This window comes from Actibacterium ureilyticum (genome assembly GCF_002285435.1).
GTDB classification, from domain to species: domain Bacteria; phylum Pseudomonadota; class Alphaproteobacteria; order Rhodobacterales; family Rhodobacteraceae; genus Actibacterium_C; species Actibacterium_C ureilyticum.
Genome location: NZ_NSBT01000011.1, coordinates 1 through 54,231, shown reverse-complemented (window position 1 = coordinate 54,231; position 54,231 = coordinate 1). Strand labels below are relative to the sequence as shown.

Here is a 54,231-nt window from a genome sequence, read left to right as displayed (position 1 = left end):
GGGCAATCGGTCCCCAAAGGTCGGGAGAAACCTCATGATCCAGATGCAGACCAATCTGGATGTCGCTGACAACTCCGGCGCACGCCGGGTGCAGTGCATCAAGGTCCTGGGTGGGTCCAAGCGGAAATACGCATCGGTGGGTGACATCATCGTTGTTTCCGTGAAGGAAGCCATCCCCCGCGGCCGCGTGAAGAAGGGCGATGTGCGTAAAGCCGTCGTCGTGCGCACCGCCAAGGAAGTCCGTCGCGAAGACGGCACCGCGATCCGCTTCGATCGCAACGCCGCCGTTATCCTGAACAACAACAACGAACCCGTTGGCACCCGTATCTTCGGGCCGGTTGTTCGCGAACTGCGCGCCAAGAACTTCATGAAGATCATCTCGCTTGCGCCGGAGGTGCTGTAAGATGGCTGCGAAACTGAAAAAAGGCGACAAGGTCGTCGTGCTGGCCGGCAAGGACAAGGGCAAGGAAGGCACCATTGCTTCCGTTGACCCCAAAGCCGGCAAGGCTGTCGTGGAAGGCATCAACATGGCCATCCGCCACACCCGCCAGTCGCAAACGTCGCAGGGCGGCCGCCTGCCCAAGGCGATGCCGATCGAACTGTCGAACCTGGCCTATCTGGACAAGAACGGCAAAGCGACCCGCATCGGCTTCAAGATGGAAGGCGACAAGAAGGTTCGTTACGCCAAGACCACGGGGGACGTGATCGATGCTTGATACAGCAAACTACACCCCGCGCCTGAAAGCTGCGTACAAGGACCAGATCCGCGCGGCGATGAAGGAAGAGTTCGGCTACAAGAACGACATGATGATCCCGCGTCTGGACAAGGTTGTCCTGAACATGGGCATCGGTGACGCCGTCAAGGACACCAAGAAGGTCAAGCACGCGCAGGAAGCGCTGACCCTGATCGCCGGCCAGAACGCCGTGGTGACCAAAGCCAAGAAATCGATCGCGGGTTTCCGCGTGCGTGAAGAAATGCCGCTGGGCACCAAGGTGACCCTGCGCGGCGACCGGATGTATGAATTCCTGGACCGCCTGATCACCATCGCGATGCCCCGCATCCGCGACTTCCGTGGTGTCTCGGGCAAGAGCTTCGACGGCCGTGGCAACTATGCCATGGGTCTGAAAGAGCACATCGTGTTCCCGGAAATCGACTTCGACAAGGTCGTCGACATGCTGGGCATGGACATCATCATCTGCACCACCGCGAAAACCGACGCGGAAGCGAAGGCGCTGTTGAAGCATTTCAACATGCCGTTCAACAGCTGATCCGCGGGAGAGAGAGAACATGGCTAAGAAAGCAATGGTCGAACGCGAACTGAAGCGTCAGAAGCTGGTGGAGAAATATGCCGCCAAGCGTGCCGCGCTGAAAGAGATCGCAAACGACGAATCCAAGCCGATGGAAGAGCGTTTCAAGGCGCGCCTGAAGCTTGCCAAACTGCCGCGCAACAGCTCGGCCACACGTCTGCACAACCGCTGTCAGCTGACAGGCCGTCCCCACGCTTACTATCGTAAGCTGAAGGTCAGCCGGATCATGCTGCGGGAACTGGGCTCCAAAGGCCAGATCCCCGGTATGGTGAAATCGAGCTGGTAAGGGAGGGAACGATATGTCTGTGAACGATCCTCTCGGCGATATGCTGACCCGCATCCGCAACGCGCAGATGCGTGGCAAGTCCACCGTCAAGACACCGGCGTCGAAGCTGCGTGCCTGGGTTCTGGATGTGCTCCAGGACGAAGGCTATATCCGCGGCTATGAAAGCACCACCGATCAGCGTGGTCTGCCGGAGATTGAAATCAGCCTCAAGTATTTCGAAGGCACCCCCGTGATCCGCGAACTGAAGCGGGTTTCGAAGCCGGGCCGCCGCGTGTACATGAGCGTTGGCGACATCCCCACCGTCCGTCAGGGCCTGGGCGTGTCGATCGTCTCGACGTCGAAAGGCGTCATGTCGGATGCAAGCGCCCGCAGCCAGAATGTTGGCGGCGAAGTGCTCTGCACCGTCTTCTAAGGAGGTCTGGTATGTCTCGTATTGGTAAACGACCGGTCGAGCTGCCCTCGGGTGTTTCCGCATCCGTGTCTGGCCAGACCGTCGAAGTGAAGGGCCCCAAGGGCGCCCGCAGCTTCACCGCAACCGACGATGTGACCCTTGCGGTCGAAGAAAACACCGTCACCGTCACCCCGCGCGGCAGCTCCAAGCGTGCCAAGCAGCAGTGGGGCATGTCGCGCACCATGGTTCAGAACCTGGTGACCGGCGTGAGCGACGGCTTCAAGAAAGAGCTTGAGATCAACGGCGTTGGTTACCGCGCGCAGATGCAGGGCAATGTCCTGAAACTGTCGCTGGGCCTGAGCCACGAGGTCAACTTCGAGGTGCCGGCGGGCGTGACCGTCACCACCCCGAAACAGACCGAGATCGTTGTCGAAGGTTCCGATGAGCAACTCGTCGGCCAGGTCGCGGCCAATATCCGCGAATGGCGCAAGCCCGAGCCCTATAAGGGCAAAGGCATCAAGTACAAAGACGAGTACATCTTCCGCAAGGAAGGCAAGAAGAAGTAAGGACGCGCAAAATGGCAAACAGCAAAAGAGATCTGTTTCTGAAGCGCCGCATGCGCGTTCGGAACAAGCTGAAAAAGCGGAACACGGGCGTCATGCGCCTGAGCGTGCACCGCTCGAGCAAGAACATCAGCGTTCAGCTGATCGACGATGTGAACGGCGTGACCGTCGCCTCGGCCTCCTCGCTGGAGAAGGACCTGGGTGTGGTTGGCAAGAACAACGTCGAGGCCGCGGCCAAGGTTGGCACGGCCATCGCGGAACGCGCCAAGAAAGCCGGTGTCGAAGATTGCTATTTCGACCGTGGCGGCTTCCTGTTTCATGGCAAGGTGAAGGCTCTGGCCGACGCCGCGCGTGAAGGCGGGCTGAAGTTCTAAGACCCTGTGGGTGGCGGCGACGCCACCCCGATGATCCGGGGGCCATACCGGCCCACCAGGATTGGCAATAACGGCGCCCACATGCGCCAACCTGAAAGGAATGCCTGATGGCAGAACGTGAAAACCGCCGAGGCCGCGGTCGCGACCGCGAAGAAGCCCCGGAATTTGCAGATCGCCTGGTTGCGATCAACCGTGTGTCGAAAACCGTCAAGGGTGGTAAGCGCTTCGGCTTTGCCGCGCTGGTCGTTGTCGGCGATCAGAAAGGCCGTGTGGGCTTCGGCAAGGGCAAGGCCAAAGAGGTCCCCGAGGCGATCCGCAAGGCGACCGAGCAGGCCAAGCGCCAGATGATCCGCGTGCCGCTGCGCGAAGGCCGCACGCTGCACCACGACATGGAAGGCCGCCACGGCGCCGGCAAGGTCGTGATGCGCACCGCGCCGGAAGGGACCGGGATCATCGCCGGTGGTCCGATGCGCGCCGTGTTCGAGATGCTGGGCGTGAAGGACGTTGTGTCGAAGTCGATCGGCTCGCAGAACCCCTATAACATGATCCGTGCCACTCTGGACGGCCTGACCAAGGAAAGCAGCCCCCGTATGGTCGCGCAGCGCCGCGGCAAGAAAGTGGCCGACATCCTGAAGAAACCCGAAACCGCCGCAGCCCCCGCCGAAGAAGCGTCGGCTGAAGCCGCGGACGCGTAAGGAGATCTGAGACATGGCCAAAACCATCGTTGTCAAACAGATCGGCTCACCGATCCGCCGCCCGGAAAAACAGCGCCAGACGCTGATCGGCCTGGGCCTGAACAAAATGCACAAGACGCGTGAACTGGAAGACACCCCCGCCGTGCGCGGCATGGTCGCCAAGATCCCGCATCTGGTAGAGATCATCGAAGAGCGCGGCTAAGCGAGCTTCGACAGGATTTCGAAACGCCCCGGTAGAAACGCCGGGGCGTTTTGCGTTCGGGGCCGCCACAATTTCGCCGCGTTGCAGCATTTGCATGACGGGCAGACCGGTTTGGCAATTGTTTGCGCTAACGTCCGGGCTTATTTCCACACTGACAAAGGGAGAGAACACAACAGGTCGGGAAATACGTCCCGACAGGATGAAAGGAAACGAAATGGCATACGCAATCAACACCGGCACGTTTGGACGCTCGCTGAGCGCCCGCATCGCCCGCGCAATCGAAGGCTACAAGGCCGCGCGCGCTCTACGGCAGGACTATAACGATACCCTGGCCGAGCTGAAACGGCTCGACGATCGGGAACTGATGGACCTGGGCATCAGCCGCTATGACATCCGGGAAATCGCCTATCGCCACGTCTATGGCGACTGATCACGGCGATTGAGGCCCCGTTGGGGGCACGGCACAGCGACGACGCCTCGGATCCTCCGGGGCATTTGGCTTTTGGGGCAGGGGGCTTGCAACGATCCCGCGCAGCCCTTATACGCCCCCGGTGGCCTTGTGCCGCAGAATCAACATCAAGAAACGCCGTGGTTGGCCCGTTACGCTTCGGGGGTCACATCCGGCTTAGGAGAAGCGATATGAAACTGCATGAACTGCGCGACAATCCCGGCGCGGCGAAGAAAGCCAAACGTGTTGGCCGTGGCCCCGGTTCGGGCAAAGGCAAGACCGCCGGTCGTGGTATCAAAGGTCAGAAATCCCGTTCGGGTGTGGCGATCAAGGGCTACGAAGGTGGCCAGATGCCGCTTTACCAGCGTCTGCCCAAGCGGGGCTTCAACAAGCCCAACCGCAAGCAATACGCTGTTGTGAACCTGGGTCTGATCCAGAAATTCATCGACGCCAAGAAGCTGGACGCCGGCAACATCACCGAAGATACGCTGATCGAAAGCGGTCTGGTGCGCCGCAAGCTGGACGGCATCCGCGTCCTGGCCAAGGGCGAGCTGACCGCCAAGGCAACCATCGCGGTGACCGGCGCGTCGAAATCGGCAGTCGCGGCGGTCGAGAAAGCCGGTGGTCAACTGACGGTTACAACCGCCGAGTAAGAGGTTGCGGGCGGCGTCCGCGCCGCTTACATCCTTCCACATGTTTTCCAAGCGCCGCCGTCCCGGAAAACGGGTCAGGCGGCGCTGTCACAAAAGAGACTGGCATGGCATCAGCAGCAGAGCAAATGGCCGCAAACATGAGCTGGGGCGCCTTCGGCAAGGCGACCGAGCTGCGGCAGCGGATCCTTTTCACCATCGGACTTCTGATCGTCTATCGCCTGGGCACCTGGATCCCGGTTCCGGGCATCGACGGCAACGCCCTGCGCGATTTCATGGATCAGGCGGCGGCCGGTCTGGGGGGCATCCTGTCGATGTTCACCGGTGGCGCGCTGGGTCGGATGGGGATCTTTGCGCTGGGGATCATGCCTTATATCTCGGCCTCGATCATCGTTCAGCTTCTGGCCGCCAGCTGGGCGCCGCTGGAGCAGCTGAAGAAAGAGGGCGAGCAGGGCCGCAAGAAGATCAACCAGTACACCCGCTATGGCACGGTGTTTCTGGCGACGTTCCAGGCCTATGGCCTGGCGGTCAGCTTGGAATCGGGCAACCTGGCCACCGATCCCGGCATGTTCTTCCGTGCCGCGACCGTGATCACCCTGGTCGGGGGCACCATGTTCCTGATGTGGCTGGGCGAACAGATCACCGCGCGCGGCGTGGGCAACGGCATTTCGCTGATCATCTTCGTGGGCATCATCGCCGAACTGCCCGCCGCGCTGGCGCAGTTCTTTGCCTCTGGCCGGTCGGGTGCGATCAGCCCCGCGGTCATCATCGGCGTGATGCTGATGGTGGTGGCGGTGATCGCCTTCGTGGTCTTCATGGAGCGCGCCTTGCGCAAGATCCACATCCAGTACCCGCGCCGTCAGGTCGGGATGAAGATGTATGACAGCGGCTCCAGCCACCTGCCGGTCAAGGTGAACCCGGCGGGCGTGATCCCGGCGATCTTTGCCAGCTCGCTGCTGCTGCTGCCGACGACGATCAGCACGTTCTCGGGCAACCAGACCGGGCCGATCATGTCGACGATCCTGGCCTATTTCGGGCCGGGGCAGCCGCTTTATCTGTTGTTCTTCACCGCGATGATCGTGTTCTTCACCTATTTCTACACGTTCAACGTGGCCTTCAAGACCGAGGAAGTGGCCGACAACCTGAAGAACCAGAACGGCTTCGTGCCCGGCATCCGCCCCGGCAAGAAGACGGCCGAGTATCTGGACTATGTCGTCGCCCGTATCCTGGTTCTGGGCGCCGGTTATCTGGCGGTGGTCTGCCTGCTGCCCGAAGTGCTGCGCAACCAGCTGGCCATTCCGTTCTATTTCGGCGGCACATCGGTCCTGATCGTCGTGTCGGTGACCATGGACACGATCCAACAGGTGCAAAGCCATCTGCTGGCCCACCAGTATGAGGGCCTGATCGAGAAATCGGAACTGCGCGGCAAACGCCGTAGCGGCAAAAAGGGACCCGCACGGCGATGAACATCATTCTTTTGGGACCGCCGGGCGCGGGCAAGGGCACGCAGGCAAAGCGCCTGGTCGAAGAACGCGGCATGACGCAATTGTCGACCGGTGACATGCTGCGCGAGGCACGGACCTCGGGCACCGAGATGGGCAAGCGCGTGGCCGAGGTCATGGACCGCGGCGATCTGGTCACCGACGAGATCGTCATCGGCCTGATCGAGGAAAAGCTGGCCGGCCCTCAGGGCGGCGGGTTCATCTTCGACGGGTTCCCGCGCACGCTGGCCCAGGCCGATGCGCTGGGTGCGTTGCTGGAAGCGCACGATCAGGTGCTGGATGTCGCGATCGAGATGCAGGTCAATGATGACGTTTTGGTTGAACGTATCGTGGGCCGCGCCGAAGAAGCCCGCGCTGCGGGACAGCCCGTGCGTGCGGACGACAACGAAGAAAGCCTGCGCGTGCGCCTTCTGGCCTATTACAAGCAGACCGCGCCGCTGATCGGGTATTACCACGCCAAGGGCCTGTTGCAGGTCGTCGATGGCCTGGGCGAGATCGACGCGGTCGCAGCCGATATCAAGGCGGTCCTGGGCTAGTTTCCGGAAGGGCGCAAAAGCCGCCTTGACCCTTTGGGGAAAACCCACTAGGCACGCTCCTCACGGAAATGAATCGTCCCGCCCTGCGCGGGGCTGATTCGTTTTATCACCTCAAGAATGCATGGTCCGGCGGGGCGTTCCCTTGGGCTTGCGTTGTGAAAAAAGGTTCTGGGACTACGGAACCGCAACGAAAGGAAAGACGATTTGGCACGTATCGCTGGCGTGAACATCCCCACGGGGAAGCGCGTACCCATCGCCCTGACATATATCACCGGCATCGGCAACCACACCGCCGCGCAGATCTGCGAGGCCGTGGGTATCGAAACCACCCGCCGGGTGAATGAACTGTCGGATGCCGAAGTTCTGGCCATCCGCGAACATATCGACGCGAACTACATGGTCGAAGGCGACCTGCGTCGTGACGTTCAGATGAACATCAAGCGTCTGATGGACCTGGGCTGCTATCGCGGTCTGCGCCATCGCCGCAACCTTCCCGTCCGCGGTCAGCGCACGCACACCAATGCGCGCACCCGCAAGGGCCCGGCGAAACCCATCGCCGGCAAGAAGAAGTAAGGGAGGGTCTGACCAATGGCACGCGACAAGACACGCACCAAGCGCAAAGAGCGCAAGAACATCGCCGCAGGCGTGGCGCATGTGAACAGCTCGTTCAACAACACCAAGATCCTGATCTCGGACGTGCAGGGCAACGCGATCTCGTGGTCGTCGGCTGGCACCATGGGCTTCAAGGGTTCGCGGAAGTCGACCCCCTATGCCGCTCAGATGGCCGCAGAAGACGCGGGCAAGAAGGCACAGGAACACGGCGTGAAAACGCTGGAGGTCGAGGTTCAGGGCCCCGGCTCGGGCCGTGAAAGCGCGCTGCGCGCGCTGGCGGCTATCGGCTTCAACATCACCTCGATCCGTGATGTGACCCCGATCGCCCATAACGGCTGCCGTCCGCCCAAGCGCCGCCGCGTCTGATATCCGAACATGTTCTCGGGCCTGCGATGTCGCATGGCCCGAGTCCGTCATTTTGAACCTCGGGCGTTTCCGGCTTTGGACATGGGGCGGAAACAGGAATTGAGGAGACACGCATGATCCACAAGAACTGGCAGGAATTGATTAAACCCACGCAGCTGGACGTGAAGCCGGGCAATGACCCGACCCGTCAGGCGACCGTGATCGCCGAACCGCTGGAACGCGGCTTCGGCCTGACGCTTGGCAACGCGCTGCGCCGCGTGCTGATGAGCTCGCTTCAGGGTGCGGCCATCACCAGCGTTCAGATCGACAATGTCCTGCACGAGTTTTCCAGCGTTGCCGGTGTGCGCGAAGACGTGACCGACATCGTGCTGAACCTCAAGGGTGTCGCGATCCGCATGGATGTCGAAGGGCCCAAGCGCCTGTCGATTTCGGCCAAGGGCCCGTCGGTCGTGACCGCCGGCCAGATCGCCGAAACCGCCGGGATCGAGGTTCTGAACAAGGATCACGTGATCTGCCACCTGGACGATGGCGCCGATCTGTTCATGGAACTGACCGTCACCACCGGCAAGGGCTATGTCGCCGCCGACAAGAACCGCCCCGAGGACGCGCCCATCGGCCTGATCCCGATCGACGCGATCTATTCGCCGGTCAAGAAGGTGGCCTATGACGTGCAGCCGACCCGCGAAGGTCAGGTTCTGGACTATGACAAGCTGACGCTGAAGATCGAAACCGATGGCTCTGTCACGCCGGACGACGCCGTGGCCTTTGCCGCGCGCATCCTGCAGGACCAGCTGTCGATCTTCGTGAACTTCGACGAACCCGAAGCCGCCGGCCGCCAGGACGAGGATGACGGGCTGGAGTTCAACCCGCTGCTGCTGAAGAAGGTCGACGAGCTGGAGCTCAGCGTCCGTTCGGCAAACTGTCTGAAGAACGACAACATCGTCTATATCGGCGACCTGATCCAGAAGACCGAAGCCGAGATGCTGCGCACCCCGAACTTCGGCCGCAAGTCGCTGAACGAGATCAAGGAAGTTCTGTCGGGCATGGGCCTGCACCTGGGCATGGATGTCGAGGAATGGCCGCCGGAGAACATCGAAGACCTGGCCAAGAAATTCGAAGACCAGTTCTGATCGATTTGGCGGGCTTTCGGGCCCGCCGGATACCCCGGGCAATCCCGCCCCAAGGAGAGCGGCTGACACGCATCGGCTGCCGGACAAAGCAAAATGAAGATGGAGTAACAAAATGCGTCACGCAAAAGGCTATCGCCGCCTGAACCGCACCCATGAGCACCGCAAGGCGCTGTTCGCCAACATGGCCGGTTCGCTGATCGAACACGAACAGATCAAGACCACCCTGCCCAAGGCAAAGGAACTGCGCCCGATCGTTGAAAAGCTGATCACGCTGGGCAAGCGCGGTGACTTGCACGCCCGCCGTCTGGCCGGTTCGCGCCTGAAGCAGGACCAGCACGTCGCCAAGCTGTTCGAGGTTCTGGGCCCGCGCTACAAGGACCGCCAGGGCGGCTATGTCCGGATCCTGAAAGCCGGCTTCCGCTATGGTGACATGGCGCCGATGGCAATCATCGAATTCGTCGACCGCGATGTCGATGCCAAGGGCGCGGGTGACAAAGCCCGAGTCGCTGCAGAGCTTGCAGAAGAAGAATAAGAGAGCGTCTCGCTCGTAAGAAAAACCCCGCTGTTATCGCAGCGGGGTTTTTTTGTGTCATTTGCGCCGGAATTTATACGGACTTCGGTTCACAAATTGATGACGAACTGTCCAGATGCGCCGAAATATCGGCAATCATGTGTTTCAGTTGCGCGTCTCCCACAGGGGTTGCCCCCAGAAATTCCAACAGATCAGACCGGACATTGTCCGGGAATTGCATGACTTGGGTAAAAAGATTTGGATGGATATTTTTCACTTGCTACTCCGGTATTTGCATCGCACGCGCATCGTATTCGTAAGTAGCAATTTAAGGTTGACTGGATTCGCTGCAACTTGTCTAAAAAGACATGTTCAAAAAGTCAGTCTTCGATCGTGAACTTCAAATGATGGGCGACCTGTCGCCCCTGGGGTATTTTCTGGGTTTGCACATCCGGTTTACCTCGCCTCTGATGTCGTTTCAGACGTATGACCCGGCTTGGACCGAACATTATACCAATAATGGGTATGTCCTGCGCGATCCGATGACCGCGTGGGGTTTTTCTACCACCGGATGGACACGGTGGAGCAATGAAGAAGTACCCGATCCGTTCGGCATCTTTAAGGAAGCGGCTCGGTTCGGGTTGAAATACGGCGTTACGATCTCCTGTGGGCCCATAAGCTCCAGGACAATTGCGAGTGCGGGGCGTGCAGATCGGGAATTCGAGGACTCCGAGATCGAAAGGATCGAGGCCCTCGTCCGTCGGCTTCACGACATGACCGAGCCTCCGCAAAAGCTGACAAAAGCACAGGTCGAAGCGCTTAAGTACATTGCGGATGGCGACCGGTATGCAGCGGCCGCTGCCAAACTGGGTATCTCGGAAAGTGCGCTCAAAGCCCGCCTGACGTCTGCGCGTCAACGGTTGATGTCACGCACCACTGCCGAAGCGATACAGCGCGCAAAGGACTACGGTCTGCTCTGACAGGCAGCAAGATCCGCGCTGTCATTGGACGGCCTTCCGCAAGGTTAACTGTCAACTTACCTAAACCTGCTGGAGGCTTATATGCAAACGACGACTCTTTCTTTCGAAAACCTGCACAACCACGGTGAACTGTTTGCGAACATGCTTCGCGCAAGGCGCGAGTTGTTCATTGTGCACAATAAATGGGACCTGCCCGAGGCCCTGGGCATGGAATACGACCAGTATGACACCCCGGCCAGCCGCTGGGTTGTGGTCCATGACGACATGGGCCGCGTTCTGGCCGGAAACCGGCTGACGCCGACCACGGCGAAATGCGGGATCTATACCTATATGATCCGCGACGCACAGCTTGGCCTGCTGGACACGATCCCTTCGCACCTGCTGTATGACGAGGCCCCGGTCAGCGAGACTGTCTGGGAAAGCTCGCGCCTGTTCGTGGCGCATGACGTGCCCGCGCGGATCCGGCGCCGGGTGCACGCCCAACTGGTCTATGAGCTGGCCAAGGCGGCGCGCGGCCTGGGTGCCACGCAGTGTCTGACGCTGCTGAATGCGAACTGGCCGCGTTGGGCGGGCCGCGTCGGCGTCGACATGACCGCCATGGGGCCGGTGATGGAAATCGACGGGATCAAGAACCAGGTCGTGTCGATGAACTTCGCGTCGAACCTGCACTGAGACCCCGGTCGACCCAAGTGCTCTTGTCCCCTCCGCGATCTGCTGCGGGGGGGATTGTTTGACCGGTTGAACTCGGCCCCGCGGCTGCGCATATCTTGCACGACAGATGCAGGAGGGGCGATGAGAGTTATTGCTGCGGCCATCATCGGATTGCTGATGTGGCAACCGGTTCATGCCGAAACCCGCGTGCCGGGCGACGCACAGGAAATCACGCTCAGTTTCGCGCCGGTCGTCCGGCAAAGCGCCCCGGCGGTGGTCAATATCTATGCCCGGCGCGTCGTGTCCGAACGCCGCGCCACGCCATTTGCCAACGACCCGTTCTTTCGTGATTTTTTCCGCGAGTTCGGCCGCTCTGCGCCGCGGGTGCAGAATTCGCTGGGCTCGGGCGTTGTGCTGTCGGCAGACGGGCTGGTGGTGTCGAACTATCATGTGGTCGGGCAGGCGACCGAGATCCGGGTCGTTCTGAACGATCGGCGGGAATTCGACGCCCAGGTGCTGTTGGCCGATCAGGAGGCGGATCTGGCGATCCTGAAGCTTCAGGATGCGCGCGATCTGCCCGCGCTGGAGCTGCGGGATTCCGATACGCTGGAGGTGGGCGAGCTGGTGCTGGCCATCGGCAACCCGTTCGGGATCGGTCAAACGGTTTCCAGCGGGATCGTGTCAGGGCTGGCGCGCGCGGGCACATCCATTGGCAGCGGGCGCGGGCTGTTTATTCAGACCGATGCCGCGATCAATCCGGGCAATTCCGGCGGCGCGCTGGTCGATACGGCCGGGCGCCTGATCGGGATCAACACCGCGATCCTGACCCGGTCGGGCGGCTCGAACGGTGTGGGCTTTGCGATCCCGTCGAACCTGGTGGCGCAATTCGTGGCCCAGGCGCTGGACGGGCAGGACCAGTTCCTGCGCCCCTGGGCCGGTGTGACCGGTCAGGCGGTGGATGCGGCCCTGGCCGAGGTTTTGGGCCAGGATATCCCCCAAGGGGTCGTTTTGTCCGGCCTGCATCCCGCCAGCCCGTTTGCCAAGGCGGGCCTGCAGGTGGGCGATATCGTGTTGCGCATCGGGGATGATCCGGTGAACTCGCCGCAGGAAATGATGTTCTACATGACGGCGGCCGGGATTGGCGCGGATATCGACGTGCATTACCTGTCGGACGGGTCGGCTGAAACCACGCGGGTGGCGATGGTCGCGGCCCCGGAAACACCACCACGCCGTGCGGTCACGATCGGTGCACGCAGCACATTGGCCGGTTTGGCGGCGGTCAATGTGAACCCCGCCGTGGCGCATGAATACAAACTGTCCGTGGATCAGGGCGTCGTCATCACCGACCCCGGGCCGGTCGGCGGCCGCGTCGGGCTGCGGGCGGGCGATGTGCTGCTGTCGGTCAATGGCGACGCGATTGCCGATACCGCTGATCTGGAACGCGCAGCGGCATCCGACCGGCGCGGTTGGTCGGTGGAATACATCCGTGGCGGCCGGCGCAGCGTCTTGCGCTTTCGCGTGTGACGCGGCTGGCCTAGACTGCGTTCATGGCGGATCTGTTCGACCAGCATGACGAAACCACGCCCCAAGGCAGCGCGCCGCGCCCCTTGGCCGATCGGCTGCGCCCGCGCAAGCTGTCGGATGTGATCGGTCAGGACCAGGTGCTGGGCGCCGATGCGCCGCTGGGGGTCATGCTGGCCTCGGGCAGTTTGGGGTCGCTGATCCTGTGGGGGCCGCCGGGGGTGGGTAAGACCACCATCGCGCGGCTTCTGGCGGACGAGACCGATCTGCATTTCGTGCAGATCAGCGCGATCTTCACCGGCGTGCCGGACCTGCGCAAGGTGTTCGAGGCCGCCAAGCACCGCCGCGCGAACGGGCAAGGCACGCTGCTGTTCGTGGACGAAATCCACCGCTTCAACAAGGCGCAGCAGGACGGGTTCCTGCCGCATATGGAGGACGGCACGATCCTGTTGGTCGGCGCCACGACCGAGAACCCGTCTTTCGAGCTGAACGCCGCGCTGCTCAGCCGGTCGCAGGTTCTGGTGCTGGAGCGGCTGGATCTGGCGGATCTGGAGCTTCTGGCGCAACGGGCCGAGCACGAGTTGAACCGCGCCCTGCCGCTGGACGGTCCCGCGCGCGAGGCGCTGCTGGAGATGGCCGATGGCGATGGCCGGGCGCTTTTGAACCTGATCGAACAGGTCGCGGCGTGGAAGGTCGACGGCAAGCTGGACACCGACGCGCTGACCACGCGGCTGATGAAGCGGGCGGCGAAATACGACAAATCGGGCGACGAGCACTACAACCTGATCTCGGCCCTGCACAAATCGGTGCGCGGCTCGGACCCCGATGCCGCGCTGTACTGGTTCGCGCGCATGCTTGAAGGCGGCGAAGATCCCCGGTTCCTGGCCCGCCGCATCACCCGCATGGCGGTCGAGGATATCGGCCTGGCCGACCCGCAGGCGCAGACGATCTGTCTGGATGCCTGGCAGGTCTATGAACGGCTGGGCAGCCCCGAGGGCGAGCTGGCACTGGCACAGGCGCTGACCTATCTGGCGCTGGCGCCGAAATCGAATGCCGGTTACGCGGCCTATAAGAATGCCCGCGCCGCGGCGCGCAAGACCGGCAGCGAACCACCCCCCAAACACATCCTGAACGCGCCCACCAAGCTGATGCAGGAACAGGGCTATGGCGAGGGCTATCAATACGACCACGACGCTGCCGACGGTTTTTCCGGCCAGAACTATTTCCCCGACGGGATGAAGCGCGGCGTCTATTACAGCCCGGTGGAACGCGGCTTCGAACGCGAGCTGAAACGGCGGCTGGATTACTTCGCCAAGCTGCGCGAGCGCCGTATTTCCGGCGCGGAGTAAGCGGCGAACCGCGCACAGACCCTGTGCAAAATCAAAAAAGTGACCGGTTGTCCGAATTTTTCTAGCGTTTGACGCGTTGTCACATTGTGCGTGCAGTTTCGCGCCGCAACAATCGTCTGGAATTTAACCCCCTATGGAGCCTCACATGCGTACAGCTATTTTCGCCACTCTCGCACTTGCCCTTCCCGCGATTGCCTCTGCCGACCCGATGGAAGACACGATCGCCGCCCGTCAGGGCTTCTACAAGCTGCTGGGCGCCAATGTGGGCATCATCGCCGCCATGGCCAAGGGTGAAACCGATTACGACGCCGCCGGCGCCCAGACGGCGGCCGACAACATCGTGACGCTGACCAATTACAACCTGGCGCATGTCTATGTGCCCGGCACGTCGGCCGATGAATATCCCGGCAAGACCCGCGCGCTGGGCAAGATCTGGGAAGAATTCCCCGCCGTTGCCGAAAAGGGCGCCGGTCTGAAAGCGGCCGCGCTGGAAATGCAGGCCGCCGCCGGTCAGGGCCAGGGCGAGATGGCCGCCGCGCTGGGCAAGCTGGGCGGCGCTTGCAAGGCCTGCCACGACGACTATCGCGCGAAGTAAGCCGATGAAGACCACGCAGACAGAATTGCCGCCCGGCGTCGAAAAGGCCCGCATCTGGGATCTGGGCCTTCGGCTGTTTCACTGGGCGCTGGTGATCTGCGTGGTCACCGGCTGGCTGTTGGGGCGTTATGGCCCCAGCATCATGACCCTGCATTTCTATGCCGGTTATGCGGTGATTGGGCTGGTGGCGTACCGGCTGGTCTGGGGCTTTGTCGGCCCGCGCGCGGCCCGGTTCGTTCATTTCATCTATGGCCCCGGCACCACGCTGAACTATCTGCGCAATATCGGCGCGCGCAAGCCCAGCTATTGGCCCGGGCACAACCCGATGGGCGCGCTGTCGGTCTTTGCCATTCTGGCGGTGCTGATCTTCCAGACCGCGACGGGGCTGTTTGCGGACCCGGACGATTTCATCAATGTCGGGCCGCTGGCGAAATACGTGGCGACCGACACCGCGCAGGACATGGCGCGGCTGCATTATCGTGGCTCGCTGGCGATCCTGGCGCTGGTCGTGCTGCATATCGGCGCGATTGTCTTCTATAAGAAGTGGAAGAACGAGGATCTGATCCGCCCGATGATCACCGGTTGGAAGCTGGTGCGCCGCGACCGGCAGGGTTGACAACCGCGCCCGCGCGCCTGACTTAGGCGCCATGATCGGAACACTGGCACAAGTCGCCCTTGGCGGGGCAATCGGCGCGATGGGGCGCTATCTGACCGGCGTCGCGGCGGTGCGGTTGATGGGGCACGGCTTTCCCTGGGGGACGCTGGTGGTCAATGTCGTGGGCTCGTTCCTGATGGGGGTGCTGGTGGTTGTTTTGGCCAGGAAGGGCGGCAATGATCTGGCGCCGCTGCTGATGACGGGGCTGCTGGGCGGCTTTACCACGTTTTCCGCATTCTCGCTGGATGTGCTGACGCTTTATGAGCGCGGACAGGCCGGGCTGGCCTTCGGCTATGCCGCCGCTTCGGTTCTGGTCTCGCTCGCGGCGATTGCCGCCGCGCTGTGGCTGACCCGTGGGGCACTGGCATGAGCGGCGTCCAGACCATCGTGATCCCGCAGGACGAGGGCGACCAGAGGCTGGACCGCTGGTTCCGCCGCCGGTTCCCACATGTCAGCCAGGGCCGCATCGAAAAGATGTGCCGCAAGGGCGAGATCCGCGTCGATGGCGGCCGCGTGAAACCCGCCACGCGGGTCGAGGCCGGGCAAAGCGTGCGCGTCCCGCCGCTGCCCGAACCGGGCGAGGTCAAGGCGCAGCCGAAACCCGCCATGTCGGATGCCGACGCGAAGATGATCCAGGGCTGTGTGATCTATCGCGACGATCACATCATCGCGCTGAACAAGCCCCCCGGCCTGCCGACGCAAGGGGGCAGCAAGCAGACCCGCCATGTCGACGGGCTGGCCGAGGCGCTGAAATTCGGGCTGGACGAGAAGCCGCGCCTTGTCCACCGGCTGGACAAGGACACATCCGGCGTGCTGCTGCTGGCGCGCACCCGCCAGATGGCCAGCGACCTGACCGCCGCGATCCGCCACAAGCAGACGCGCAAGATCTATTGGGCCGTGGTGGCGGGCGTGCCGACGCCCTATCTGGGCGAGATCCGCTATGGTCTGGTCAAGGCGCCGGGCCATGGCGCCAAGGGCGAGGGCGAGAAGATGCGCTGCGTCCATCCGCGCGACGTGGATGCAACCGACGGCGCCAAGCGCGCGCATACGCTTTACGCCACGCTTTACCGCGTCGCCTCGCGCGCGGCCTGGGTCGCGATGGAGCCGATCACCGGCCGCACCCACCAGCTGCGCGCGCACATGGCCGAGATCGGGCATCCGATCATCGGTGACGGCAAATATGGTGGCTCGGGCCAGGAGAACCTGGGCGATGGCTGGGGCGCCAAGCTGGGCGGCATCATCTCGAACAAGCTGCACCTGCATGCGCGGCTGATGCGGTTCGAACATCCCGTCACGGGCAAGGACATCACCGTGACCGCGCCCTTGCCCGAACATATGCAGCGCACCTTCGACACGTTCCAATGGGCGCCCGATATGGCCGCCGAGGACCCGTTCGAGGCGCTGCAATGACCGATCTGCGGCTGGTGGTTTTCGATGTCGACGGCACGCTGATCGACAGTCAGGATGCGATCGTGACATCGGTCGGGCATGCCTTTGCTGCGCTGGGACGGCCCGTGCCGGACCGCGCAACGGTGCTGTCCATCGTCGGGCTGTCGCTGCCGCAAGCCATGGCGCGGCTGATGCCCGACCTGACCGAGGCCGGGGTGCAGGACGCCATCGCCGCCTATCGCGCGCGAATCCTGGAATTGCGCGCCGAGGCCGAGGGCGAAGGGCACGCGCCGCTTTATCCCGGGGCGCGCGACGCGTTGGACCGCCTGCATCGCCGGGACGAGCTGTTTCTGGGGGTTGCCACGGGCAAGGCCCGGCGGGGGCTGGATCATGCCTTTGCCAGCCACGGCATCGGGCATTATTTTCACACCTGCCAGACGGCCGATCATCACCCGTCCAAGCCGCACCCGTCGATGCTGCATCAGGCCTGTGACGACATCGGGATCGAACCGGGGCAGGCGATTATGTTGGGGGATACCAGTTTCGACATGGAAATGGGCCGGGCCGCGGGCTGCCGCACAATCGGGGTCAGCTGGGGCTATCACCCGGTGGCCGACCTGCGCGCGGCGGGGGCCGATTGCGTGATCGACAGTTTCGCGGCGCTGGACGCGGCGCTTGAGGCCGTATGGGGGATGGCAGATGAGTGAATGGGCGGCAAAGCGGTTCTGGACGCTGACCGGGATATCGGCCCTGAAGGACGGCTATGGCGTGCGGCTGGACGGCCGCCCGATCCGCACCCCGGCCAAGGTGCCGCTGGTCCTGCCGACCCGCGCCCTGGCCGAGGCGGTGGCCCGCGAGTGGGACGCCCAGGACGGTGTGATCGACCCCCAGACCATGCCGCTGACAAGGTCGGCGAATTCGGCAATCGACAAGGTGACACCGCAATATGATTCGGTGGCCGGGATCGTGTCGGCCTATGGCGACAGCGATCTGCTGTGCTACCGGGCCGAGGGGCCCGAGGCCCTGCAACAGCGCCAGGCCGCGCTTTGGGATCCGCTGCTGCGCTGGGCGCATCAGGCGCATGCCGCGCCGCTGTCGGTGACCAGCGGCGTGATGCATGTGGGCCAGGACAAGGACAGCCTGGCGCGGCTGGATGCCGCCGTCCGCGCCTGTTCCCCGTGGGAGCTGACGGCGCTGCACGATCTGGTGGCGCTGTCGGGGTCGCTGGTGATCGGGCTGGCCGCCGCCGCGGGCGCGTTTCCGGCGGCCGAGCTCTGGGCTACGTCGCGGGTGGACGAGCTGTGGCAGCAGGAACAATGGGGCGAGGACGACGAGGCGACGGCACAGGCCGCGTTGCGCGAAAAGGGCTTTCTGCAGGCCATGCATTTCCTGGAACTGGTCCGGGAATCGGACTGAGCCGCAGCGCGAATACGTCAAAGGCGGCTTTTTTGGGCAAACGCCCGGGAAAGCAGTTATTACGTACTGTATCGCCCGATTTTCAGACAGTGCCCTTGACGTTTTCCGGTGAATTCGCCCAAACTTGCAGCGCTCGTGGGCAGTATTGCCCGAACGAACGATCACCCGAATGGGACGGGAAACGAGATACGCCCCATCAATGGGGAACATCAGGAAGAGGTAAGTATGAAAAAAACCGTATTCTTTGGCGCGCTTATGGCCGCCGGTGTTGCAGCCGGTGCAGCCGCTGCCGCCACGCTGGACGACGTCAAGGCACGTGGCAAGCTGAACTGTGGCGTGGCCACGGGCGTGCCGGGCTTTGCGGCTCCGGATGCAAACGGTGAGTGGAAAGGCTTCGACGTTGCAGTTTGCCGCGCCGTCGCTGCGGCGGTCCTGGATGACGCTTCGGCAATCGAATTCGTTCCGACCACCGGCAAGACGCGCTTCACCGCACTGGCATCGGGCGAGATCGACATGCTGGCCCGCAACACCACCTGGACCTTCAGCCGCGACGTCGACCTCAAGTTCACCTTTGTCGGTGTGAACTATTACGACGGTCAGGGCTTCATGGTTCCCAAGGAACTGGGCGTGACATCGGCCAAGGAACTGGACGGTGCGACCGTCTGCATCCAGACCGGCACCACGACCGAGCTGAACCTGGCGGATTTCTTCCGCGTCAACAATCTCAGCTATGAGCCGGTTCCGATCGAAACCAACGCCGAAGCGCAGCAGCAATACCTGGCTGGCGCCTGTGACGTCTATACCACCGACGCATCGGGCCTGGCCGCGACGCGCGCCACCTTCGAAAATGCAGCCGATCACGTGATCCTGCCCGAAATCATCTCGAAAGAGCCGCTGGGCCCGCTGGTCCGTCACGGCGATGACGAATGGGGCGATATCGTGCGCTGGACCCTGAACGCGCTGATCGCGGCCGAAGAAATGGGCGTGACCTCGGCCAATATCGCCGAGATGTCGGCCGCTGCGGGCGACAACCCGGAAATCAACCGCCTGCTGGGCACCGAAGGCAACCTGGGCGAAATGCTGGGTCTGTCGGCGGACTGGGCCAAGAAGGCGATCATGGCCAACGGCAACTATGGCGAGATCTTTGCCACCAACATCGGTGTCGACACGCCGATCGGGCTGGCACGCGGCCTGAACGCACAATGGACCGAAGGCGGCCTGCTCTACTCGCCGCCGTTCCGCTAAGAACGACAGGCAGGGGCGCGGCACGATCCGCGCCCCTGCTTCCTTAAGGGCAACGACGCACCCTGGCAGCGACGGCCAAAGGCCGCGATAAAACAAGCCAAAGGGGCAACGGGGATTTCAATGACGACACTTACCGACCCGCCAAGGGAGTCGTTTCGGCTATCTATGCTGATCTACGACACCCGGTACCGGTCCATGACGATTCAGGTCGTCGCCATGATCTGTTTCATGCTGATGGCCGCGTGGTTGATCAACAACACCACGCAGAACCTGGAATCGCTGGGCAAGAAGATCGAATTCGGTTTCCTCGCCGAACCGGCCGGATATGACATCAATCAGCGCCTGATCGACTATACCTCGCGCGACACGCATCTGCGGGCGTCGTTCGTCGGGCTTCTGAACACGCTGCTGGTGGCGGTGATGGGCTGTGTGCTGGCCACCATCCTGGGCGTTTTCATCGGCGTGCTGCGCCTGTCCAAGAACTGGCTGATCGCGCGGATCATGACCATCTATGTCGAGATGTTCCGCAACGTGCCGGTGCTGTTGTGGATCGTGCTGTTCATGGCGGTGCTGATCGAGACCTTGCCAAGCCCGCGCGCCTTCAGGGGCGACAATGCCACCGCGTCGATGTGGCTGGGCGACACGATGGCGGTGACCAATCGCGGCGTCTATATCCCCGAACCGCTGTTCAGCCGCCCGCTGGGCGATCTGCCGGTGTTCGGCGCCTTCAACATCAGCCTGGAGCTGCTGCTGCTTGTGGCGATCCTGATCGCGGGCCTGTTCGGCGCGCGTGTGATCGGCAAGCGCGCCGACGCGGTGCAAGAGGCCACGGGCGACCGCCCGACCACCTGGTATATCCAGCTGGGCGTGGTGCTGTTGCCGCTCATCGCGGCGCTGCTGGCGATGGGCTTTCACCTGGGCTACCCCGAGCTCAAGGGGTTCAATTTCGCCGGTGGCATCCATATGCGCAATTCGCTGATCGCGCTGTGGCTGGCGCTTTCGTTCTATACCGCGGCCTTCATCGCCGAGATCGTGCGCGCGGGCATCCTGGCCATTTCCAAGGGGCAGACAGAGGCCGCGAATGCGCTGGGCATGCGCCCGGGCCGCACGATGCGGCTTGTGATCCTGCCACAGGCGCTGCGGGTGATCATTCCGCCGCTGATCTCGAACTATCTGAACCTGACCAAGAACAGCTCGCTGGCGATTGCGGTGGGGTACATGGACATCACCGGCACGCTGGGCGGGATCACCATGAACCAGACCGGGCGCGAGCTGGAATGTCTGCTGATGCTGATGCTGGTCTATCTGGCGATCTCGCTGACGATTTCGGGCGTGATGAACTGGTACAACGAACGCGTCAAACTGGTGGAGCGGTAAGATGAGCGATGTTTCCTTCGTCCGCACCGAAATGCTGCCGCAACAGGCCCCGCCGGCGACTTCGGTCGGCTTGGTGGGCTGGTCGCGCGAGAACCTGTTCTCGGGTCCGGTCAATTCGATCCTGACCATACTGTCGCTGATCTTCATCTATTTCGTCATCAGCGGCGTGCTGCATTGGGCGATCTCGCCCACATGGGCCGCCACATCGCTGGGCGAATGCCGCGAGATGATCGCCGCCGCCTATGGCGAGGGCGCGGGCCACAAGGCGTGCTGGGGGGTGATCCGCGAACGCTGGCTGCAGCTGATGTACGGGTTCTATCCGCCCTATCCGGTTGTGCCGAGCGCGAATTTCGGCGCCGCACCCGAAGGCGCCTGGCCGGCCTTCTTCCGGCCGAACCTGGCCTTTGTCCTGTTGGTTCTGGCGGTGGTGCCGGTGCTGTTTTCCAACCTGCCGCGCAAAATGCTGTGGATCACGGCGGCCTTTCCGTTCCTGCTGCCCTGGCTTCTGTGGGGCGGCACGTTGTGGACGCCGATCCTGGTCGCGCTGGGCTTTGTCATCGGCTATCTGGTGATGCGCTTCGCGGCCCCCGTGGTCGGGACCATCGCGGGGTTCATTCTGGCCGTGGCGGTCCCGCTGCTGTGGTGGGGTTTTGCGATCGGTCCGCTGGCGGACGCGTTTTCATCGGTGCTCCCGCTTGCGATCCCCGAGGTCCAAAGCCGTGATTTCGGGGGCTTCATGCTGTCGATCACCATCGGCGTCGTGGCCATCGGCTGTTCGCTTCCCTTGGGTATCCTGCTGGCGCTGGGGCGGCAATCGAACCTGCTGATCCTGCGCTCGATCTGCATCGGCTTCATCGAGTTCATTCGCGGCGTGCCGCTGATCACGCTGCTGTTCGTGGCCTCGACCCTGCTGAACATATTCCTGCCGCCGGGCACCAATTTCGACATCATCCTGCGGGTGATGATCATGGTGACGCTGTTCGCCGCCGCCTATATGGCCGAGGTGATCCGGGGCGGTCTGGCGGCCCTGCCCAAGGGCCAGTACGAGGGCGCCGACAGCCTGGGCCTGAACTATTGGCAGGCGCAGCGGCTGATCATCATGCCACAGGCGCTGAAGATCTCGATCCCCGGCATCGTGTCGACCTTCATCGGGGTGTTCAAGGACACCACGCTGGTGTCGATCATCGGTCTGCTGGACCCGATCGGCCTGTCGAACTCGATCCGCGCCGACCAGGCCTGGAACGGCATCGTGTGGGAGCTTTACGGCTTCATCGCGGTTCTGTTCTTCATCTTCTGTTTCTCCATGTCCCGCTATTCCATGTATCTGGAGCGCAAGCTTCAGACGGGTCATCGCTAAGGAGCCTTCCATGTCCGAACTTGCCGTTGATACCGAAATCGACCGTTCGAAGCTCAAGGTGAGCGACGAGATCGCAATCCAGATCACCAACATGAACAAGTGGTACGGGACCTTCCACGTGCTGCGCGACATCAACCTGACCGTGAACAGGGGCGAACGGATCGTCATCGCCGGGCCGTCGGGGTCGGGCAAATCGACGATGATCCGCTGCATCAACCGGCTGGAGGAACACCAGTCCGGGCAGATCGTCGTCGACGGGATCGAGCTGACGAGCGATCTGAAAAACATCGACAAGATCCGGTCCGAGGTCGGGATGTGTTTCCAGCATTTCAACCTGTTCCCGCATCTGACGATCCTGGAAAACTGCACGCTGGCGCCGATCTGGGTCCGCAAGGTTCCCAAGAAAGAGGCCGAGGAAACCGCGATGCATTTCCTGGAAAAGGTCAAGATCCCCGACCAGGCGCTGAAATATCCCGGCCAGTTGTCCGGCGGTCAGCAACAGCGTGTGGCCATCGCGCGCAGCCTGTGCATGAAGCCCAAGATCATGCTGTTCGACGAGCCGACATCGGCACTGGACCCCGAGATGATCAAAGAGGTTCTGGATACGATGATCGAACTGGCGCATGAGGGAATGACCATGCTGTGCGTCACGCACGAGATGGGCTTTGCCCGGCAGGTCGCCAACCGGGTGATCTTCATGGATCAGGGCCAGATCGTCGAACAGAACGAACCGGAAGAGTTCTTCAACAACCCCAAATCGGAACGCACCAAGCTGTTCCTCAGCCAGATCCTGGGGCACTAGGGATCGCGCGCGGCGGCCCTTACGGTCGCCGCGCCGCGTTTCAGTTGCCGACCCGCAGCGACCGGGTCGCCTCGACCGCTTCGGGCTCCTTGGGCGTATAATCGACCCGCACCTTGGCCCAGTATTGCACCCCCGTTGCCCGCTGATAGCCCGGCGCAACATCGATGATGGTGGCGATGGCGTCCTTGTCGGCCACGCCCAGAACCGGAACGGTGCGGAAATAGCTGGCATCGCGCGACGGATAGGCCTCGCGGATATTGACCTTGGTGGTCAGCCGCACCTTGGCCCCGGCAAGCGTTTCGGGCCCCTGCAGCGCGCTGTTCTGCCCGGTGATCGACCCGTCGGTCCAGCCGCGAAACGAATCCCATTCGCCCAGCCACATCACCCCTTCGCCCGCCGGTACGGTCGATTGTTGCAGGAAGCTGCTGCTGGCCGCGATCTCTTTCGCGGGGCTTTCCAGGATCGCCGCGGACGACACCTGGCGGCTGCCGCCATTGCGTTCGGCCAGCATCGCCACATCCTGTTTCAACTTTTCCAGTTCGGCGACCAGCTCGTTCAAGCGGGCGTCGTTCTGAACAAGTACCTGTTTGTCTTCCTTGCCGAATTTCGCTTCGGCGCCAAAGGCCTTGAGCTCATCCGGCAGCACATCGAGCGTCTTGGCGATGAAGATCAGCACAATGATCGCCAGCCCGATCATGCCCCATTCCAGCGGGCGGCGGTAAATCGGCCGAACGGGAACGGATGCGGGCGCAGTGGTGTCCGACATGGGACCCTCCATTGAAATCAGATTGAATAAAAATGTCTTCTACAATGGGGGCAGCATAGCATGTCGGCGGTCAATTTTCCATCGCGGGCGGGGCTAGCCCAGGTCGCGCGGCACGATGAAGTCGATGGCGCGGCCGCTGCCGGGGTCGACCTCGGACCAATCTTCGGCGTCGAATTCCGCCACCAGCGTGGCGCAGGTCGGATAGCGGCCAAAGCGCGGGTGATCGACCGGGAATTGCAGCAGCGCCGATGCCAGACCGGCGATGCCCGGGTTGTGCCCCAGCATCATCACCGGGCTGCTGGCGCAGCCATGCAGCACCTTGAGCATCATGTCCGGTGTGGCGTGGTACAGCTCGGGGCTGCGGCGCAGGATGATGCCATCGGGAAACCGCGTGGCCATGGCGGCCCAGGTTTCCAGCGTGCGCCGCGCGGTCGAACAGACGACCTCGGCCGGGATGTGACCGTGCTCTGCCAGCCAGGCGCTGATCGCCGGGGCGGCCTGTCGGCCCCGGTCGTTCAGCGGACGGTCGTGGTCCTGCATGTCGGGGCTGTCCCAGCTGGATTTGGCGTGGCGGGTCAGGATCAGGCGCAGGGTCATGTATGAAACCGGGACATGTGATAGGCAGATTGCGCGCCGACCCTGCCATAGGATTGGCTTTGGGGACAAGCACGGCGGACGGCGCAGCCCGCGCTCATGCAGCTTCCCTGCGGATGTGCGTCCAGCCAGCCATGACAGCGCGGCAGATCATATCCGCCGGCCCCCAGCGCGCCCGCCGGGCAGGCCGACAGGCAGGGCCGGGTGTCGCAGGTGGCACAGGGCGTATCCGGGGGCGGCGGCAGATCCAGCCGCCGGGGCAGGGCCAGCGCCCCGCGATAAGACACCATCAGCCCGGCCCGGTCATGGACCAGCAACGTGACCGGCGATTGCCACGCCCGGCCCGAGCGCAGCGCCCAGGCGATGAAGGGCTGATAGGGCGGCCCGCCGAACGGAAACAGCGGCACCGTGTCGTGTTCCGCCGCGAGAGCCGCGATCACGCGCTGCGACCATCGGTCGACGGGGTCGGGCTGGCCGTCCTGCCATTCGGGGCTGTCCGTCAGATGCGCCCAGAAGCCGGGCTCAAGCGGGCCAAGCAACAGCAGCGTTTCACAGCCCAAGGGGGCGCCATCGTCCGGATCGGGATGGAATGCGCCGAAGATGTCCAGATGCCTGGCCCGGGCCGCGTCGCGTATCCGGGCATAGGCGGTCAATTCAACCGGCCCGGATGATGCTGCCCGCACCGTGTTCGGTGAAGAGCTCCAGCAGACAGGCATTGGGCGCCCGCCCGTCCAGGATCACAACGGCGCGCACGCCGCCCGCGATGGCATCCAGCGCGGTTTCGGTCTTGGGGATCATGCCGCCCGCGATCACGCCGCTTTCGGTCAGGCGGCGGATGTGGTCGACGGTCAGCTCGGTCACGACCTCGCCCTTGTCATCCTTGACGCCGCTGACATCGGTCAGCAGCAGCAGGCGGTCGGCCTTGAGCGCGGCGGCAATCGCGCCTGCGGCGGTGTCGCCGTTGACGTTGAACGTCTCGCCCGCCTCGCCCATGCCCAGGGGCGCGACGACGGGGATCATCTCGGCCTCGAACAACTGGCGCAGCACCTTGGGGTTCACCTTCGACGGCGTGCCGACAAAGCCCAGATCCGGGTTGGTCTGGGTGCAGATCATCAGGTTGGCATCCTTGCCCGAAAGCCCGACCGCATTGCCGCCCTGCGCATTGATCGCCTGAACGATGCGCTTGTTCACGAGGCCCGACAGTACCATTTCGACCACGCGCACGGTGGCGGCGTCGGTCACACGCTTGCCTTTGACGAATTCGGACTTGATATCCAGCTTGTCCAGCATCTCGTTGATCATCGGGCCGCCGCCATGGACGATCACCGGGTTCACGCCGACCTGCTGCATCAGCACGATATCGCGGGCAAAGCTTTCCATCGCCGTGTCGTCGCCCATCGCGTGGCCGCCGAACTTGATCACGACGACGGCATCGTCATAACGCTGAAGAAAGGGGAGCGCCTCGGACAGGGTCCGGGCGGTGGCGATCCAATCGCGGTTCATGGCCGTCTGCTTTTTCATCAATGTCATCCTTGGCCTAGCGGTGTTACGCTTTGTGCGCGGCGCTGCCAAGGGGCGGATTGCCATTTGCCGCCTTTGGTCTAGGTTGGCGGTGAACCTGCGAGAGAACGATCATGTCCGATACCGACCGCCAAAAGACCCTGTTGCTGACCGGTGCAAGCCGTGGGATCGGGCACGCCACCGTGCGCCGTTTCGCGCGCGAGGGCTGGCGCGTGATCAGCTGTTCGCGCCAGGCGTTCTCCGAGGAATGCCCCTGGCCGGGCGGGGCGGAAAACCATGTGCAGATCGACCTGGCCGATCCGACCGACACCATCAACGCCGTGGGCCGCATCCAGGAGATGCTGGGGGGCCGGCTGGACGCGCTGGTCAACAATGCAGGGATCTCGCCCAAGGGACCCGATGGCGCGCGGCTGAACACCATCGATACCGACCTGATGACCTGGGGCCATGTATTCCACGTCAATTTCTTCGCCTCGGTCGTTTTGGCCCGTGGGTTCAAGGACGAGCTGGCCGCCGCCAAGGGGGCGATCGTCAATGTGACCTCGATCGCGGGCAGCCGGGTGCACCCGTTCGCGGGCGCGGCCTATGCCACGTCAAAAGCGGCGCTGGCGGCGCTGACGCGTGAGATGGCGCATGATTACGGGCCATTGGGGGTGCGGGTGAACGCCATCGCCCCGGGCGAGGTCGAAACCGCGATCCTGTCGCCGGGGACCGAGAAGATCGTCGAGGGGCTGCCGCTGCGCCGGCTGGGCCAGCCATCCGAGGTGGCCGATGTGATCTGGTTCCTGTGTTCGGACGCGGCCTCCTATGTCACCGGGACCGAGATCGAGGTGAATGCGGGGCAGCACGTCTAGACCCCCAAGGCTTCGGCGCGGGTGTCAACCGCCGGATTTGAGTATTTTTGCCAAGAAGAAGGGGTTATTCCAGCCCCGCGATCACCGCGCGCAGCGTGGCGATGCCGTCGCCCTTTTCCGACGAGGTCACGATCAGTTCGGGGAAGGCCGCCGGGTGTGGCGCGAGTTTCGCGCGGACCTGGTCCAGCACCTTGTCACGCTCTTTGGCCTTGACCTTGTCGGCCTTGGTCAGCACCGCCTGGAAGGTGACGGCGGCCTGATCGAGCAGGGTCATGATTTCTTCGTCGACCTGTTTGACCCCGTGGCGCGCGTCGATCAGCACGAAGGCGCGGCGCAGGGTCTGGCGGCCTGAGAGATAGGCCTTGAGCAGGCGCTGCCATTTCTGGACCACGGGCAGGGGCGCCTCGGCATAGCCATAGCCGGGCAGGTCGACCAGATAGAGCTGTTCGCCGCAGGTGAAGAAGTTGATTTCCTGTGTCCGGCCGGGGGTATTCGACGCCCGTGCCAGGCCCTTGCGCCCGGTCAGCGCATTGATCAGGCTGGATTTGCCCACGTTGGAACGGCCGGCGAAACAGACCTCGACCCGGTCGGCGGCGGGCAGGCCGTCCATTGCGACGACGCCTTTCAGGAACTCAGTCTGGCCGGCAAACAGCTTGCGGCCCTGTTCGCGGGCGGCCTCATCGGGGTCTTCGGCGACGGGAAAGGGCAGGGGTTTCATAGCAGTTCGACCTTGTCGCCGGCGGTGATGGTGCCGGGGGATGTGACCGTAGCCAGCACGCCGAAATTCGTGTGGCCCCACCCGTCGCGCAGGGCGCGCAGGGTGTTGGCGTCGCGTTGGCCGGTTTCGGGGTTGGCCTCGGTCGCGCGGCAGCGTTCGATGGGTTCCATGACCTTGAGCGTGGCGCCGCCGACGCGCAGGCTGCGGCCCAGCCAATCGGTTTCCGCGAAGGGGTCGGCGCCCGACACCCACAGGTTGCCGCGGAACCGGCGCGGATCCATAGGCTGGCCGATCGCCTGTGACAGCGCATCGAGCGAGGCCAGCGACAGGATCGAGACCGAGCCGAAATCGGCATCGGCCATGCCTTCGGCCGGGGCGGCGATCAGGCTGTGCGGCGCGGGGCGTTCATCAGGGTAGAGCGGCGCGATCCAGTCGACCAGGCGGGCGCCTTCGGTCGTTGGGTCGATGGTCAGGTCGTCCAGCGCCGGGTGGCTGAAGGTGATGCGCGTGCCGTCTGTGCGGGCGGTCACGGCCATCAGCTGCGGGCCATAGCAGCCCCGGGCGAAGTTGCGGCACCGTTGCCACTCGCCTGTATCCTGAGCGTCGCCGGTCAGGATGGCCCAGGCCCGGTCGAGCGGCAGGGGACGGTCCGGTGTCAGATCGGTCGTCTCCAGCCGCTCTGCGCCGACGCCCTTGACGGGGTGGCGCCAGATCTGGGCCAGGGTGATCACCCCTTTTCCTCGGGCTTTGGCTTCTTCTTGAAGCTGGATTTGATGTTGCCGAACACGTCGGGTTTATAACCCTGACTGCGCATGATCGTATATTGCTGAATGAAGGTGATCGTGTTGTTCGCGATCCAGTACAGCACCAGCCCGCTGGCGAAGCTGCCCAGCATGAACATGAAGATCCAGGGCATCCAGGCAAAGATCATCGCCTGGGTTGCGTCGGTGGGCGCGGGGTTCAGTTTCTGTTGCAGCCACATCGAGATCCCCAGCAGGATCGGCAGGACGCCGAGGCTGAGAATGAAGAAGATCGAACCGGGTTCCGGCGTGGCCCAGGGCAGCAGTCCGAAGAGGTTCAGGATCGACGACGGATCGGGTGCGCTGAGGTCGCGGATCCAGCCGATCCAGGGCGCGTGGCGCAGCTCCAGCGTGACGAAGATCACCTTGTAGAGCGAGAAGAAGATCGGGATCTGCAGAAGGATCGGCAAACAGCCCGAGGCCGGGTTGACCTTTTCCTTCTTGTAGAGCGCCATCATTTCCTGCTGCATCTTCTGGCGGTCGTCGCCGGCGCGTTCCTTGACCTTTTCCATCTCGGGCTGAAGCTCTTTCATCTTCGCCATCGAGACATAGGATTTATAGGCCAGCGGGAAGAGCAGCGCCTTGATCAGGAAGGTCAGCGCGATGATCGCCCAGCCCATGTTGCCGATCAGCCCGTTCAGCCAGTGCAGGACCGCGAAGATCGGCTTGGTCAGGAAGAAGAACCAGCCCCAGTCGATCGAGTCGACGAAACGGTCGACACCGCCCTTCTGATAGGCGCGGATGGTTTCCCATTCCTTTGCCCCGGCGAACAGCTGGGTCGTGACGCTGTAATCGGCGCCCGCCGCAACGGTCTGCGTGGGCAGCACGGCCTCGGTCCGGTAGACATCGTTGACGGCGCCGTATTTGGCGACCGACTTGAAGGGCGTGTTGGTCGCGGGGATGAGCGTGGTCATCCAGAAATGGTCGGTGAAGCCGATCCAGCCGCTTTCCTGCACGCGCTCGACCTCGGCCTGGCCACCTTCGGCGGGGTCCACGTCGAAATCGGGCATCTTGGAATATTTGACCGATTCAAGGATCCCGTCGCTCATCCGGACCAGGCCTTCGTGCAGCACGAAGAAGTTCTTGAGCCCGGTCAGTTCGCCCTGACGCACCAGGATGCCATAGGGCGCCAGCGATACCGTGCCCGTGCCGGTATTGGTAACCGACTGCGTGACCTGGAACATATAGTTGCTGTCGACCGAGATCACCCGGTTGAATGTCAGGCCCTTGCCATTGTCCCAGCGCAGCGTGACCGGGGTGGTTTCGGTCAGCGTGTCACCTTCGGCGATGGACCAGACCGTGTCCTGTCCCGGCACATCCTCGACCGCCAGGCCCTGACCCGGGGCCCAGCCGTAGAGCGCGTAATACGCGCCGGGGCCGCCCGCGGGTTTCAGAAGCTGGACGATCTCGGAATCGGGTTCCAGTGTCTCGCGGTAGTCCTTGAGCGACAGGGTGTCGATGCGGCCGCCCTGAAGCGAGATCGACCCGGTCAGCCGGGCGGTTTCGATGGCGAGGCGCGGGGCGTCCGCCGCGGTGGCCTGCGGTGTCGACGACAGCCCGGCTGCATCGGACGGTGCGGCCGTCACGGCATCGGTCGTGGCGTCGGCGGTGACCTGTTCGGCCGGGGCGTTGGGATCGACCGGCGGTTCGGTCGGTGGGAAGAACAGGGTCCAGCCCAAGATCACCAGAAAACTGAGTACGGTTGCAAGAATGAGGTTCTTGTTCTGATCGTCCATCGAGGCCGCCACCTGTCCTGTAAAAGGTGAGGGTGGTTCAACAGACTGATGGCCCGAAGGTCAAGCGGTTTTCGGCCAAATCCCGTGTCCTCAGCCCGCGTCGGGGCTGAGCGGGATGACGGTTTGCAGCTTTTCGCCATGCTTTCGGACCCAGGCGATGGTTTCCTCGAACGGCATTGGGCGGGCGATGGCGAAGCCCTGGACATGGGCGCAGCCCAGTTGCGACAGCATGGCGTGTTCCCCCAGGGATTCGACGCCCTTGGCCACGGTTTCCAGGCCCAGCCGTTCCGACATGGTCAGGATCGCGGCGACCATGTCCTGTTGGTCGCGATCCTCGTTCACGCGGGCGACAAAGCAGCGGTCGATCTTCAGCCGGGTGATGGCAAAGCGGCGGATTGCCGCGATCGACACCTGGCCGGTGCCGAAATCGTCCAAATCGATGTTGCATCCCAGGGTTTGCAGCGCCGTCAGGTTGCGGCTGATCATGTCATCGCCGGTTTCCGAGATCAGCGTCTCCTCGACCTCGACGCTCAGCCGGTCGGGGGCAAGGTCGAACCGGTCGAGCTCCCATTTGATACGATCGCAGATCTTGCCGTCGCGCAATTCCTCGGCAGAGAAATTGACCCCCACCGAGCCGATGTTCAGCCCCGCGCGATCCCAGCTGCGCAGCGCCGACAGGCTGTGAAACAGCATCTCTTCGCTCAGCCGTTCGGTCAGGCCCGCGCTTTCGATGGCGGGCAGGAATTCGGCGGGCGGCACCAGGCCCCGTTCGGGATGGGTCCAGCGCGCCAGTGCCTCGAACCCCGTGACCTCGCCCGTGTCGGTCGAGATCAGTGGCTGAAACCACGGGCGCAGCTGCCCGGTTTCCAGCGCGGTTGCGACCTCGTCCGTCAGCACGTTGGGCTGGTCCACGCTGGTCTGCATTGATGTCGCATAGGCGCGGATCGCGCCGGGGCCGTGATTGCGGGCCTCTGTCACCGCGATCTCGGCGGCTTCGAGCATCTTGTCACCGCGCGGCGCGGGGCTGCGCGCGGGCAGGCAGAACCCGACCGAACAGGTCACATAGACATGCATCGCGTCGATGCTGATCGGCTCGCGCACCGCGTCCTGGATGCGGCCCGAGATTTGCAGCAGGGTTTCCAGATCGGCGCGCCGCATCGGCCCCAGGGCGATGGCGAAACCCGCGCCGTCCAGACGGGCGACCGTATCGGCGCCGCGCATGGTGCCCGACAGGCGTTCGGCAACGCGGCGCATCACCAGATCGACCGCGGGAATACCGAAACGGTCGGTCACGTCGCCCAGCCCCTCGATCGTGACGGCCAGCGCGGCGGTGGTCGTACCACGGGTGTTGCGGTGCGACAGGACATCTTCCAGGGCGCTGACCACCGCCGCGCTTAGTGGCAGGCCGGTGACGCCATCGCTGGGGGTGGTCGGTTCGGGCTCTGCCGTGCGGGGCAGGCCGGCCAGCGCATACAGCACCGGCACGAAAAGCGCCGTGGCCAGCAGGGCCGGTTCGCCCCCCGTCCAATAGGCGCCCAGCGTCAGGGCCGGCAGGAATGCCAGGATCTGCGGTTGGGTCAAGGCGGTTGCGATGACCTGTCGGGTCGGGCGTTTGGCGGGCATGGTCGCTCCTGCAATCAAATGACAATCGTCACACGGATTGCTGGAACGCTAGGGCGTGGAAATGAGGCGCCGGTTAACGCAGCACCGGTATCTGGTCGGCATTTTCCTCAAATTGCGCCGTTTCCCGCATCAGCCCGGCGAAATCGAACAGCTTGGGGTCCAGCATGTGCGAGGGCCGGATATTCATCAGCGCGCGGAACATGACCTGACGGCGGCCGGGGCTGTTAGCCTCCCACTGATCGAGGATCTGCTTGACCTGCTGGCGTTGCAGCCCGTCCTGGCTGCCGCAGAGGTCGCAGGGAATGATCGGGTAATTCATGGCGCGGGCGAATTTCTCGCAATCGGCCTCGGCCACGTGGGCCAGCGGGCGATAGACGAACAGATCGCCTTCCTCGTTCACCAGCTTGGGCGGCATCGTGGCAAGCCGCCCGCCGTGGAAGAGGTTCATGAAGAAGGTTTCCAGGATATCGTCGCGGTGATGGCCCAGGACGACAGCCGAGCAGCCCTCTTCCCGGGCGATGCGATAGAGGTTGCCGCGCCGCAGACGGGAACAGAGCGCGCAATAGGTCCGCCCCTGCGGTACCTTGTCTTTCACAATCGAATAGGTGTCCTGGTATTCGATCCGGTGCGGGACCTGCATGCGTTCCAGAAACTCTGGCAGGACGGTCGCGGGAAAGCCCGGCTGGCCCTGGTCCAGGTTGCAGGCCAGCAGGTCGACGGGCAGAAGCCCGCGCCATTTCAGCTCGTAGAGCACCGCCAGCAGGGTGTAGCTGTCCTTGCCGCCCGAAAGGCAGACCAGCCAGCGCGCGTCGCGTTCGATCATGCCATATTGTTCGATCGCCTCGCGGGCGTAGCGGACGATCCGCTTGCGCAGCTTCTTGAACTCGGTCGTGGCGGGCGCGCCGTGAAACAGCGGGTGGATATCGTCGAGATCGTCGAACATGGGGCAGGTTCCGTATGGGGCGCTTTTGCAATGCCACAGGAAAGCGGTGTTGGGAAGGGTGGCGCCGGGGCGCTGCCCCGGACCCCGAGGTATTTGGGCCAAGATGAAAGGGGGTCAGTCGGGGCGCCGGTCGCGTTCGGGGACCGGATCGTCGCCCATGCCGCCCCAGGGGTGGCAGCGGGCGATGCGGCGCAGGGTCAGCCAGCCGCCGCGCAGGGCGCCGTGTTTTTCCAGCGCCTCGAGCGCATAGGCGCTGCAGGTGGGGTGGTAGCGGCAATTGTGCCCGACCCAGGGGCTGAGGAGCAGCCGGTAGGCCCGGACGGGCAGGGCGGCGATATGGGCAAGAGGGGTCATGGGCGTGGGGCGTGGATTTTCCGAAGCGCGGTGCGCAGGTCATTTTCCAGATCGATATAGGGCCGTTCTGCCGTGGCGCCTGCGCGACCGATCAGCACATAGTCCCAGCCGGGGCGGCCGTGATCGGGCAGGATGGCGCGGGCCACCGCGCGCAGGCGGCGTTTGGCGCGATTGCGGGCGACTGCATTGCCCACCTTTTTCGAGCAGGTGAAGCCCACGCGGATTGCGGCGGGATCGACGGGTTCGCCCGCTTTGCGCCGCCGTGCCTGAAGATGCAGACCGGTTGCGCCCTGGCGCCGGGCGCGGGCGGCGGCCAGGAAATCGGGACGGTTTTTCAGGACCTGCAGGCAAACGGAAACCGCCGGGGGCGTGTCCGCGGCGTCCGGCGTATTGCCTGCCACGTTTGCCTCCGGCGGTGTCATGTCCGTCTGCCTTTCGGCGTGGCTCAGGCGCTGAGCGACTTCCGGCCCCGTGCACGACGTGCGTTCAGGATCTTGCGGCCGGCCTTGGTGGCCATGCGCGCGCGGAAGCCGTGGCGGCGCTTGCGAACCAGGTTCGAGGGTTGGTAAGTGCGTTTCATCGCTTTGGCTCCGTCAGGCGGGCCCGATCCGGGATGGGATTCGAGCACCGTTTATGTTCGAAGCCCGTCCTTTAGGGGGTTGAACCGGGCCTGTCAATTCGAACCTGCGGGGATTTCTGCAACAATTCCGGGCGAAACGCTGCTCGCGGGGCGATTTTCGTTACAGAACCGCAAGAATGGGGCTGAGATCGGCCCCGCCGGCTCACGCGCGATCAAGCGGGCGTGAAGCGCCTGTCGCGCGGGGCGGCAAATGCGCATGTTGGGGGCAACGCGAAAGACGACGAATGGACAAACGCCCCATGGCCGACATGACCGAAACCCCCAAACCGGGCCTGGCCCGGCGCCTGCCGCTGATTGCAATTGCCCTGGTGGCGGTGATCGGGGCGTTCACGCTGAAGGACTATCTGTCCTTTCAGGCGCTGGCCGACAACCGCGAGGCGCTGATGGCGTTCCGGGATGCCAATTACCCGGTGACGGTGCTGGTCTTTCTGATCCTTTACGCGGTGATCGTCGCGTTCTCGTTGCCCGGGGCGACGATTGCGACGCTGGCGGGCGGGTTCCTGTTCGCGACCTTCCCCGGGGCGCTTTTCAACGTGATCGGTGCCACGGTGGGCGCGATCCTGATCTTTCAGGCCGCGCGCTGGGGCTTTGGCGAAAAGCTGGGGGCAAAGCTGGAAGGGTCCGAGGGCATGGCCAAGCGCATCAAGGACGGGATCGACGAGAACCAGTGGTCGATGCTGTTCCTGATCCGGCTGGTACCGGCGGTGCCGTTCTTTCTGGCCAACCTGATCCCGGCTTTTCTGGAGGTGCCGCTGCATCGCTTCGCGATTTCGACCTTCATCGGGATCATTCCGGGCACGGTGGTCTATACGTCGGTGGGGGCCGGGCTGGGCGCGGTGTTCGCCCGGGGCGAGACGCCGGATCTGGGCATCATATTCGAGCCACATGTGCTGTTGCCGATGCTGGGTCTGGCGGCGCTGTCGGCCCTGCCCATCCTGATCAAGGCCCTGCGCGGCAAGAAAGGATTGTAAGCCATGAACCGTGTCGAAACCGACCTGTGTATCATCGGCGGAGGCTCTGGCGGGCTGTCGCTGGCCGCGGGCGCGGTGCAGATGGGCGCGCGTGTCGTGCTGATCGAAGGGCACAAGATGGGCGGCGATTGCCTGAACTATGGCTGTGTGCCGTCCAAGGCGCTGCTGGCGGCGGGCAAGGCCGCGCAGGCCATGCGGCAGGCGCGCTTTGGCGTGACAGGGGCCGAGCCGGGCATCGATTTCGCCGCCGCCAAAGACCATGTGCGCGACGTGATCGCCACCATCGAGCCGCATGACAGTGTCGAACGGTTTACTGGGCTGGGCGTGCAGGTCATCGAAGCCTATGGCCAGTTCATATCCCCGACCGAGCTTCAGGCCGGCGATACGGTCGTCACCGCAAGGCGTTTTGTCATCGCCACCGGGTCTTCGCCCCTGGTGCCGCCGATCCCAGGGGTCGAGGACGTGACGGTTCACACCAATGAAACCATCTTCGACCTGCGGGCACGGCCCGATCACCTGTTGATCATCGGCGGTGGCCCCATCGGCCTTGAAATGGCACAGGCGCATCGGCGGCTGGGCAGCAAGGTAACGGTGATCGAAGGCGACAGGGCGCTGGGCAAGGATGACCCGGAACTGGCCACCATCGTGCTGGACAAGCTGCGCGGCGAGGGGATCGAAATCCACGAGGGGCAGATGGCCGCCCAGATCGGCAAGGCGGGCCAGGGTGTCTTTGTGCAAACCAAGGATGGCACCCGGTTCGAAGGGTCGCATCTGTTGATGGCGGTGGGGCGCAAGCCCAATATCGACCGGCTGAACCTGGATGCCGCCGGGGTCGAAACCACCCGCGCGGGCGTCAAGGTGGGGGCGGACCTGCGCAGTACGAACAAACGCATCTATGCCATCGGCGATGTGGCGGGCGGGCTGCAATTCACCCATGTGGCGGGCTATCACGCGGGCGTCGTGATCCGGCCCATCCTGTTGGGTCTGCCGGCCAAGGCGCGCACCGATCACATCCCGTGGGTCACCTATACCGACCCGGAACTGGCGCAGATCGGGCTGACCGAGGCACAGGCGCGCGATGCCCATGGCGACAAGCTGACCGTGGCGCGCTTCGACTATGCCGGGAATGACCGCGCCATTGCCACTGGCAAGACCGCCGGGCTGATCAAGGTGATGGTGGTGGGCGGGCGGCCTGTCGGCGCATCCATCGTCGGCGCACAGGCGGGCGAGTTGATCGGGATCTGGGCGCTGGCCATCGCCAACCGGCTGAAGATGAGCGCCATCGCCAACATGGTCGCGCCCTATCCGACACTGGGAGAGGTTAACAAGCGCGCGGCGGGTGCCTATTTCTCTCCGAAACTGTTTGACAATCCTTGGGTGAAACGGATGGTTCGTTTCGTGCAATCCGTATTGCCATAATTGCTGACAAGGCGGGCGTTCATGTTCCTCAACACGCTTTCGGGCCGGTTCCTGCTGCTGACGATTGCCTTCGTCATGCTGGCCGAGGTGTTCATTTTCGTCCCCTCCATCGCGCGATTCCGCGAGGATTACCTGCTGACGCGGCTGGACCGGGCGCAGATCGCGTCGCTGGCGCTGCTGGCGGCCGAGGACATGATCGAGGCGGATGTCGAGGCAGAGCTGCTGGAAAACGCCGAGGTGTTCAACGTCATCCTGCGCCGCGACGAGATGAGCCAGCTGATCCTGTCCTCGCCCATTCCCGCGCCGGTCCATGCCAGTTTCGATCTGCGCGATGCCACGGCGGCGATCCTGATCCGGGATGCGATGGTGCGGCTGGTGGATTCGCAAAACCGCGTGATCCGGGTGCTGGGCGCCCCCACGCGCGAAGCCGGCCAGTCGATCGAGGTCACGATGGAAACCGCCCCGCTGCGCATGGCGATGATCGATTACGGCCTGCGCATCCTGGCGCTGTCGGCGGTGATCTCGGTCATCACGGCGGGCTTGCTGTTCTTTGCGGTGCAGCGGCTGATGGTCAACCCGATCAAGCGTGTGGTGGGCGCGATGCAAAGCTATGCCAGCGCGCCCGAGGATGCCCGCCGCATCATCGAACCCATGGCCCATGTGCACGAGTTGAAAGAGGCCGAACATGCGCTGCAATCGCTGGAAACCCAGTTGACCGGCGCTTTGCGGCAAAAGGAGCGCCTGGCCCAGCTGGGCGGGGCGGTCGCCAAGATCAGCCACGATCTGCGCAACATTCTGACCACGGCGCAACTGTTTGCCGACCGGATGGAGGGCAGCCAGGACCCCACCGTGAACCGCGTCGCGCCCAAGCTGGTGAATTCGATCAGCCGGGCGGTGAACCTGTGCGAGACCACGCTGGCGTTTGGAAAGGCCGAAGAGCCGCCCCCGCGACTGGACCGGGTGACGCTGACCATGATCGTCAATGACGTCGTGGAAAGCGAACGGCTGGCGTCGGGCAGCCACGACATCAGCTTTTCCGAGGATGTGCCCGCCAGCATGGTGCTGCGCGCCGATGCCGAACAACTTTATCGCGTGCTGTCGAACCTGATCCGCAACGCCCGCCAGGCGATCATCGCCAGCGGCAAGGCGGGCGAGATCTGCATCGGCGCCGAAGAAGACGACCGCGAATGGGTGATCCGCGTGACCGATACCGGCCCCGGCCTGCCCCCCAAGGCGCGCGAGCATCTGTTCCAGCCGTTCCAGGGCGGCTCGCGCAAGGGCGGCACCGGGCTGGGCTTGGCGATCTCGGCCGAACTGATCCGCGGCCATGGCGGCAGACTGGAACTGGAAGAGACCTGCGAAACCGGCACCGCCTTCGCCCTGCGCCTGCCCAAGGTGGCCCATCCGGTCGAAAATCACACCGAATGACATTTTTGCCGAATTCCACTCTTGCAAACCCCGGACGGCCCGTCTAAATGAGGCCTCCACGCGCTGGTAGCTCAGTTGGATAGAGTACTTGACTACGAATCAAGGGGTCGGGGGTTCGAATCCTCCCCAGCGCGCCATTTCCCTCTTGTCGAATGACAGATAGTATTGAGTTTTTTGACACATAGGTCTGATTTGAACCTGTAAGTGTCGCAAACGGCTCGTACTCTATGATGGATCAATACGCAGCTTCGGCCCATAGCTGCCGTTCAGCAAGTCGGCCCGATGCTGCGCTGCGGCCCGACAAAGCAGTCATTGGCAGATGGCGGATATCCTTCCTCACCTACGACAAAAACCTGCCAAAACCGCAAAGGTTTTGCCGGGGGTTTTTGTCATCGCTAAGCGATTGATCGTGGGTGGGGCGGGACGCTCGGCCAAAAACGACCGTTTTTGCGACAGTCAGATGCTCTAGCTGCTTGTTGTTCGAATATTACTATTGCGTCTCACTTTAGTGAACGATGGCGCTTAGATTGCCGTCGCTAGGGATGTTCGATCCGCAAAATTTCGGATGACTCGCTGCGATACTTCAAAGATACCTGCCGTTGTCCTTAAGTCGTCATATCTCACGACCTCACCGATGCGATCAAAAATACAACCGGAGCGCTTCAGGATACGTTCGACGTAAAGATCGTATACCGAAACGATGTTTTCCATTCCGGCGTGTTCTGCGGTCTCGAATAAACCACGCAACAGTTCCCGTGTTGCGGTATTGATCATGTCTTCACCGAATTTACGACACGCTCGGGTATCGACGCAAAACCGTGAGCTTTCCCAGATAAGTGGATGGCGTATGACTGCGTTCTTGCCCATCACTTCAGGAAAAACATCGCTCAACATATGAGGCCCAGTGGTTGGCAATAGGCGAAGAGATGCGAGGAGCTGACCTTCTCCGTCTGAGACAACGATATAGAGTGGGTCTATATCATCAAAGCGGTCGATTTCATAACCGTCGCGCACGTCGACCCGCCATCCACGTCGTTCCGAAAATTGACGCGCTCTCAGCTGGTGCATCTGATGGATAAGGCTCTCATTACCGCCTCGGTTGCGAAACGAAATTTGATGGATCATGGTTCTTCTCTTCGCCAACTAACACTGATGAGACAGACTTAGGCGAAGGCGACGAGTCCGTTAACGACCAATAATTGGGGTATTGATGCCAGCCACAATTGCACCATGCGCCAAGGCAATCGCAACGGCCTGTGTCTTGTTGGCAACGCCCAGCTTGGCAATGGCGTTCTTCAGATAGAAGGCCACAGTGTCCTGCGAAAGCTGAAGAATTCGCGCAGTTTCCCAAGCAGTTTTGCCTGCGGCTGCCCACTGAAGTACTTCCGTTTCGCGATTAGACAGCTTTAGCGGCGAGACGGCGCAATCGCTGGCTTGCCCCCTCCTGACCTGCTGGTGAGACAGAAAAGCCAGATAGATGATTTCAGACAGGAACTCTTTCTTGAACAGATGCCAGCTTTTTTCCCGCGCCTCCATATTGATCGAAAAGAGTGCTGTGATGTTTCTTTCATCTCGAATGGGAATTGTAATCCCGTTATCCCTGATCCCATGTTCAGACGCCTCGCCGAAAAAGTCTTGGATGCGTTTTTCCTTCTTGTCGATGGTTGACCAATCGACGGGAAGGAAATTCCTCAAGCCGTTCTGCACGACTGGATCGATGCGGTGATAGTCTCGCTCATTATACCTTTCGAACCATGAGGCGGGATAGCTGGTCTTGATGACAGTTTCCACTTCGCCACTATCTGTCCGGTCGGCGCGAAAATAGGTGAAATGCTCTATGCCATAATCGCGCCCTATGTCACAAAGTTCCGCAATAATGTCGGCGTTGTGATCGACTATAACCTTTTCCTGGAAAAGATTCGAAATCAGGTGGTGGTTTTCAGAAGCTTCGGTGCTCATGAATCCTCCGAACGAATCGCCTACGCGTAAAGGCTAGATAGTCGTACAGTAGGCCAGAGGTCTTTCCAGACAACAACTTATCACGGGGATGGCGAGAAGTCGCCACTGCAACCTTTGCGGTAAATACCCCAAAACGGGGGTGATGAAGAAAACAAGAACGGCAGCAACTCTTCTCAGCAAGGGCACGGTCAAACTGAGGAAGGAGTGCAGCAATGAGAAGCACGCCAAGGACGAGTGCAAGAGTAACGTCGCATTTCGGTGAACTCATTCAGGGACCGTATCAGCTGGATGGCGGCTGGGAGTACAGCCTCGTCACCTTGCCGTGCCGGGCGCTGTCGACAGTGATGAGTCTGACGGGTTCAAGGTATCACTCGATCGGACCTCGCACGCGGCGACTGTGGGAAAACCTGCACGAACAGTTTGATCTGCCGCTCACCTATCGCATCTCCAAAAAGAGTAATATCCCAATCGGGAAAGGCCTTGGTTCATCGACCAGTGATCTTTTTTGCGCGGGGCTTCTCTTCGAGAAGGTTTACAGAAAGTTCGCCTCTATAGATCAGCTCTTCGCCACATGCACCGGTGGTGAGGTGGCGAGCGACCCACTGCATCTCGATTTCCCTGCAATCTTCGCGCAGCAGAAGAAGTCCGTGTTGGCGCGGATCAAGACAGTCAACACCAATATCAGTTTCATTGGAACGTTCTCCAAAGAAGTCGATCAGATCGAAACAGAGGCGCTTGCGATCCGGAACTACTCTGAAGATCACGTGAAAGCCTACAATGTCAGCAAGGCGCTACTGAGCTACGGGCTTGCCTCTGGTTGCGCTCGCTCCGTCGCGCGGGCCTGCGCGATTTCCGCCGAGATGAATGCCGATTTCGTCCATCTGAAGGATTTCAAGGAAATCTTCGAGATGCAGTTCAAGCTGGGTGCTTTTGGGTACGCGATCAGCCATTCAGGGCCCGCAATCTCGCTGATGTTCGATGATCCGGAAAAACGAGACAAGGCTCTCCCGAAGCTCAAGGAGGGTGGTTATGACGCTTTTGCGTTCGAAGGGCGTGTTTGATCAGATTATTAAATCAAACCTCCATTGCGACTCCGATGGGCTCGATGGATGGATGCGCTTCGATGTGATGAAGTGTATCCCAGCGACCTACATCATCGAAAAGGCAATTTCGGAAGGTCATATCGACAGCGACACCGTCGTGATTGAAACGACGTCGGGATCGTTCGGCGTGGGGCTTGCAGAAGTTTGTTGTCGCTATGGGTTGGAGCTGCATCTGGTATCGGACCCGGCGATAGAAGGCGTCGCTGCGACTAAGGCCCGGGCGCTCGGCGCGACGGTACACATCGTCCGGGTGCCAGATGCATCGGGTAACTTCCAGAAGGCCCGGCTAGCGATGGTTCAGGACTTGAAACAGACCTATCAGAAGCACTTCATCCCAGAGCAGTACGATAATCCCGACAATGTCAAAGCGTATCTGGCTTGTGCCGACCACTACCTCACAGAGACAGGGTTCGTCCCCGACGTTCTGATTGCCTCAGTCGGATCGGGTGGCTCCTCAAGAGGGCTCTACACCCAGTTCTCCCTCGCCAATCCAGACCTCGCCTTGATGGGCGTAGACACTCCCAGATCGGTTTTGTTCGGGGATCAGGACGGCAAGAGAGTACTGCGCGGATTAGGTAATTCGGTGACACCAAAGATCTTCTGCCCGTCAATATTCGCAGAGGCACACTGGGTCACCTATGACTGTGCTGTCACAGGCGCGCTGAGGCTTTACCGAGAACTTGGGTATTTCTGCGGGCTGACCTCTGGAGGGGTTTATTTGACCCATAAGGCGGTCCGTCGCAGGAACCCGAAGGCGCGCATCCTATCCATTTTCCCAGACAACGGGTATCGCTATACGGACGACTTGATGGATTGCGACGAAGCGCTGGTATCGGAACAATCTGCACCGGATGAAATCACGGGATTTCCTGACGGGTCTGCTCACTGGTCATACAGGAAATTGCGGGAGAAAACCCATGCATGAGAAAATTACGTTTTTTTCGAACAACCTTAACAACCTCGACGAAAACAAGGTGGGCTTTACCAACTATCTCCGGGACATCGGCTGCACGGTTACGATCTGCGATGTTAATACTCTGTGCTACAAGGCAGGAGAGTTCATTGCTCGCGGCAACGAGGTGCGTCATGAGCTGAACCTCGCTGACGGCATCCCATCGGACATAAATGTGTACCTTGAAGAGCAGGACGTGATCTGGCTGTTGAACCAACCTGCCCCTTGTTTCGGGGTTGATGCCTGGTCGCTTCTTTGGGCACTGAACCAGAGAGTGCCCTTTGTGAATGCTGTGGCAAATACATACCTCACTAACAATAAAGGGTTTCTGGCCGGGATACTGGACGAGGATAGCCTGGTTGACACAGTGGTATCCTATGACGCGGACGATCACCGGCAATTTTCTGAGAAATACAGCGGTAGCATCATCAAACCACCCTCGGACGGTTGCGGGAGCCGAGTGTTTCTGGTTGACCCATCGGGTGATAATTTCGGTGTTATTCTTCAGACGATGTGTGGCGGTTCCTCCGGTTCTCATATCCATGCAGACGCAATTACTGGACTGAACCGAACCTACGCCGTGTCCCAAAAATTTCTTCCGGGCAGCGAGGCGCGAGTGATCCTGGCTGGTGGGAAGTTTATAGGTGGCTACGGCAAAACCGCGCCGGATAACGACCATCGTGCAAACTTCGCGCAAGGCGGTGGATTCAGACGTGTCGATTTCTCTGAAAGTGATACGCATCGGTTCGGGAAGATTGCCCAGAAACTAAGCGACATCGGAGTCAACTTCTGTGGTTTGGACGTGCGCGACGGCAAAGTCCTAGAGTTCAATTTGGTCGATCCAGGCGGGCTTCACACGATAAAAAGAGAATTCGGCGAGGACCTTCATGGCGTTGCTTGGGACGCCATTGTCGAAAGCCTTCACGCATGATGGCCACCAATGTCGCCCCCCGGACAGGCATTGAACCGATCGGCTGGGCATACATCGCCTTATCAACACTGACGCTTCTCTCATTCTGGATGTACCGAGCGAATATCAATTTTTATGTCTACGACAACGGCGGCAGCCAATTCGAAATTTCACTTTTTGAAACAGCGTATTTCCTTCCGTCGATGTTCATTACGTATATCGGTGGTATAATCGCAGACCGATCAAAGGCATTGCTAAGATGGCTTATCCTATTTGCCACGCTAAATCTGGCGCTACTCGCAGGTGTCGCAGTTATGACCTATATCAGCGCGTTTCCGTTTTTGGGTCTGCTCGCTGCGACGGTTGCACTTGGAGTTATCGGCTCTCTCAGGAACCCACCGGCGGCAATCTTTGTGCGCATGATCTCTCCAAAACCGGCGATTGCGCAGATGAACGCTCTCCTCTCTGCCGGTTTCAACGTGGCGCGCATCACCGGGCCGCTCGCGGTTGGTGTGCTAGCGGTTTCTTTGACGACAGAAAATATCTTCATCGTCATACCGATAATCTGCATACCACTCGTTCTATTTTTCATTCTCATTCAAAGGCGAGTGAGTTCCGTAATCGACAAAGCGAACACTGCGGATGCCAATCCAAGCGCGGCGCCCGTCAGCGCCTTAAGCTTGGCGCGAGCGTATAGATTTTTTCTCGGCGCTATCGTGGTTTTCTTTCTGTCATCCAATCTTTTGTGGACAACGCTTCCTTTCGAAATTGAAGCATCATTTGGGAAATCGCAGGAACTTGTTTCCTACGCTTATGCTGTTTTTGGGGTCGGAGCAATTCTTGGCTCTGTCGCTCAACCGATTGTCTACAGACGGTACGGTGTGCGGTGGTGTTTTTCTGGTGGAGCACTGCTCTATGGCATTTATTTCGTCGCGGCACTGGCAATGGATGGTTGGCCGGTGTTCTGTTCTATTGCCGCAGCCGGAGCGGGTATGGGCATCTTCTACTCTTCAATCAACACTCATGTCTTGATGTCGCCGAATCCGACTAACCACGGACGGCTACTAGCGCTGTCGATCATGCTGACAAACGGCTTTCTTGCCATTGGCAGCATGACCCTATCCTCAGTCGCAACCTGGGGGTCGGACGAGTTGGCCTACACTGTTAGTATTATTTTTCTACTCGTCGTGACTCCCGCCATAAGCCTCAAAATCAAGTAGGAAACCTGATGCTTTATATCCTTGAGACGACGTCAACCGGTTCCGGTCTCGACTGCTATTTCGACTTGGCAGTCAAAGGCGAGACGGTACTGGTAACCGACTCTATTGAGAAGTACGCCAAAGACATAAACAGAGAGCGGCTAAGCGAGATTCGTGTGATCTCACATCGTGAATTCAATGCCTCACTTGAGACCGGAAACTGGCGGTACAACGCGCCCCAATGTATAATGTCGAATTCCGACGCTTATCTTATACTCGCAGCCGAGGCATCTCGCCGCCTAAGTCTACCTAGCCCTGCTCCGGAAGATCTCGATTTCTTTATGAACAAAGGCGATATGCGGCGCGCTATGATAGATGCGGGTTTGCCCACTCCAAAGATCCACGCCGTAGCCAGCGCGTGTGATGCGCGTAGTTACAAGGGCACCTTCCCGGTCGTTGCCAAACCGGCGAAGGGTACAGGGAGCATTGGAGTGAGGCTGTGTCGAGACGAAAAAGAACTTTCTGAATGGAGTGCGGAAGCGGCGTCGGTTAACGATCGTAATGCAGGCTTCCTGCTGGAGGGCTTCATCCCTGGCCCACTTTATTCGATGGAACTGATCCATCGAGGTCAGGGTGACCTCGTGCTATTGGGCCACACGAACCGCACCTTGGGACCGCCGCCTTATTTCGTTGAAACGTCTTACGCATTTCCCGTGCAGGTGCCTGAGGATGTCAGTCAGGATGTTCTTCGCCAAGTTCGGATGCTTTGCGTTGACATCCAAAGCTCAATGATGCTGCACGTTGAATATGTCGTCGATTTGGAGACCGGCACGCCAAAGCTTATCGAAATCAATCCTAGGGTTGCTGGGGGCATGCTCTCACGCATGATCAGCCTTTCTCTCGGCGAGAGTATTTTTGTGATTTGCTCCAAGGCGTGGACGCAAACACCACCAGAAAGCGTGGCAAGTACCTACTCCAGCGGATACTTCCACACTTGGAAGTACGCCGATAGAGACGGAGAGATCATCGAGATGCGAATGCCACAGGCGATGCAAGGATCCAATTACGTCATCGACTATTTCGTTAGCAAAAAGGTGGGAGATCAAGTTGCGCCATCTATGGATTTCCGCGGCGAGATATTGAGCCTTCTCGTTGGTGCAAAAAACAGCCAACTCGCCGCTGATGTTGGGCGCAACATTGTAGATAGCTCAGAAATCCGTATTCGGGAGAAGATCGTGACGGCGGTTTGAACCTGTCGTGGCTTGGTTCATAGGCCATGCGTCGGCCCTTGATCATTCTCGCGCTCGTTTTCAACCTCCTGATCCTTCTCCTGGTCTCGTTCGTCCTCGATCCCCAGCTTCTCGCGCGGCTTGTTCAGCACGTCCTTCAGGCGCTCGTTCACGGACGGCCTGCGCTCTTCGCGCCCGGTATCCTCGTCAAGCTCCGGATCGCTGTGCCCGTCCAGCCTGTGAACCGCCGCCTGGCCGTCGCGCCTGGCGTGCCCCCATCGGGTGGTCCAGTTTGATTGTTAGTGCATCGTTGGTCTCAGGTCCATTGGAACGATGCTTTCGGGCGCGGGTGGACGATATCCCAATGAGCTATGTGGCCTGACCGTGTTGTAGCGGATGCGCCATTGCTCGATCAGGATTTGTGCTTCGCGCAAGCTATGGAACAGCTCGCCGTTGAGCAGCTCATCCCGGAACCGGGCGTTGAAGCTTTCGCAATATCCGTTCTCCCAAGGTGATCCTGGTTCGATATAGGCGGTCTTAGCGCCGACGGCGGCAATCCAGTCCCGCATCTTCTGCGCGATAAATTCCGGGCCATTGTCGGACCTTATGTATTCCGGTGGGCCGCGGAGGATGAACAGGTCAGTCAGTGCGTCCAGCACATCGGTTGAGTTGAGCTTGCGGTCGGCGCGGATCATGAGTGCCTCCCTGGTTTATTCGTCGATGATATTGAGCGTTCGGTAAGTGCGGCCTTCAGCCGTGCGATCTTGGACGAAGTCATAGGACCAGACGTGATTGGGGCGCTCGGGACGCAGCCGCACACACGACCCGTCGTTCAGCCAGAGCCGTCCTCTCTTCTTCTGTTTCTGTGGGACTTTCAGCCCTTCGCGTCGCCAGATACGCTCAACCCGCTTGTGGTTCACACACCAGCCCGCGTTGTTCAGCAACCCGGTGACCATGCGATATCCATAGCGCCCGTACTGGTCAGCCAGCTTGACCTGCCCCCCGCGAAATCCCTCACCGTAATGTAGAGTCTGCGCCAACACTGAAGGAGCAGACACATGCGAAAGAGCCGTTTCACCGAGGCGCAGATTATCGGGATGATCAAAGAGCAAGAGGCCGGCATGCCGACAGCCGAGGTGTGCCGCAGGCATGGCCTAAGCACGGCGACTTTCTACAAGTTGAAGGCCAAGTATGGCGGGATGGAAGTGTCCGAGGCGGCCAGGCTGAAGGCGCTCGAGGGCGAGAACGCTAAGCTCAAGCGCCTGCTGGCCGATACCATGCTGGACAATGTGGTGCTGAAAGACCTTCTGGGAAAGAGCTGACGACATTGACGAAGCGGCGAGACGCGGCGCTCCGAGTGATGCGGGATCATGACATCTCGCAGCGCCGGGCCTGCAAGCTGGTTGGTGTCGATCCAAAGACAGTCCGGCGTGAACGCCCGCCGGACTGTGCCGAGATCCGCAAGGAGATGCAGGAGATCGCCGGCAAGCGACGTCGGTTCGGCTACCGCCGGATCGGGGTGCTGCTGGAACGCAAAGGCATGAGCATGAACCACAAGAAGCTATACCGGATCTACCGCGAGGAAGGGCTATCCGTAAAAAAGCGGCGCGGTCGCTAGCGCGCACGTGGGACGAGGACGCCGATGCCGGTCGCGGGACGCCCCAATGCGCGCTGGTCCTTGGATTTCGTGTCTGACAGCTTCGGCCCATTGCAGACATTGGTCATGGGTAGCTGTCGCTGCGGTGCGGCCCGTCAGACCGGCCATTCGCTGCGCGCGCAAGATCTTGGATGCTGCGGACCGGTAGTGTGCGGACGAAGCAGACAATTCAAAAGCGACTTTGAATGTCCGCTGTTGATTTTTGCGCTTATCAAAGGTAATCGGGTCGCCTGTCTCAACCCCGAACCCCACGGAAGTCCGATGTAGTCGCAGCGCACATAATCAGACCAACACCTTGGTAAATCCTGCCGGGTGGTTTTGTGCGACCAATCGATACATTGTGAGACTGTTATGAATATCCAGAAATACCCGCGTACGCGGCACATTGAAGGCTCACGCCTTCAGGTGGGCGATATGGCGGATGACAAACCAATCAAAGAGCTTTCAGGCCAGCTCCTGATTGTCGAAGAAAAGCTTGACGGGGCCAACTCCGCCGTGTCCTTCGATGCGGATGGCAATCTGCTGCTGCAAAGCCGTGGGCATTATCTGACTGGTGGCGGTCGGGAACGTCACTTTGCCTTGCTCAAGACATGGGCTGCGGCCCATGCCCATGTCCTGCACCCGGTGCTGGGCCATCGTTTCGTCATGTATGGCGAATGGATGTACGCCAAGCACACTGTGTTCTACGACCGGCTGCCCCACTACTTCATGGAGTTCGATGTGCTGGACCGGGAGACGGGCGCATTCCTGAGCACGGCGGCCCGTCGGTCTCTGCTCACCGGATTGCCAATCATGCCGGTGCCTGTCGTGCATACGGGCGAAATCAAATCAGTTGAACAGTTGGTCAGCCTGACCCGGCCTTCACCGTACAAATCGGAAGCGTGGCGTGATGCACTGTCGGTGGCGGCAGAGCGGTCCGGCAGCCGTCCTGACATGGTTGACCAGCAGACGGAGGACAGCGACCTGGCCGAAGGGCTTTACCTGAAGAAAGAAAATGCGGACCACGTGGAGGATCGGTTCAAGTTCGTCCGGGCTGACTTCTTACAGGCGATTGAAGCGGCTGACGGGCATTGGCACGACCGTCCTATCCTGCCGAACAGCTTGGCCGATGGTATCGATATCTTTGCGCCCACGTTGGGTGTGAAAGGGGCCTACGATGCGTAAGCCCGACACTCACTCCGTCACCCACGATCACCTGCTGGCCTTGGTCCCAACTGGCCCAGTTTGGCAGGTGGACTGGGGCGAAATTTGGTCGTTATGGCCAGAGCTCGCCACCCTCGACACCTGTCCGCAGGACCCGATCCATCATGCCGAAGGCGATGTCGGGACCCACACACGGATGGTTGTCGAGGCTTTGGTTGCGGACCCAGACTGGCAAGGTCTTCCCGATCTGGACCGGGCCAACCTGTTCTGGGCCGCCATCTTGCATGATGTCGGCAAGCCCGCCGTCACAAAGCATGAGGATGACGGGCGCATATCTTCCCGTGGCCATTCCCGTGTTGGTGCATCCATTGCACGGGAACTGCTGTGGTATGCGGGGTCTCCGTTTGCTTGGCGTGAAGCCTTGTGCGGGATCATCGCCCACCATCAACTGCCGTTCTGGCTGATCGAGCGGCCTGACCCCAATCGCTTGGCCATTGAAACATCGTGGCGGTGCAGGCCGGATCACATTTGCATTCACGCCAAAGCCGATGCGTTGGGTCGGACATGTCAGGACCAGCGGGCTATCCTGGAAAGCGTCGGCCTCGCTGCACTGACCTTCAAAGAGGCCGGTTGCTGGGATCACCCATTCGCCTTCGCCAACGATGAAAGCCGGGTCGCCTTTTTCGAACTGGAGCATCGTGATCCGCACTATGCGGCTCATGAGGCGTTCCCATGCACGATCACCGTCATGTCGGGCCTCCCTGGTGCAGGGAAGGATACCTGGATAGCCAAGCATCGCCCGGAACATCCAGTGGTCAGCTTGGATGCCATCCGGGGCGAACTGGGCGTCTCTGCCACCGATAACCAGGGCCAGGTCATCCAGGCGGCACATGAACAGGTGAGAGAGCACCTGCGGGCCGAACGTGATTTTGTATGGAACGCAACCAATGTGACACGGCAGAACCGACTACGGGTTCTGCGGCTTCTGCGTGACTACGGTGCTCGGATCGAGATCGTCTATCTCGAACCACGCCCAGATCAACTACGGCGCCAGAACCGGGATCGACCAGATGCTGTCCCCGATGCTGTCATAGCGCACCTGGCAAAAAAGTTAGAGCCGCCGCAGTTGTGGGAAGCGCATAGGGTAAATCTGGTATAGCAACACCGCGCGAATGCGGACATTCAAGCGTAACGCAGCATCCGGTAGGTATGGGCTCTCACCAGACCTTCTCCGCACGCGCACACGTGCATGTTAAGCTTAGGTGCCAATGTCTGGTTGGCGCTGTGGTGGATCGTGGCGGATGGGAGGAACCATCATGACCATTGCAAACTTACCTGCCATTCGGGCCTGTCGCCCTGCCTGGAACAAGGGTCGCGTCGTAGGACAGAAGCGTCCCCTGATGCCAAAACATGTCTGGGCCATCCGAGTACGTCTCGAAATAGCTGAGAACCATCGCGATCTGGCGTTATTCAGCCTCGCCATCGACAGCAAGCTTCGCGGTTGCGATCTGGTAAAGCTGAAGGTCGCGGACATCTACGCTTCCGGTCAGGTCAAGGAGCGCGCCTCGATCATCCAAAGCAAGACGCAGCGACCCGTGCGGTTTGAGATCACCGAGGGGACGCGCAAATCCATTCTGCGATGGATGGAGGAGCCGCTAATGGTTGGTTCGGAATACCTGTGGCCCGGTCGGTTTCACGAACGGCTGCACATTTCGACCCGGCAATACGCGCGGCTTGTCCGCGAATGGGTCAAATCGATCGGGCTCGATCCCACATCGTTCGGAACTCATCCAATGTGACGAACCAAAGTTGCACACATTTACCGCAAGACCGGTAACCTGCACGCGGTTCAACTGTTGCTCGGCCATACGAAGATGGACAGCACCGTTCGATACCTCGGTGTCGAACTCGAAGACGCGCTAGCGATCTCTGAAGCCGTTGAAATCTAAAGACAAGGGCCGCCTTCACGGACGGCCCAGAGCCGTCATTGGCCACTCAATATTATCGCTGCATTGCGGTCCGTCGAAGGAGACATTCGTCGGAATTGCAAATAACTTAGTTCCAAAAGATATTTTGTCAGGGCATTTCTCTTAGATTATGAGCTGCACCAACCCAGCAACGCTTGCAGCTACCACTCCGTCCTGAATGATTTTTTGTTTCGCTTCTGTTGAAAGAGCTTCGCCCTTCAACATGGACTTGGCATTGGCCGCAAGTGTCACCATCGCGGCGACGCCCATACTCTCGACAATGTCCGCGTCGGCTCCATGTCCGAGCTTTTGTAAAGCCGAGGACGTGTCAGCTGCAAGGTCGGTATTGCTGAAACCAGAGGAAGACCAATCTGGTGAAGAGGCAGCAACCTCACTCGTTACGAGCACGTCGATGTTTTCGTATTTTTCGTTGTGGTCACGTACGTAAGACGCGTAATTTGTCGCCTTGAGCTGGACTTCTGAAACATAGCCTGTCTCAACATTGATAATTCTCACATCTGCGCCAGCGTGATTTGTATCGCCGAAAAGCTCGACGATATACTCGTCGCGATCCAGGTTCTCTTTTTGCTGAAACGCAAGCTCGTGATAGATCCCTTTCACGTTGTTTTTGAGCCCGGAAATTTGCTCAACAGATAGCGATTGCACGTATTCAGACAGCTCAAGTTCACTAGCATCAGCAAGGCTTTTGTTTGATCGACGTAGCGCCTGTAGAACCAATTCCTCGTCTTCCGTGAAGGAAGGGACGGTGTCTGACATCAGTTTCAGTATTGTGGCAGATACGACACCTGTTGCGACAGGGGCAGCAGAAGAGGGATTTCTTCTGACTGATGACTTTTGCCCATTCGTCGTTGAAAGGGCTTCGAACATTTCAACCAAGTTTACCTTGCAATCTTCAAGGCGCATCAACGGAAGATCCGGCCAGTCGCTGACTTTGGCAATGCAGACGTCCAACTGTTCGAGGAAATCATGTTTTAAGTTACGCTGCAGGGTCTCAGCGGTGAGTGGGTCCAAAACGGCGTTCTGATTTGCTCGCTCGCGAAATGCCGTGGCCAACATCAAACATGTCTCGACGAACCGCATTTCTTGCGGGTCTAGGGATTTTTTCTTGCGCCGTCTTCCGGTCCATTTTCCAACAAGTTTGCGAGATCCAAAATATGCGAGCGCGCCTCCAGCGGCAGCTACACCCAGTACAATCCACCCGCCAGTTACAACGCTTCCGCCTATCCACGCCAACGCGGCACTGTTGAAAGCTGCCCCTGAAAGTGAAGAGATGGCCGTGCCTGTGCTGGCTGTTCCGAGAATGGATGCGATGGAAAATAGACTTGCTGTCGTACCTGCCGCAGCCAGTTTCCCTGAAAGCGCTGTAACGATCCTTGCCGAAGTGCCACGCTTTTCAATCAACAGCGCATCGACGAGGTCTTCCAAAGAGATTGCTCCTTTTTCGAAGAAGTTCTCCGGTGTGTACTTGGTATGCCTAAGTTCAAATTCTGCGATCTTTTCAACAGCGTGATCTTTGAGAGCTTTACCCCCTTTTGCGGCGAGCTTTCCTGACTGCCGCCCCAAGGGCTTGGCGATTGCCCAGCCAGTTTTCCCCGCGACCTTGGCTAAGAACAGCGCTGAACGCCCGGTCGCACTTGCCGCTCGAGATGACAATGGAGTCTTATTTTGTTTCTTCTGATACAATTTTAGCTCTTTAAGGGGTTTGATCTGTCGGGGAAGTGGCAACCTATGATTGCTTATGTGGTTGGTAAAGCCCAATGATAACATCCGGCCCTAACCGGTCATCCAAGGCCACCGCTGGTTCCGCATCGCAACTACACCGAAGCGGTCATTAGTTGGGGCGGCCGAAGACTGGTGCCACCTTTTCAATGCGATATCTCTTCCTGAATTCGTGGAGCACCATTTCGAGCGTCGCCTCAAAAGTGCTCTGGTCAAACATCATCGTCTTCTTTGCTTCGTGAAGGTACCGCCAGTCGATAAATGCATTCTTGTGCTGCGTGAGAATATCACGAATACCGTAGTCGACGAAAAAGAGGCTGGGGTGATGTGGCATCACTGATCGCTTGAACTCCTGATCAAGCCTCTGTTGACTTTCGGGCAACAAGGCATCGAACAGCTTTGTTAAGTCGTGAGACTTAAGTACATTTGGATTGTCATGATCGAAAACGAACCATGCCTTGAGCGCCAATTCCATTGAAAGAGCCAGCAGCATTGGCTCAACGCCGACATGTTCTCGGTCGGCCCAATCCTCAATCTCGTCAAGCTGTTGGTCTGGAAAGCTCCTCGTCTTCCGCAAAATCGCCCTCGCGGCATCGCAGATTCGAATAGCGGTCGATAGACGAGCGCTCATATTTAGTCCTCTTGCTTGCCTGTAGCCAGATTGGATGCCAAGCGGCTCTCATGCAAGTCGGCAAGCTGTAAGGTTCCATGACGGCCCATTGCAGACATTGGTCATGGGTAGCTGTCGCTGCGGTGCGGCCCGTCAGACCGGCCATTCGCTGCGCGCGCAAGATCTAGGATGCTGCGGACCGGTAGTGTGCGGACGTTACTGCCTTTCGCTTCGGTTGCGCCAATGGCGGCTTTGGATGAATGGGCTGGGTCACAAACGGTCGGTTTTGCCCGCGACAGAAACGTATGAGTTTGGGCGTTTAAACTATCCGCTTGCACACCAAACACGACCAGTAAGCAGCATCGCCGACCACAAGATCACACGCCTCGACGAACTCATCCACTCGCGCTACGCTGCCCAAGCAGCGTAGCAAGCCTCGCGCCGATTCAACAGGTCGGGTTCAGCGGACGGGCACTTTTGGGATCAAGCAGCGGCTTGCTATTCTTCAGATGCCGCCTGATGATCGTCTTCTGGGTTGATCCGTCAGGTATCACCCGCGCTGGCTTTGGCTGAAACGCTAAATCAATCAGTTCAGGGAAGATGGTAAACACTTCTTCGCGTGCTTCTTTCGGCAGCGTCCGAAGCGCCTCTGGTCCAGCAAAGAGGCTTTCGCTGGGTGCGCCTTCAGCAAAAATCACCTCGTGACGGTCAAAAAGGATGTGGAAATATTCAACCTCTTCAATGCTGTCGTCGACAAAGATGCCCGGCAGGTCTGTCAGTTTGATGGCCGCGATCAGTGCTTCATCGGTGCCGCAAACCCGTTGCACGATCTTTGAGGACACCAACATGCGATGCTGACGTGAGGTCAGCAAATCGCGCCGCGGCAGCCCGTTGCCCAAGGCCCCCGCGACCATACGCACCGGCAATAGTTTGGGGTTCTCGAATAGGGCATTGGCCTGATAGGTGTGCGACCCGATCCAGCGGATTTTGGCTGGTCCTTCAGTTGTCACAGCCGTGTCGCCGACCGACAGCGCTTCAATCGGTAGTGGCCCATCAGCCGTCTCGATCAGTGTGCCGCGCGTAAAACAAACCGCGCCGATGATCCCAGCATAAGAGTCGGAATTTGTCGGCGTGGTGTTTTCTCGGGTAAAGCTATACGCCACGCCGGGCACGAGCGGTATCGACGGCAAATACCCTACGAGGGTGCCGGACCCTTGGGTGCTTGCTGGATTTGTGTCTATTTCTATCTCATACAATTGGACGGTGACCAATTCACCATTGATGGTGGCGGTCAGCGTATATTCCCACTCTGAATAGGCCGTGGTCTCGCTTCCGCCCGCGAGTGAGCCGATGATCGTGCCATCACCCAAAACAGCCTGACCGTATTGGTTGTCGTCATCACCATCTTCATTGGCAAATCGGTCTCCACCCAATAGACCGTCGTCATCATCAATCGTCAGGATCGTGTCAGTCGCTGGATCATAGGGCTCGGTCAGCGTAACGGTACCAGAACCGCCAATGAGACCAGCAAGGGCGTCGGGACTATACAGCTCAAAGACAGGCATTATTACACCCTGGCGAATAAAAAAGGAACACTGGATAACTAATAAGTGTTTTTGCGCAAAAGCGCAATTTATCGGAGGAAACAGAGATGTCGACTGCCTCGCATTGGCGGACGACAGCTGACATTCGCATGACGGGTAGCATCGGTCACTTCGGGCTCCAAGCCGACCTCGGATGCGACGCAGCATCCTGTGATATGGTGGCATCGTCAACGTCGGGTTGTCGTTGTGGGAGGGCATGGCGGATCGGAGGATCAGTCATGGAAACACCAAACTTACCGGCCATTCGTGCGCTTCGCCCCGCATGGAACAAGGGTCGCATCGTTGGTCAGAAGCGGCCTTTGAAACCCAAACACGTTTGGGCAATCCGCGTTCGACTTGAACTGGCCGAGAACCATCGCGACCTTGCGCTGTTCAATATGGCCATCGACAGCAAACTGCGCGGCTGCGACCTGGTGAAGATGAAAGTCGTCGACGTCATGGCGTCTGGTCAGATCAAAGAACGGGCATCGGTCCTTCAAAGCAAAACCCAGAAACCTGTGCGATTTGAGATATCCGAGGGCACACGCGCCTCTGTCGAAAAGTGGATGGAAGATGAGCTCATGGTCGGCTCGGAGTACCTTTGGCCGGGTCGGTTCCATGAACGTCTGCACATCTCGACACGCCAGTACGCCCGGATCGTCCGAGATTGGGTCACGTCGATCGGTCTGGAGGCCAGCGCATACGGAACGCATTCGATGAGGCGAACAAAGGTGACCCAGATCTACAAGAAGACGGGCAACCTGAGGGCGGTCCAGCTGCTACTTGGGCACACCAAAATGGACAGCACCGTCCGGTATCTCGGCGTGGAACTGGAAGATGCCCTTGCGATTGCAGAGGCCATTGAAATCTAGCAACTTGGGCCGTCTTCGCGGGCGGCCCA

General features: G+C 60.7%; 61 protein-coding genes, 1 tRNA gene and 3 pseudogenes. 46 read left to right on the top strand and 19 right to left on the bottom strand.

The features are described from left to right. Positions 1 to 34: 34 nt before the first annotated feature. From rplN to CLM60_RS02120, 31 genes are all read left to right on the top strand, one after another. Positions 35 to 403 carry a 50S ribosomal protein L14 gene (rplN, locus tag CLM60_RS02270; RefSeq protein ID WP_005621870.1) on the top strand — a complete coding sequence of 123 codons (369 nt, stop codon included), beginning with the start codon at positions 35 to 37 and terminating at the stop codon, positions 401 to 403. 1 nt (position 404) lies between these two features. Next, positions 405 to 716: a 50S ribosomal protein L24 gene (gene rplX, locus CLM60_RS02265; protein ID WP_095587597.1), complete on the top strand. Its 312-nt coding sequence runs from the start codon at positions 405 to 407 to the stop codon at positions 714 to 716. Next, positions 709 to 1,269, top strand: a complete 561-nt coding sequence (gene rplE / locus CLM60_RS02260) for a 50S ribosomal protein L5 (protein ID WP_095587596.1) — start codon at positions 709 to 711, stop codon at positions 1,267 to 1,269. Before rplX ends, rplE begins: the two co-directional genes overlap by 8 nt. A 19-nt stretch (positions 1,270 to 1,288) precedes the next feature. Continuing rightward, on the top strand, positions 1,289 to 1,594 hold the full coding sequence (gene rpsN / locus CLM60_RS02255; RefSeq protein ID WP_036556843.1) for a 30S ribosomal protein S14: 306 nt from the start codon (positions 1,289 to 1,291) through the stop codon (positions 1,592 to 1,594). Between the two features lie 13 nt (positions 1,595 to 1,607). Beyond that, on the top strand, positions 1,608 to 2,006 hold the full coding sequence (gene rpsH, locus CLM60_RS02250; protein WP_176473760.1) for a 30S ribosomal protein S8: 399 nt from the start codon (positions 1,608 to 1,610) through the stop codon (positions 2,004 to 2,006). 11 nt (positions 2,007 to 2,017) lie between these two features. Continuing rightward, complete coding sequence (rplF, locus tag CLM60_RS02245) at positions 2,018 to 2,551, top strand: 50S ribosomal protein L6 (RefSeq protein WP_095587595.1); 534 nt, start codon at positions 2,018 to 2,020, stop codon at positions 2,549 to 2,551. Between the two features lie 11 nt (positions 2,552 to 2,562). Further along, entirely contained in the window at positions 2,563 to 2,922 is a 360-nt protein-coding gene (gene rplR, locus CLM60_RS02240) for a 50S ribosomal protein L18 (RefSeq protein ID WP_095587594.1), read from the top strand. A gap of 107 nt (positions 2,923 to 3,029) precedes the next feature. Then, positions 3,030 to 3,617 (top strand): 30S ribosomal protein S5, encoded by a 588-nt coding sequence (rpsE, locus tag CLM60_RS02235; RefSeq protein ID WP_095587593.1) that lies wholly within the window; start codon positions 3,030 to 3,032, stop codon positions 3,615 to 3,617. 13 nt (positions 3,618 to 3,630) lie between these two features. Further along, entirely contained in the window at positions 3,631 to 3,819 is a 189-nt protein-coding gene (gene rpmD / locus CLM60_RS02230; protein ID WP_036556852.1) for a 50S ribosomal protein L30, read from the top strand. Positions 3,820 to 4,033: 214 nt separating this feature from the next. Beyond that, positions 4,034 to 4,249 carry a DUF1127 domain-containing protein gene (locus CLM60_RS02225; protein ID WP_095587613.1) on the top strand — a complete coding sequence of 72 codons (216 nt, stop codon included), beginning with the start codon at positions 4,034 to 4,036 and terminating at the stop codon, positions 4,247 to 4,249. A gap of 209 nt (positions 4,250 to 4,458) precedes the next feature. Further along, the gene (gene rplO / locus CLM60_RS02220; RefSeq protein ID WP_095587592.1) at positions 4,459 to 4,920 is read left to right on the top strand and encodes a 50S ribosomal protein L15; all 462 of its coding nucleotides are present in this window, start codon (positions 4,459 to 4,461) and stop codon (positions 4,918 to 4,920) included. A 104-nt stretch (positions 4,921 to 5,024) separates the two neighbouring features. Then, positions 5,025 to 6,383: a preprotein translocase subunit SecY gene (gene secY / locus CLM60_RS02215; RefSeq protein WP_095587591.1), complete on the top strand. Its 1,359-nt coding sequence runs from the start codon at positions 5,025 to 5,027 to the stop codon at positions 6,381 to 6,383. Beyond that, positions 6,380 to 6,955: an adenylate kinase gene (locus CLM60_RS02210; RefSeq protein WP_095587590.1), complete on the top strand. Its 576-nt coding sequence runs from the start codon at positions 6,380 to 6,382 to the stop codon at positions 6,953 to 6,955. The genes secY and CLM60_RS02210 overlap by 4 nt, the downstream gene beginning before the upstream one ends. A 204-nt stretch (positions 6,956 to 7,159) precedes the next feature. Continuing rightward, a complete protein-coding gene (gene rpsM, locus CLM60_RS02205; RefSeq protein WP_036556859.1) occupies positions 7,160 to 7,528 on the top strand; it encodes a 30S ribosomal protein S13 in 369 nt (122 codons plus the stop codon). A 15-nt stretch (positions 7,529 to 7,543) separates the two neighbouring features. Further along, positions 7,544 to 7,933 carry a 30S ribosomal protein S11 gene (gene rpsK, locus CLM60_RS02200; RefSeq protein WP_035261034.1) on the top strand — a complete coding sequence of 130 codons (390 nt, stop codon included), beginning with the start codon at positions 7,544 to 7,546 and terminating at the stop codon, positions 7,931 to 7,933. Positions 7,934 to 8,046: 113 nt separating this feature from the next. Next, positions 8,047 to 9,063 carry a DNA-directed RNA polymerase subunit alpha gene (locus CLM60_RS02195; RefSeq protein ID WP_095587589.1) on the top strand — a complete coding sequence of 339 codons (1,017 nt, stop codon included), beginning with the start codon at positions 8,047 to 8,049 and terminating at the stop codon, positions 9,061 to 9,063. A gap of 112 nt (positions 9,064 to 9,175) precedes the next feature. Then, positions 9,176 to 9,595: a 50S ribosomal protein L17 gene (gene rplQ / locus CLM60_RS02190; RefSeq protein ID WP_095587588.1), complete on the top strand. Its 420-nt coding sequence runs from the start codon at positions 9,176 to 9,178 to the stop codon at positions 9,593 to 9,595. A 383-nt stretch (positions 9,596 to 9,978) separates the two neighbouring features. After that, positions 9,979 to 10,554: a helix-turn-helix transcriptional regulator gene (locus tag CLM60_RS02185; protein WP_245848112.1), complete on the top strand. Its 576-nt coding sequence runs from the start codon at positions 9,979 to 9,981 to the stop codon at positions 10,552 to 10,554. A gap of 81 nt (positions 10,555 to 10,635) precedes the next feature. After that, entirely contained in the window at positions 10,636 to 11,226 is a 591-nt protein-coding gene (locus tag CLM60_RS02180; protein WP_095587586.1) for an acyl-homoserine-lactone synthase, read from the top strand. 120 nt (positions 11,227 to 11,346) lie between these two features. Continuing rightward, the gene (locus CLM60_RS02175) at positions 11,347 to 12,729 is read left to right on the top strand and encodes a trypsin-like peptidase domain-containing protein (RefSeq protein ID WP_095587585.1); all 1,383 of its coding nucleotides are present in this window, start codon (positions 11,347 to 11,349) and stop codon (positions 12,727 to 12,729) included. A 23-nt stretch (positions 12,730 to 12,752) separates the two neighbouring features. Beyond that, positions 12,753 to 14,075 carry a replication-associated recombination protein A gene (locus tag CLM60_RS02170; protein ID WP_095587584.1) on the top strand — a complete coding sequence of 441 codons (1,323 nt, stop codon included), beginning with the start codon at positions 12,753 to 12,755 and terminating at the stop codon, positions 14,073 to 14,075. Between the two features lie 145 nt (positions 14,076 to 14,220). Next, the gene (locus CLM60_RS02165; protein ID WP_095587583.1) at positions 14,221 to 14,670 is read left to right on the top strand and encodes a c-type cytochrome; all 450 of its coding nucleotides are present in this window, start codon (positions 14,221 to 14,223) and stop codon (positions 14,668 to 14,670) included. Positions 14,671 to 14,674: 4 nt separating this feature from the next. Beyond that, positions 14,675 to 15,286: a cytochrome b/b6 domain-containing protein gene (locus tag CLM60_RS02160; protein WP_095587582.1), complete on the top strand. Its 612-nt coding sequence runs from the start codon at positions 14,675 to 14,677 to the stop codon at positions 15,284 to 15,286. 31 nt (positions 15,287 to 15,317) lie between these two features. Beyond that, positions 15,318 to 15,695 (top strand): fluoride efflux transporter CrcB, encoded by a 378-nt coding sequence (crcB, locus tag CLM60_RS02155; protein WP_095587581.1) that lies wholly within the window; start codon positions 15,318 to 15,320, stop codon positions 15,693 to 15,695. Then, positions 15,692 to 16,735 (top strand): RluA family pseudouridine synthase, encoded by a 1,044-nt coding sequence (locus CLM60_RS02150; protein WP_095587580.1) that lies wholly within the window; start codon positions 15,692 to 15,694, stop codon positions 16,733 to 16,735. The genes crcB and CLM60_RS02150 overlap by 4 nt, the downstream gene beginning before the upstream one ends. Further along, on the top strand, positions 16,732 to 17,421 hold the full coding sequence (locus CLM60_RS02145) for an HAD-IA family hydrolase (RefSeq protein WP_095587579.1): 690 nt from the start codon (positions 16,732 to 16,734) through the stop codon (positions 17,419 to 17,421). Before CLM60_RS02150 ends, CLM60_RS02145 begins: the two co-directional genes overlap by 4 nt. Continuing rightward, positions 17,414 to 18,130, top strand: coding sequence for an ATP12 family chaperone protein (locus tag CLM60_RS02140; RefSeq protein ID WP_095587578.1), 717 nt, complete (start codon positions 17,414 to 17,416; stop codon positions 18,128 to 18,130). Before CLM60_RS02145 ends, CLM60_RS02140 begins: the two co-directional genes overlap by 8 nt. Positions 18,131 to 18,355: 225 nt before the next feature. Then, positions 18,356 to 19,375 carry an amino acid ABC transporter substrate-binding protein gene (locus CLM60_RS02135; protein ID WP_095587577.1) on the top strand — a complete coding sequence of 340 codons (1,020 nt, stop codon included), beginning with the start codon at positions 18,356 to 18,358 and terminating at the stop codon, positions 19,373 to 19,375. Positions 19,376 to 19,495: 120 nt separating this feature from the next. After that, positions 19,496 to 20,752 (top strand): amino acid ABC transporter permease, encoded by a 1,257-nt coding sequence (locus CLM60_RS02130; protein ID WP_095587576.1) that lies wholly within the window; start codon positions 19,496 to 19,498, stop codon positions 20,750 to 20,752. Between the two features lies 1 nt (position 20,753). Beyond that, complete coding sequence (locus CLM60_RS02125) at positions 20,754 to 22,109, top strand: amino acid ABC transporter permease (RefSeq protein WP_095587575.1); 1,356 nt, start codon at positions 20,754 to 20,756, stop codon at positions 22,107 to 22,109. Between the two features lie 10 nt (positions 22,110 to 22,119). After that, entirely contained in the window at positions 22,120 to 22,911 is a 792-nt protein-coding gene (locus tag CLM60_RS02120; protein ID WP_095587574.1) for an amino acid ABC transporter ATP-binding protein, read from the top strand. A 40-nt stretch (positions 22,912 to 22,951) separates the two neighbouring features. Here the strand turns inward: CLM60_RS02120 and CLM60_RS02115 are convergent, their stop codons facing one another. From CLM60_RS02115 to argB, 4 genes are all read right to left on the bottom strand, one after another. After that, entirely contained in the window at positions 22,952 to 23,677 is a 726-nt protein-coding gene (locus CLM60_RS02115) for a hypothetical protein (protein ID WP_095587573.1), read from the bottom strand. A 93-nt stretch (positions 23,678 to 23,770) separates the two neighbouring features. Continuing rightward, positions 23,771 to 24,274, bottom strand: a complete 504-nt coding sequence (locus tag CLM60_RS02110; protein ID WP_095587572.1) for a SixA phosphatase family protein — start codon at positions 24,272 to 24,274, stop codon at positions 23,771 to 23,773. Next, positions 24,271 to 24,924: a ferredoxin gene (locus tag CLM60_RS02105; protein WP_095587571.1), complete on the bottom strand. Its 654-nt coding sequence runs from the start codon at positions 24,922 to 24,924 to the stop codon at positions 24,271 to 24,273. Before CLM60_RS02105 ends, CLM60_RS02110 begins: the two co-directional genes overlap by 4 nt. Position 24,925: 1 nt before the next feature. Continuing rightward, complete coding sequence (gene argB, locus CLM60_RS02100) at positions 24,926 to 25,792, bottom strand: acetylglutamate kinase (RefSeq protein ID WP_095587570.1); 867 nt, start codon at positions 25,790 to 25,792, stop codon at positions 24,926 to 24,928. Between the two features lie 113 nt (positions 25,793 to 25,905). Here argB and CLM60_RS02095 point away from each other — a divergent pair, with 113 nt between their 5' ends. Continuing rightward, entirely contained in the window at positions 25,906 to 26,646 is a 741-nt protein-coding gene (locus CLM60_RS02095) for an SDR family NAD(P)-dependent oxidoreductase (RefSeq protein WP_095587569.1), read from the top strand. Between the two features lie 64 nt (positions 26,647 to 26,710). On the opposite strand, the gene yihA is transcribed toward CLM60_RS02095, so the two are convergent. The 8 genes from yihA to rpmH all read right to left on the bottom strand — a co-directional run bounded on the left by yihA (position 26,711) and on the right by rpmH (position 33,400). After that, the gene (gene yihA / locus CLM60_RS02090; protein ID WP_095587568.1) at positions 26,711 to 27,364 is read right to left on the bottom strand and encodes a ribosome biogenesis GTP-binding protein YihA/YsxC; all 654 of its coding nucleotides are present in this window, start codon (positions 27,362 to 27,364) and stop codon (positions 26,711 to 26,713) included. Further along, a complete protein-coding gene (locus CLM60_RS02085) occupies positions 27,361 to 28,095 on the bottom strand; it encodes an MOSC domain-containing protein (RefSeq protein ID WP_095587567.1) in 735 nt (244 codons plus the stop codon). Before CLM60_RS02085 ends, yihA begins: the two co-directional genes overlap by 4 nt. After that, positions 28,092 to 29,900 (bottom strand): membrane protein insertase YidC, encoded by a 1,809-nt coding sequence (yidC, locus tag CLM60_RS02080; protein WP_095587566.1) that lies wholly within the window; start codon positions 29,898 to 29,900, stop codon positions 28,092 to 28,094. Before yidC ends, CLM60_RS02085 begins: the two co-directional genes overlap by 4 nt. A 90-nt stretch (positions 29,901 to 29,990) precedes the next feature. After that, on the bottom strand, positions 29,991 to 31,523 hold the full coding sequence (locus CLM60_RS02075) for a putative bifunctional diguanylate cyclase/phosphodiesterase (RefSeq protein ID WP_095587565.1): 1,533 nt from the start codon (positions 31,521 to 31,523) through the stop codon (positions 29,991 to 29,993). A 73-nt stretch (positions 31,524 to 31,596) separates the two neighbouring features. Beyond that, on the bottom strand, positions 31,597 to 32,466 hold the full coding sequence (gene ttcA / locus CLM60_RS02070; RefSeq protein ID WP_095587564.1) for a tRNA 2-thiocytidine(32) synthetase TtcA: 870 nt from the start codon (positions 32,464 to 32,466) through the stop codon (positions 31,597 to 31,599). Positions 32,467 to 32,580: 114 nt separating this feature from the next. Continuing rightward, positions 32,581 to 32,820, bottom strand: a complete 240-nt coding sequence (gene yidD / locus CLM60_RS02065; RefSeq protein WP_095587563.1) for a membrane protein insertion efficiency factor YidD — start codon at positions 32,818 to 32,820, stop codon at positions 32,581 to 32,583. Beyond that, positions 32,817 to 33,242 (bottom strand): ribonuclease P protein component, encoded by a 426-nt coding sequence (rnpA, locus tag CLM60_RS02060; RefSeq protein ID WP_095587562.1) that lies wholly within the window; start codon positions 33,240 to 33,242, stop codon positions 32,817 to 32,819. The genes yidD and rnpA overlap by 4 nt, the downstream gene beginning before the upstream one ends. Positions 33,243 to 33,265: 23 nt before the next feature. Next, positions 33,266 to 33,400: a 50S ribosomal protein L34 gene (rpmH, locus tag CLM60_RS02055; RefSeq protein WP_005980833.1), complete on the bottom strand. Its 135-nt coding sequence runs from the start codon at positions 33,398 to 33,400 to the stop codon at positions 33,266 to 33,268. 299 nt (positions 33,401 to 33,699) lie between these two features. Between rpmH and CLM60_RS02050 the strand changes: the two genes are divergently transcribed. From CLM60_RS02050 to CLM60_RS02035, 4 genes are all read left to right on the top strand, one after another. Further along, entirely contained in the window at positions 33,700 to 34,431 is a 732-nt protein-coding gene (locus CLM60_RS02050) for a TVP38/TMEM64 family protein (protein ID WP_095587612.1), read from the top strand. A 3-nt stretch (positions 34,432 to 34,434) separates the two neighbouring features. Beyond that, complete coding sequence (locus CLM60_RS02045; protein ID WP_095587561.1) at positions 34,435 to 35,850, top strand: dihydrolipoyl dehydrogenase family protein; 1,416 nt, start codon at positions 34,435 to 34,437, stop codon at positions 35,848 to 35,850. Between the two features lie 21 nt (positions 35,851 to 35,871). Further along, on the top strand, positions 35,872 to 37,278 hold the full coding sequence (locus tag CLM60_RS02040) for a sensor histidine kinase (RefSeq protein ID WP_095587560.1): 1,407 nt from the start codon (positions 35,872 to 35,874) through the stop codon (positions 37,276 to 37,278). Positions 37,279 to 37,338: 60 nt separating this feature from the next. Further along, a tRNA-Arg gene (locus tag CLM60_RS02035) sits at positions 37,339 to 37,415 on the top strand. 385 nt (positions 37,416 to 37,800) lie between these two features. Here CLM60_RS02035 and CLM60_RS02030 read toward each other — a convergent pair. Together CLM60_RS02030 and CLM60_RS02025 are read right to left on the bottom strand one after the other, a co-directional pair. Then, positions 37,801 to 38,403, bottom strand: coding sequence for an acyl-homoserine-lactone synthase (locus CLM60_RS02030; RefSeq protein ID WP_095587559.1), 603 nt, complete (start codon positions 38,401 to 38,403; stop codon positions 37,801 to 37,803). Positions 38,404 to 38,463: 60 nt separating this feature from the next. After that, positions 38,464 to 39,237, bottom strand: a complete 774-nt coding sequence (locus CLM60_RS02025) for a LuxR family transcriptional regulator (protein WP_095587558.1) — start codon at positions 39,235 to 39,237, stop codon at positions 38,464 to 38,466. 212 nt (positions 39,238 to 39,449) lie between these two features. Between CLM60_RS02025 and CLM60_RS02020 the strand changes: the two genes are divergently transcribed. The 5 genes from CLM60_RS02020 to CLM60_RS02000 are packed head-to-tail and all read left to right on the top strand — an operon-like array spanning position 39,450 to position 44,651. Next, entirely contained in the window at positions 39,450 to 40,298 is an 849-nt protein-coding gene (locus tag CLM60_RS02020) for a GHMP family kinase ATP-binding protein (RefSeq protein WP_095587557.1), read from the top strand. After that, complete coding sequence (locus CLM60_RS02015; protein ID WP_176473759.1) at positions 40,267 to 41,265, top strand: pyridoxal-phosphate dependent enzyme; 999 nt, start codon at positions 40,267 to 40,269, stop codon at positions 41,263 to 41,265. Before CLM60_RS02020 ends, CLM60_RS02015 begins: the two co-directional genes overlap by 32 nt. Further along, a complete protein-coding gene (locus tag CLM60_RS02010) occupies positions 41,258 to 42,223 on the top strand; it encodes an ATP-grasp domain-containing protein (protein WP_176473758.1) in 966 nt (321 codons plus the stop codon). Before CLM60_RS02015 ends, CLM60_RS02010 begins: the two co-directional genes overlap by 8 nt. Next, a complete protein-coding gene (locus CLM60_RS02005) occupies positions 42,220 to 43,422 on the top strand; it encodes an MFS transporter (protein WP_095587554.1) in 1,203 nt (400 codons plus the stop codon). Before CLM60_RS02010 ends, CLM60_RS02005 begins: the two co-directional genes overlap by 4 nt. A gap of 8 nt (positions 43,423 to 43,430) precedes the next feature. Beyond that, a complete protein-coding gene (locus CLM60_RS02000; RefSeq protein WP_095587553.1) occupies positions 43,431 to 44,651 on the top strand; it encodes an ATP-grasp domain-containing protein in 1,221 nt (406 codons plus the stop codon). A gap of 17 nt (positions 44,652 to 44,668) precedes the next feature. On the opposite strand, the gene CLM60_RS21290 is transcribed toward CLM60_RS02000, so the two are convergent. Together CLM60_RS21290 and CLM60_RS01990 are read right to left on the bottom strand one after the other, a co-directional pair. Continuing rightward, entirely contained in the window at positions 44,669 to 44,803 is a 135-nt protein-coding gene (locus CLM60_RS21290; protein ID WP_281256654.1) for a hypothetical protein, read from the bottom strand. A gap of 126 nt (positions 44,804 to 44,929) precedes the next feature. After that, positions 44,930 to 45,625: pseudogene (locus tag CLM60_RS01990) on the bottom strand (IS3 family transposase); the annotation flags it as partial. A gap of 63 nt (positions 45,626 to 45,688) precedes the next feature. Here CLM60_RS01990 and CLM60_RS01985 point away from each other — a divergent pair. From CLM60_RS01985 to CLM60_RS01970, 4 genes and pseudogenes are all read left to right on the top strand, one after another. After that, a pseudogene (locus CLM60_RS01985) lies at positions 45,689 to 46,335 on the top strand (transposase); the annotation flags it as partial. A gap of 303 nt (positions 46,336 to 46,638) precedes the next feature. Beyond that, positions 46,639 to 47,451, top strand: coding sequence for an RNA ligase family protein (locus CLM60_RS01980; protein WP_095587552.1), 813 nt, complete (start codon positions 46,639 to 46,641; stop codon positions 47,449 to 47,451). Continuing rightward, a complete protein-coding gene (locus CLM60_RS01975) occupies positions 47,444 to 48,589 on the top strand; it encodes an AAA family ATPase (RefSeq protein ID WP_095587551.1) in 1,146 nt (381 codons plus the stop codon). Before CLM60_RS01980 ends, CLM60_RS01975 begins: the two co-directional genes overlap by 8 nt. A gap of 157 nt (positions 48,590 to 48,746) precedes the next feature. Beyond that, a pseudogene (locus tag CLM60_RS01970) lies at positions 48,747 to 49,379 on the top strand (tyrosine-type recombinase/integrase). A gap of 141 nt (positions 49,380 to 49,520) precedes the next feature. On the opposite strand, the gene CLM60_RS01965 reads toward CLM60_RS01970, so the two are convergent. The 3 genes from CLM60_RS01965 to CLM60_RS01955 form a co-directional block, all read right to left on the bottom strand. Then, the gene (locus CLM60_RS01965; protein ID WP_095587611.1) at positions 49,521 to 51,101 is read right to left on the bottom strand and encodes a hypothetical protein; all 1,581 of its coding nucleotides are present in this window, start codon (positions 51,099 to 51,101) and stop codon (positions 49,521 to 49,523) included. Positions 51,102 to 51,249: 148 nt separating this feature from the next. Further along, positions 51,250 to 51,768, bottom strand: coding sequence for a hypothetical protein (locus CLM60_RS01960; protein WP_095587550.1), 519 nt, complete (start codon positions 51,766 to 51,768; stop codon positions 51,250 to 51,252). A gap of 425 nt (positions 51,769 to 52,193) precedes the next feature. Then, a complete protein-coding gene (locus CLM60_RS01955) occupies positions 52,194 to 53,312 on the bottom strand; it encodes a Hint domain-containing protein (protein ID WP_095587549.1) in 1,119 nt (372 codons plus the stop codon). Positions 53,313 to 53,569: 257 nt separating this feature from the next. Here CLM60_RS01955 and CLM60_RS01950 point away from each other — a divergent pair, with 257 nt between their 5' ends. Further along, positions 53,570 to 54,202 carry a tyrosine-type recombinase/integrase gene (locus tag CLM60_RS01950; RefSeq protein WP_093037018.1) on the top strand — a complete coding sequence of 211 codons (633 nt, stop codon included), beginning with the start codon at positions 53,570 to 53,572 and terminating at the stop codon, positions 54,200 to 54,202. Positions 54,203 to 54,231 lie beyond the last annotated feature (29 nt).

Coding starts and splice junctions, on each gene's coding strand:
- CLM60_RS02120 (WP_095587574.1), top strand. CDS start 22,120: ATGTCCGAACTTGCCGTTGATACCGAAATCGACCGTTCGAAGCTCAAG.
- CLM60_RS01955 (WP_095587549.1), bottom strand. CDS start 53,312: ATGCCTGTCTTTGAGCTGTATAGTCCCGACGCCCTTGCTGGTCTCATT.
- CLM60_RS02150 (WP_095587580.1), top strand. CDS start 15,692: ATGAGCGGCGTCCAGACCATCGTGATCCCGCAGGACGAGGGCGACCAG.
- rpsN (WP_036556843.1), top strand. CDS start 1,289: ATGGCTAAGAAAGCAATGGTCGAACGCGAACTGAAGCGTCAGAAGCTG.
- rpmH (WP_005980833.1), bottom strand. CDS start 33,400: ATGAAACGCACTTACCAACCCTCGAACCTGGTTCGCAAGCGCCGCCAC.
- CLM60_RS02135 (WP_095587577.1), top strand. CDS start 18,356: ATGAAAAAAACCGTATTCTTTGGCGCGCTTATGGCCGCCGGTGTTGCA.
- CLM60_RS02140 (WP_095587578.1), top strand. CDS start 17,414: ATGAGTGAATGGGCGGCAAAGCGGTTCTGGACGCTGACCGGGATATCG.
- CLM60_RS02185 (WP_245848112.1), top strand. CDS start 9,979: ATGATGGGCGACCTGTCGCCCCTGGGGTATTTTCTGGGTTTGCACATC.
- ttcA (WP_095587564.1), bottom strand. CDS start 32,466: ATGTTCGACGATCTCGACGATATCCACCCGCTGTTTCACGGCGCGCCC.
- rpsK (WP_035261034.1), top strand. CDS start 7,544: ATGGCACGCGACAAGACACGCACCAAGCGCAAAGAGCGCAAGAACATC.
- CLM60_RS02015 (WP_176473759.1), top strand. CDS start 40,267: ATGACGCTTTTGCGTTCGAAGGGCGTGTTTGATCAGATTATTAAATCA.
- CLM60_RS02095 (WP_095587569.1), top strand. CDS start 25,906: ATGTCCGATACCGACCGCCAAAAGACCCTGTTGCTGACCGGTGCAAGC.
- CLM60_RS02045 (WP_095587561.1), top strand. CDS start 34,435: ATGAACCGTGTCGAAACCGACCTGTGTATCATCGGCGGAGGCTCTGGC.
- CLM60_RS02000 (WP_095587553.1), top strand. CDS start 43,431: ATGCTTTATATCCTTGAGACGACGTCAACCGGTTCCGGTCTCGACTGC.
- CLM60_RS01975 (WP_095587551.1), top strand. CDS start 47,444: ATGCGTAAGCCCGACACTCACTCCGTCACCCACGATCACCTGCTGGCC.
- rplF (WP_095587595.1), top strand. CDS start 2,018: ATGTCTCGTATTGGTAAACGACCGGTCGAGCTGCCCTCGGGTGTTTCC.
- yidD (WP_095587563.1), bottom strand. CDS start 32,820: ATGACCCCTCTTGCCCATATCGCCGCCCTGCCCGTCCGGGCCTACCGG.
- rplN (WP_005621870.1), top strand. CDS start 35: ATGATCCAGATGCAGACCAATCTGGATGTCGCTGACAACTCCGGCGCA.
- argB (WP_095587570.1), bottom strand. CDS start 25,792: ATGAAAAAGCAGACGGCCATGAACCGCGATTGGATCGCCACCGCCCGG.
- CLM60_RS02130 (WP_095587576.1), top strand. CDS start 19,496: ATGACGACACTTACCGACCCGCCAAGGGAGTCGTTTCGGCTATCTATG.
- rplQ (WP_095587588.1), top strand. CDS start 9,176: ATGCGTCACGCAAAAGGCTATCGCCGCCTGAACCGCACCCATGAGCAC.
- CLM60_RS02020 (WP_095587557.1), top strand. CDS start 39,450: ATGAGAAGCACGCCAAGGACGAGTGCAAGAGTAACGTCGCATTTCGGT.
- rplE (WP_095587596.1), top strand. CDS start 709: ATGCTTGATACAGCAAACTACACCCCGCGCCTGAAAGCTGCGTACAAG.
- CLM60_RS02195 (WP_095587589.1), top strand. CDS start 8,047: ATGATCCACAAGAACTGGCAGGAATTGATTAAACCCACGCAGCTGGAC.
- rplR (WP_095587594.1), top strand. CDS start 2,563: ATGGCAAACAGCAAAAGAGATCTGTTTCTGAAGCGCCGCATGCGCGTT.
- CLM60_RS02210 (WP_095587590.1), top strand. CDS start 6,380: ATGAACATCATTCTTTTGGGACCGCCGGGCGCGGGCAAGGGCACGCAG.
- CLM60_RS02050 (WP_095587612.1), top strand. CDS start 33,700: ATGGCCGACATGACCGAAACCCCCAAACCGGGCCTGGCCCGGCGCCTG.
- CLM60_RS01980 (WP_095587552.1), top strand. CDS start 46,639: ATGAATATCCAGAAATACCCGCGTACGCGGCACATTGAAGGCTCACGC.
- CLM60_RS02005 (WP_095587554.1), top strand. CDS start 42,220: ATGATGGCCACCAATGTCGCCCCCCGGACAGGCATTGAACCGATCGGC.
- CLM60_RS02175 (WP_095587585.1), top strand. CDS start 11,347: ATGAGAGTTATTGCTGCGGCCATCATCGGATTGCTGATGTGGCAACCG.
- CLM60_RS01960 (WP_095587550.1), bottom strand. CDS start 51,768: ATGAGCGCTCGTCTATCGACCGCTATTCGAATCTGCGATGCCGCGAGG.
- CLM60_RS02225 (WP_095587613.1), top strand. CDS start 4,034: ATGGCATACGCAATCAACACCGGCACGTTTGGACGCTCGCTGAGCGCC.
- rplO (WP_095587592.1), top strand. CDS start 4,459: ATGAAACTGCATGAACTGCGCGACAATCCCGGCGCGGCGAAGAAAGCC.
- CLM60_RS02030 (WP_095587559.1), bottom strand. CDS start 38,403: ATGATCCATCAAATTTCGTTTCGCAACCGAGGCGGTAATGAGAGCCTT.
- rpmD (WP_036556852.1), top strand. CDS start 3,631: ATGGCCAAAACCATCGTTGTCAAACAGATCGGCTCACCGATCCGCCGC.
- CLM60_RS02160 (WP_095587582.1), top strand. CDS start 14,675: ATGAAGACCACGCAGACAGAATTGCCGCCCGGCGTCGAAAAGGCCCGC.
- yihA (WP_095587568.1), bottom strand. CDS start 27,364: ATGAAACCCCTGCCCTTTCCCGTCGCCGAAGACCCCGATGAGGCCGCC.
- CLM60_RS02040 (WP_095587560.1), top strand. CDS start 35,872: ATGTTCCTCAACACGCTTTCGGGCCGGTTCCTGCTGCTGACGATTGCC.
- CLM60_RS02115 (WP_095587573.1), bottom strand. CDS start 23,677: ATGTCGGACACCACTGCGCCCGCATCCGTTCCCGTTCGGCCGATTTAC.
- CLM60_RS02025 (WP_095587558.1), bottom strand. CDS start 39,237: ATGAGCACCGAAGCTTCTGAAAACCACCACCTGATTTCGAATCTTTTC.
- rplX (WP_095587597.1), top strand. CDS start 405: ATGGCTGCGAAACTGAAAAAAGGCGACAAGGTCGTCGTGCTGGCCGGC.
- CLM60_RS02110 (WP_095587572.1), bottom strand. CDS start 24,274: ATGACCCTGCGCCTGATCCTGACCCGCCACGCCAAATCCAGCTGGGAC.
- CLM60_RS02125 (WP_095587575.1), top strand. CDS start 20,754: ATGAGCGATGTTTCCTTCGTCCGCACCGAAATGCTGCCGCAACAGGCC.
- yidC (WP_095587566.1), bottom strand. CDS start 29,900: ATGGACGATCAGAACAAGAACCTCATTCTTGCAACCGTACTCAGTTTT.
- CLM60_RS01950 (WP_093037018.1), top strand. CDS start 53,570: ATGGAAACACCAAACTTACCGGCCATTCGTGCGCTTCGCCCCGCATGG.
- rnpA (WP_095587562.1), bottom strand. CDS start 33,242: ATGACACCGCCGGAGGCAAACGTGGCAGGCAATACGCCGGACGCCGCG.
- CLM60_RS02165 (WP_095587583.1), top strand. CDS start 14,221: ATGCGTACAGCTATTTTCGCCACTCTCGCACTTGCCCTTCCCGCGATT.
- crcB (WP_095587581.1), top strand. CDS start 15,318: ATGATCGGAACACTGGCACAAGTCGCCCTTGGCGGGGCAATCGGCGCG.
- CLM60_RS02075 (WP_095587565.1), bottom strand. CDS start 31,523: ATGCCCGCCAAACGCCCGACCCGACAGGTCATCGCAACCGCCTTGACC.
- CLM60_RS02010 (WP_176473758.1), top strand. CDS start 41,258: ATGCATGAGAAAATTACGTTTTTTTCGAACAACCTTAACAACCTCGAC.
- CLM60_RS02180 (WP_095587586.1), top strand. CDS start 10,636: ATGCAAACGACGACTCTTTCTTTCGAAAACCTGCACAACCACGGTGAA.
- CLM60_RS02170 (WP_095587584.1), top strand. CDS start 12,753: ATGGCGGATCTGTTCGACCAGCATGACGAAACCACGCCCCAAGGCAGC.
- rpsE (WP_095587593.1), top strand. CDS start 3,030: ATGGCAGAACGTGAAAACCGCCGAGGCCGCGGTCGCGACCGCGAAGAA.
- secY (WP_095587591.1), top strand. CDS start 5,025: ATGGCATCAGCAGCAGAGCAAATGGCCGCAAACATGAGCTGGGGCGCC.
- CLM60_RS02145 (WP_095587579.1), top strand. CDS start 16,732: ATGACCGATCTGCGGCTGGTGGTTTTCGATGTCGACGGCACGCTGATC.
- rpsH (WP_176473760.1), top strand. CDS start 1,608: ATGTCTGTGAACGATCCTCTCGGCGATATGCTGACCCGCATCCGCAAC.